Here is a 56,214-nt window from a genome sequence, read left to right as displayed (position 1 = left end):
GTCCTGCCGATCATCGGGCTGGTCGTCGGCGGCCTGACCTTTGCCATGACGGCCATGAGCCCCAGAGCCGGTTCCCGTTTCGTCGGCCTCGCCATGGCGGGTCTTCTGATTCTCGCGCCTGCACTGCCTTTCCTCCTCAAGCCGATTGCAGGCAGCATTCTGGGCTCGGCCTCGTCCATCGTGATGGGCCTCGAGGCCTGGCAGGGGCTCATTCTCAAGGAGCCCGCCCGTCTCCTGACCGGTCATGGGCTGGAGACCTCCTGGCGCGGACGCATCTTCGGCCTCGTGCCCAACGAGACGCCTTTCAGCCTGCTGTTCGAGATCTGGTACGAGCTCGGGCTCGTGGGCGCCGTGTCCGGCGCTATCCTGCTCTCTCAGGCGGCCGTGAGCGCGGGAGGGCATCGCGCGATTCTCGGCCCAGGGATCATGGCTTCCTTCGCCTCGGCCTTCACCCTCGGCTCCTGCGGAATCGGCACCGCGCAGATCTGGTGGTTCACGGCGCTTGTCGTGCTGGTGCTGGTCTTCGTCGCGGTGGAGCGCGGGCAGTTCCGCACCAAGCGCCCGAAGGCCATCCTGCGGCGCCTGCGCTGAAGCAACCCTCGCCCGCCATCGCCATTGACCCAGGTCCCCTGCCTCTGCTTGGCTGGCGGCTTATCGATTCATGGAAAGGACATCCCATGCCCATCATCAACCGCGTTGCCGATCTGGCGGACGAGATCGCCGCCTGGCGCCGGGATTTCCACGAGAATCCCGAACTCGGCTATGATGTTCATCGCACAGCGGGAATCGTGGCCGAGAAGCTCGAGAGCTTCGGTTGCGACGAGGTGGTGACGGGCATCGGCCGCACGGGCGTGGTCGGCGTCATCAAGGGCCGCGCGCATTCATCCGGCAAGGTCATCGGCCTTCGCGCGGACATGGACGCGCTGCCGATCCTGGAAGCCACCGACCTGCCCTACAAGTCCAAGACGCCCGGAAAAATGCATGCCTGCGGCCACGACGGCCACACGGCGATGCTGCTGGGCGCGGCGAAATATCTGGCCGAGACACGCAATTTCGACGGCACGGCGGTGGTGATCTTCCAGCCGGCGGAGGAAGGTGGCGGCGGCGGGGACGCCATGGTGAAGGACGGGCTCATGGAGCGCTTCGGCATCCAGGAGGTCTACGGCATGCACAATTGGCCGGGCGTGCCCGTCGGCCATTTCGCCATGCGCCCCGGAGCGACCATGGCAGCGGCGGACCGCTTCACGATCACCATCGAAGGCAAGGGCGGTCATGCGGCCTATCCGCATCAATGCATCGATCCCATCGTCACGACGGCGCATGTGATCACCGCCCTGCAGAGCGTGGCCTCGCGCAGCGTCGACCCGCTGGAATCGGTGGTGGTTTCCGTCTGCACCGTCAAGGCGGGCGATACGTACAACGTCATTCCGCAGACGGCGACCCTGCTCGGCACCGTGCGCACACTCTCGGCCAGCGTTCGCGATCTTGCGGAGACGCGCATCCGCGCCATCGTCGAGAGCACCTGCGCAGCCTTCGGCGCAAAGGCGACGATCGAGTACAATCGCGGCTATCCGGTGACCGTGAACGACGACGAGAAGGTGGAGTTCGTGGCTTCTGTTGCGAAGGAAGTCGCGGGTGAGAGCGCCGTCGCGACGAACTTCCCGCCGGAAATGGGCGCGGAGGATTTCTCCTACATGCTGGAGAAGCGCCCTGGCGCCTACATCTTCGTCGGCAACGGCGACACGGCGGGCGTGCATCATCCGGCCTACGACTTCAACGATGCGGCCGCGCCCTATGGCGTATCGCTGTGGGCGAAGATCATCGAAACCGGAATGCCGGCGCGTTGAGCGTCGGCACGACAATCAATCCTTGTTGGAGCAGGCGAGCAGGCCCTCGAGATCGATGTAATGCCCCGCGCGATCCCGCTTGGCCGCGAGATAGCTGACATTCTCGGCCGTGGGGCGGCCGAGCACGCGATGATCGGAGATCACCTGCAAGCCTGATTCCGATAAGGCGCGGATCTTCTCCGGATTGTTGGTCATGAGGCGAACGGCGCTCACGCCGAGCTTTTTCAGCATCACCGCCGCAAAGTCGAACCGGCGCTGATCCGCCTCGAAGCCGAGCATCTCGTCGGCCTCGTAGGTGTCGTAGCCCTGCGACTGGAGCTTGTAGGCGCGGATCTTGTTGGCGATGCCGTTCCCGCGTCCTTCCTGATCGAGATAGAGCAGGATGCCGCCCTCGTTCGCGGCCATGAAGCGCACGGTCTCGCGCAGCTGATCGCCGCAATCGCATTTCAGGCTGCCGAAGAGATCGCCCGTCAGGCAGGCGGAATGAAGCCGCACGGTGACGGGTTTCGAGAGGTCGGGCTTGCCGACGATGATCGCCACCTGATCGCGCAGGCCCTCTCCGCCGCGGAACACCACGAACTCGCTGGTGGGCGCGTCCTCCAGAGGGACCGGGGCGCGGCTGACGAGGGAGAGGTCGGCGGCCTTGGCGCGCCGGTAATCCCGGATGGCCGCTCCCGGCACGCGCATCAGCGACGCGTCGATCTCGACGCCGGATGACAGCGGCACCACGATCACGGCAGGCAGAACCAGAGACAGGCGGGCCAGTTCCAGCGCCTCCTGATCGAGACCGTCGACAGGCCGGACCGGCGCGTCGATGCGCCCGTCGAGCCTGAGAGCCAGAGTTTCGATCCGCTCCTGTTCCACCACAGGCAGGGCCACGCGGCCGGGAGCCTCACGCTCGAGGCCGAGGCGTCGCAGCCGGGCTGCCGGAAGAACGAGGTGGGCATGGCCTGCGGCCACGGCCTCGATCTCGGCGCCGCGAGCATCGTCGAAATCCTCGACGCCGACCACGAGCGCGCTGCCGTCACGCCCTTCGATCACGACGGGGCGGGCGCTGCGGAACTCCATGATCGCCCGCTCGACCGCGGTCGTGGCAGGGTTGTCGGACAGGCTCAAGGTCAGGCGCATCATCGGTGAACTCTAGGGAGGCCCTTTTCATGACGAGGATCGAGGGCCGACAGGCCGCTTACAGCCAAGCTGTTTCTAGGGTTGCACCTTATCATAGGCTGCAAGGGAACCCTAATCCCACAGATAGGATGGCTGCCATGCCCTATCAACAAGCCCGCTCGACGGCATGGCCGTACCGGGCTATCTGTGCGGCTCTTCCTCGCGTTCAGCAGCTTCCTCGAGGCGATTTGATGGTCCGCTCCTCCCTCCTCCCCCGGCTTTTCGCCCTCGGCGCCCTCGGCTTCGCCGGCCCGGCGCTGTCTGCCACCCTCGATGGCCTTGCGGTGCAGGTGACGAACACGAGTGAGCCGGTGCTCTGCGCGGAGAAGGACAACGTGGCGGTCAATTTCGCCTCGCCTGAGGTGAGAAGCTTCCGGATCGAGGCTGTGCATCCGGCCTATATGGGCACCTTGCGCCAAGACCGCTGGGAGCCGGACTGGACCGCCTGCGAGGATATCTCGGAGGAAACCTCCACGAAGCCGCATCCCACGATGCACACGCTCTATGAGGATGACCGGATTACGATCATGGGCCTGTCCTTCAGCGAGTTCTGGCGTCCGGCTGAGACCACCGTGACCATCGGCGACAAGATCACGCGCAATATTCACCTGATGCAGCTTCTGAAGAAGCACAACGGAAAACCGGAGGAAGTGATCGCCATGTATCCGGGCGACGGATACTGGCGCATCAAGCCGCTGCCGCCGCAGCATCTCGGATGGACGGCCTATGGTTCGTCCTTCATCGTCGGCCCGGTGGAATTCGACCAGCGCCCGATAGCGAATTTGACGGATGTCGCTTTCGATCCCAAGAGCATGCGCTTCACGCTCACGCTCGCCAAGGGCGGCAAGGCTCATGTCACGGTGGCCGACCTCAACGAGGAGCGCATGGCGCTCGATGTCAGCTTCGATGAGGCCATCTCAGGCACGCCGTTCGCGACGCTGCGCTCCATGTACGTGACCGAGTTCAACGCGGACGTGGCGCGCATCGCCGTGCGCGAGGAAAAGGCCCGTTCCTGGCGCGAAGACATGATCATGAATTTCCGCGACGCCACGGCGACGGATGCATGGATGGGGCGCCTCGTTCCGTCCCGCCACAACACCAGCGCGCCGGACATGATGTTCAATCATTTCCGCGGACAGCAGGGCGCTTCTCGTTAAGTTCCGCTCCTTGTTTGCATAGGCCGGAAAGCCTGCCCTCGCCCTAGCCCTCTTCACAAGGGGGAGGGAAAGCGCGCTCATCGGATTTGCGGGGTGCTTTGAGGTATCGGCCCATCGCTGCCGCAGGCCGCCCATCGATCAGCATCAATCCTGCCGAGATCAGCACCATGCCGGCCATGTGCCGCCATTCCAGCGTCTCGCCGAGAAGCAGCACGCCGAAGAGAATGGCGCTGACCGGAATGAGAAACGTGACGAGCCCCACATTCGTCGCTCCCGCCCGCGCGAGCAGTCGGAAGAAGATGAGGTAGGCGAAAGCCGTCGACACGAGGGCCAGCGCAAGCAGAGACAGAATTGTCGCGGTGCTCGGCATCGCCAACATCCACGGCCTGTCGACGAGGAGGCTGACGGGAAGAAGCATGCAGCTGGATGCCGTGACCTGCCCGGTCGCAGCCACAACCGGCTGAATGCCGAGGGTTTTGAAGCGGCGGCCGAATACGCCGGAGAAGCCGTAGGACAAGGCCGCTCCCAGAACGGCAAGCTGCGCCAGCACGTTGGTGTTGAACGAGGTCAGCGCGGCAGAGCCGATCATGACGGCAACGCCGATGAAACCGACAAGGACGCCGCCGAGTTTCGCCCCCGTCAGCTTCTCGTCGCTCGTGAGATAATGCGCCACGATCAGGGTGAAGAGCGGCGTTGTGGCATTGAGGATGGACGCAAGCCCGCTCGCGATATGGCTCTGGCCCCAGACGATCAGGCTGAAGGGAATGACGTTGTTGAGAATCCCCATGCCGAAGAAGGTCGCCCACGCCTGGCGCTCGCGCGGCAAGCTCAGCCCCATGACGCGCAGCACGATCTGCAGGGCGAGCGCCGCAAGCGACACCCGCAGCGCCACGATGATGAGCGGCGGCAATTCCTTGACGGCCACGCCGACGAACAGGAAGGAACCGCCCCAGATGACGGAAAGGAGCCCGAGCAGCGCCCAATCGGACGCTGCGATGGTTTTTTGAATAGGCGCTTGAATCATGGGCGAGTTCCGGATGTTGGGCTCTCTCATGCCATGAGAACCCCACCTTCTGCGACCCGATTTCTGTTATGGTCGTCATAAGTGGCCCTTATCTTCGCCTGAGAGGCTGGCTTGCCCGCAACGGCTGCTTCCCTCCCCCCTGCGGGGAGGGGTGGGGGTCACAAAATCGGAGCGCTGCGCACCCTTCATTCAGCGCAATAGCCCAACAGTGTCATTCCCGGCCGGAGCGCAGCGGAGGGGAAGGGAATCCACCCACACGCACTGCGCTATGGATCCCCTTCCCTCGCTGACGCTCGCCGGGGATGACAGAACTGGTTCAGACGCTCACCCGATTGGTCGCCCCCGCCTCTCCCCGCTAGCGGGAAGGGAACACGCGCCCTTTCACCGATCAGCCTGTCCAGGCCCCGGAAAGGATTGATTTACGAAGACTGTGGGTTGTTCGAAAACTTTACCGCTCGTTCACGCCTTGAGGCGAGGTTAGGGGCCTCACACGCCCCTGGAAGCCTCCAGCAATGAATCCGCAGAGCTCACATCATCCGTCCTATACCGCTGGCTCGCGCAGCCAATCCCGGTCGAGCTTCTGCATCATGCCGCATGTGCATGGCCCGGACCGCAACACCAGCTTCATCTTCGGGCGCTCCGATTCGCGCATCCGCCCCCTGCTCAATCAGGCGCAGCGGGACCGGCTGCATTGCTGGTCCATGATCGTCGCGCTGGCGTCCTCCGCAGCCGGCACCACCCTTCTGCTGACCGCGATCCTGCGCTGATGTCGCGCCTCGTTAGAGAGGCCAGAAGAGCATGATGAGCGGCGTTCCCACCACGACCACGATGATCGAAAGCGGCAGGCCGAGCCGCCAGTAATCGCCGAAGCGATAGCCGCCCGGTCCCATCACCAGCGTGTTGCATTGATGCCCGATGGGCGTGAGGAAATCGCAGGCCGCGCCGATCGCCACCGCCATCAGGAACGCATCGGGCCTGAACCCGAGCTGTGTCGCGAAGCTCGCCGCGATCGGCGCCATCACGAGCACGGTTGCCGCATTGTTGAGGAACGGCGTCACCGCCATGGCCGCCGTCATGATGAGTACGAGCGCCCCGGTCGGCGGCAGCATCTGCGCGGCGGAGGACAGCCAGCCCGCAATCAGGTCCGTTCCCCCGGTCGTGCGGATGGATTCACTGACCGGGATCAACGCGCCCAGCATGACGATGATGGGCCATTCGATGGTCTCGTAAGCCTCGCGCAGAGTCAGCGACCCGAACAGAACCAGCAGCACGCCTGCCCCGAAGAAGGCAATGGCGACGGGAAGCACGTTGAACGCGACCAGCACCATCGTGACGCCGAGAATGGCAATCGGCAGAAGGCTTCTGCGCGCGCTTCCCAGGCGGATCTCCCGCTCGGCGAGGGGAAGGCAGCCGATATCGCGCAGCGTATCCGGCAGCTTCTTGAGGTTGCCCTGGAGCACGAGCACATCGCCGGGGCGCAGGGTAATGGCGCGGAGGCGCTCCTTGAAACGCTGGCCGCTGCGGCTGACTGCGATCAGGTTCACGCCGAAGCGCTCGTAGAGGCCGATGCGCTCGGCGGAGAGACCGGCAAGAGCCGAATTCGGCCCGACGATGGCCTCGATCACGCCGATCTCGTCCGTCGCCTCCTCCGTCTCGGGCTGATGGTGCTCGCGACTGAGCTTGAGGCCCGCCCGCGCCACGGCGCTCTCGAGCGCTTCCGACTCGCCTTCCAGCATGAGCACATCGTTTTCGCGGAGCGTCACATCCGGCAAGGGGCTGGAGCTGCGTGTCTCGTTGCGGATGATGGCCGCCACCTTGACCTCGCCATTGGCGAGCTTGTGCAGATCGGCGACGGTCTGCCCCACGACATCGGATTCGGAGGTCACGCGCGCTTCGGTGATGTAATCCTTGATGTTGAGCGCCTCGTCCAACGAAGCCGCACCCTTGCGCCCCTTGGGCAGAAGGCGATAGCCGAAGGCGAGGAACGCTACACCTGCGAGCGCGACGCCGACACCGACGGGCGTGAAGTCGAACATGCCGAAGGGCTCGCCCAGCAACTCGCCTCTCATCCGCGACACGATGATGTTCGGCGAAGTGCCGACAAGGGTCACGATGCCGCCTAGGAGCGAGCCGAAGGCCATCGGCATGAGGAAGCTCGAAGGCGGCGTCCCGTTGCGCCGCGCGATCTGGAACGCGACGGGAATCATCATCGCGAGGGCGCCGATATTCTTCACGAAGGCGGAGAGCACGGTGACGATGGTGACCAGCACGATCACCTGACTCTGCTCGGTGCGCAGATAGGGCGCGGCCCGGTTGAGTGCGGCCTCCAGCACGCCGGACTTCGCCACCGCGGCGCTCACCAGAAGCGCGCTTGCGACGATGATGACGATGTCGTCGCTGAAGCCTGTGAACGCTTGGTCGGCAGGCACGATGCCCACGAGAACCGCGACGAGAAGCGCCATGACGGCAACGAGATCGTATCGGAAGCGTCCCCAGACGAAAAGCGCCATCATCCCGGCGACGACGGCGAAGGAGAGCATTTGCTGATGGGTCATGGAGGATGCGCGTAAGAGGAAATCGTATCTCTAACGCGCGACCGCCCTTCTTTGTGCCCGCTGTTTCGATGCGGCCGTGGCCGGCTTATTGGCCGAGCACGAGAGCCCAGTAACGGCCATACCGGTTGTTGGCATCCGCGCGGGCGAAGCCGATCTTGCTGGCCTGGGGCATCAGCAGATTGACGTTATGGCCGGACGACCTCTTCCAGCGTTCGATGGTGCCATCGACGGTGTCCGCCCCGGCTGAAAGATTTTCGGCCGAGTAACCGATGATTCCGAACTTATCCATCCGGCCTGCGAAGTTTCCGTGGCTGAGCTTGCCCGCGGCGGCCACCACGCGGGCCTGATATTCCGCCGCCTCATTGAGCTTGGGATCGACGGTCACGGGGCTCAAGCCCCTGGAAACGCGATAGGCGGAGATGAGCTTGGCGGCTTCCGAGGCATCTCGGGTGGAGCTGGCAAGAACCGTATCCCCACCGGTCAGCGACGCATCGCTGGCGCAGCCCGCAAGCGCCAGGGCGATCAGGGCGCAAAACGAAAGAACACGCATCGATATTCCCCTTGGAGCCGTTCCCACATTCGTGGAACCGGCTCTCCTTCTTGATTTGCCGCATTTATGACGACGAACCGGCATCCGCTTCACCGGAAAATGCTCCGAGGGCGGCTTGATGTGCCGCTCCCCTTGCAAAAAGGTCCCGCGACGGTCATGTGCAAGCCATGACCCAAAACGCTGAATGCCATGTTGAAGCGTGAGGGTCCAGACCACCTTCTTGCCCCCTCCCGCGTCAGCTGAGCGCATGTCCCCGCCCTCCCCCTCCCGTCAGATCGCCATCATCGGCGGCGGACCCGCCGGCCTCATCGCGGCAGAAAGCCTTGCCCGCGCAGGCGTTGCCGTGACCGTCTACGACCGGATGCCCTCGGTCGGGCGCAAGTTCCTGATGGCGGGAAGGGGCGGTTTGAACCTCACCCATTCGGAAGAGTTCGGACGCTTCGTCTCGCGCTATGCCGAGGCCGAGCCTGTCATGGCTCCCCTGATCGAGGCTTTCCGCCCGGACGACCTGAGAGCCTGGTGCGAGGGTCTTGGCCAGGAAACCTTCGTAGGATCGAGCGGACGGGTGTTTCCGAAGGCGTTCAAGGCCTCGCCCCTTCTCCGGTCGTGGCTCACCCGCCTCGAGGGGCTCGGCGTCCGCTTTGCCCTGCGCCATACCTGGCGGGGATGGGATGAGGACGGCGCCCTGGTCTTCACCGACGCCACCGGCGGAATCGTCAAAGCCAAACCGGACGCCACGCTCCTTGCGCTCGGCGGCGCCAGCTGGCCGAGGCTCGGTTCTGACGGCGCGTGGACAGGCATTCTCGAGAGGCAGGGCATCGCCATCGCCCCCCTGCGCCCGGCCAATATGGGCTTCACCCTCCCCTGGTCCGAGGTGATCCGGAGCCGCTTCGAGGGCGAGCCCCTGAAGCGCATCGCGCTCACCTTCGAGGGCGTGACGGTGAAGGGCGAGGCCATCGTCACAGCGAACGGCATCGAGGGCGGCGCGGTCTATGCCCTCTCGGGCCGGCTCCGCAACGCCATCGACCGGCAGGGCAGCGCCCTTCTCCATCTGGATCTGCGTCCCGACCTGTCCCTGGAGGCGCTCACCCAGCGCCTGAGCGCACCCCGCAAGGGCCAATCCGCCTCCACCTTCCTGCGCAAGGCAGCGGGCCTGGGCCCTCTCGGCATCGCCATCCTGCGCGAATCAGCCCCCCAGCTGCCCCTGGAGCCAGGGACCCTCGCCCGGCTCATCAAGGCTGCGCCCCTGACGCTCACCGGAACGAAGTCCCTGGAGCGCGCCATTTCCACGGCGGGCGGCGTGCCCTTCTCCGAACTCGATGAAAACCTGATGCTCAGGCGGCTCCCAGGCGTTTTCGTAGCCGGCGAGATGCTGGACTGGGAGGCCCCGACCGGCGGCTACCTGCTCCAGGCCACCTTCGCCACCGGCATCGCGGCGACCAGGGGCATCTTGTCCTTCCTTCGGATTCCCGATGCCGCATTGACCTCGAATCCGCGATCGTCCACACCGCATCCGTGATCGACCCGCACAAGATTCTCCACGACGTTTTCGGCTTTCCCTCCTTCCGCGAAGGACAGGAGGAGATCGTGCGCGCCGTGCTGTCCGGCGAGGACGTGCTCGCCGTCATGCCGACAGGCGCCGGCAAGTCGCTGTGCTATCAGCTGCCGACGCTCGCCCGCGAGGGCCTGACCGTGGTGATCTCGCCGCTCATTGCCCTCATGCGCGATCAGGTGTCGGCGCTTCGCCATTTCGGCATCGAGGCGGGCAGCCTCAACTCCGCCAACGACCAGGACGAGAACCGCCGCGTGGTGGATGCGGTGCGCGACGGGCGCATGCGCCTTCTCTATGCCTCGCCCGAGCGGCTGGCGAATACCGGAACCACCGAGTGGCTCGCCCGCTCTGGCGTGAACCTGCTTGCCATCGACGAGGCGCATTGCGTCTCGCAATGGGGCCACGATTTCCGCCCCGAATACGCCATGCTGGGCGACGTGCGCCGTCGCCTCGGCAACGTGCAGACTATCGCGCTCACCGCCACCGCCGACGTGGCGACCCGCGGCGACATCATGCATCGCCTGTTCGAGGAGGAGCCGCGCCTCTTCATCCATGGCTTCGACCGCCCGAACCTGCGCCTCGCCATGCAGGCGAAGGAGCATGCGCGCCGACAGCTCTTCTCCTTCCTCGACAAGCACCGGCACGAGAGCGGCATCGTCTATTGCTCGTCACGCGACGCCACCGAGAAGCTCGCGGATTCGCTGAGCCAGGCGGGCTACCGCGCCATGCCGTATCATGCGGGAATGCCGCAAGCGGAGCGCGCCAAGAACCAGGACATCTTCCTGCAGGAGGACGGCGTGGTGATGGTGGCGACCGTCGCCTTCGGCATGGGCATCGACAAGCCGGACGTGCGCTTCGTGGCGCATGCCGCGCTGCCGAAATCCATCGAGGCCTATTACCAGGAGATCGGCCGCGCGGGCCGCGACGGCGCGCCCGCCGACACGCTCACCCTCTATGGCCTCGACGACATGCGCCTGCGCCGCCTGCAGATCGAGCAGAGCGATGCCGCCGACGAGCAGAAGCGCGTGGAGCGCCAGCGCCTCAACGCGCTCGTGGCCTTGTGCGAAGCGCCACGCTGCCGCCGCCAGACTCTGCTCTCCTATTTCGGCGAAACCACGGAGCCTTGCGGCAATTGCGACCTGTGCATCGACGGCGTGATGTCCTTCGACGGCACCATCGAGGCACAGAAACTTCTGTCCGCCATCGTGCGCACCGGCGAGCGCTTCGGCACGGAGCATCTCATCAGCATTCTCGTCGGCGACGAAACCGACGCCGTGCAGCGCTTCGGCCACGACAAGCTTAAAACCTTCGGCGTCGGCAAGGACCGATCGAAGAACGAGTGGCGCTCGCTGCTGCGCCAGATCTATGCCGCCGGACTGGTGAACCTGGAGCTTGCCGAATACGGGCGCTGGATGCTCACCGACAAGGGCGTCGCCGTGCTCAAAGGCCAGGAGGGGATCGAGCTGCGCTCGGACGTGCTGATGAAGCCTGCCGAGCGTCGCCGCCGCCGCTCGCGCATCGAGGCGGAATCCGTCGTGCCCTCCGACGATCCGCTGCTTCTCGCCCTCAAGGCCCTGCGCACGCGTCTGGCAAAAGAAGAGGGCGTTCCGGCCTACGTGATCTTCTCCGACCGCAGCCTCATCGACATGGCGGCCAAGCGCCCCACGACCGTGCGCGCCTTCGGCGAAGTCCACGGCGTCGGCCAAGCCAAGCTCGACCGCTACGCGGATGCGTTTCTCGACGTGCTGAAGGCGCACGCGGCTTAAGTGTAAACACACGCCGTCATCCCGGACGAAGCGCAGCGAAGATCCGGGATCGTAGGACGAGATTGGCGCTCTTTTCTGCTGACGATCCCGGGTTCTGCTCCGCAGCCCCGGGATGACGCTTAATGATCGGTCACACCTCCACCCACCGCCCTTCATACACACTACGCGCCATCGCATCCACCGTGCGCTCGATCTGGATGCCATCCTCGAACGTGATGAGATGCGCCTGCTCTCCCGCGATGCGGCGCATCAGCTCGCGGCATTCGATCACCTTCAGGTCGTTGAAGCCGAGGCCGTGGCCGGGCGCGGGGATGAACCTGTCGTAGGGCGGATGCTGCGGTCCGGTGAGGATGGTGCGGAAGCCTTGCGTCTCACGCGCTCCATCCGCCGTGTAAAGCTGCACCTCGTTCATGCGCTCCTGATCGAAAACGATAGTGCCCTTGGAGCCAAAAATCTGCATGAAGATGCGCCCTTTGCGTCCCCATGCGGAGCGGTTGAGGGCAAGCAAACCGGAAGCGCCGTTCTCCAGCTCCATCAGCACGGTGGCGATGTCATAGGTTTCCACCGCGCGACGGCCGCTGCTCGGCGTGGGGCGGTCCACGTAAGGCCTCGCCATGTGGCCACACACGCGACGCACAGCCCCGAGCAGACCCCACAAGAGGCTCAACGGATGAACGCCGAAATCGTCGAGCGCACCGTGTCCTGAGGAAGCCTCGCTCTTCCAGTAGAAGAGGTCGTCCGGGTTCGCCATGAAGTCCTCGTCCATCTCGAGGCGCACATGGTTGACCGCGCCGATTTGGCCCTCGTCGAGAATACGGCGGATCAGGCGCATCACCGGGTTCTGGATGTAGTTGTAGCCGAGCGCTGCCACCTTGCCCGAAGCCCGCGCCGTCATGAGCATGCGCTCCGCATCGGCGAGCTTTGTCGCCATGGGCTTCTCGCACCACACATGCTTGCCGGCTTGGAGCGCCGCAATCGCCATCTCGGGGTGGAAGGCATTGGGTGTGGTGATGGAGACCACATCGATCTCGGGGTTGCTTATGATTGCGCGCCAATCGCCTGTCGCGCGCTCGAAGCCGAGTTCACGTGCCTTTTTCTCCGCAAGCTCCTGCGAGGTCTCTGCCAGCATCGCGAGTTGCGGGCGCGGCATATCGCCGAAGACGGACGCCACCGCGTTCCAGGCGAGCGCATGGCACTTGCCCATATAGCCGGTGCCGATGAGGCCGATATTGAGCGTTTTCATTCGTCATGCCCCTCTAGAAATCGTCATCCCGGACGGCAAAGCCGATCCGGGATCGGTGTCAGAATGGAGCGCATGTTTCCCTCCCCTTGTGGGGAGAGCCAGGGTGGGGGTGCAAGTGCCACGCTGGTCCAGTTCAGCGCCAGCACCCCCACCTCCAACTCCTCCCCAGCGCAAGTCGGGTGTTGCCGACTTGCGGCAAGCTAAGGACAAGTCTCGGGCAAGCCCGAGACTTGCGGGGGAGGAGAGTTACGTGGTGCTTGATGAGCCGAACCCTGAGAAGCATCGCTGGTCTGCGCCTAAACCATCCCGCCCAATTCCTCCGATACGGCCTGCAGCTCCTTGCCGCCGGCCATGAGGTTCTGCAGCTCCTCGATCTGGATCTCGTCCTTGGCATAGGTCCCCAGCGTCTTGCCGCGATTGAGCACCGTAAAGCGGTCGCCCACCGCATAGGCATGACGCACGTTGTGGGTGATGAAGATGACGCCGAGCCCCTTCTGCCGCACCTGGTGAATGTATTTCAGCACCATGGAGGTCTGCGCCACGCCGAGCGCGGAGGTGGGCTCGTCAAGGATCAACACCTTCGCGCCGAAATACACCGCGCGCGCAATCGCCACGCATTGACGCTCGCCGCCAGACAATGTGCCCACCGCCTGATGCGGATCGCGCACATCGATGCCGATCTTTTGCATTTCCTCGCGGGTCACGGCGTCGCAATGGTCGAAATCGACATTGCGGAAGGGCCAGAAGCCTTTCACCGGCTCGCGGCCCATGAAGAAATTGCGCGTCACCGACATGAGCGGAATCATCGCGAGGTCCTGATAGACCGTCGCGATGCCCGCATCCAGCGCGTCGCGCGGGCTGGTGAAAGTGACGGGCTTTCCTTCCACCAGGAAGTCGCCGGAGGTCGGCCTGTGAACCCCGGCCAGCGTCTTGATGAGCGTGGACTTGCCGGCACCGTTGTCGCCGAGCAGGCACATGACCTCGCCGCGATGAACGGAGAGAGACACGCCCGAGAGGGCGATGACCGAGCCGAAATGCTTGACGAGATTGCGGATCTCGATGAGTGGAGCCTGCGTTTCCATCAGCGTTCTCCCGTCACCTTGCGGCGGATGAAGTTGTTGAAGAGAACGGCCAGCAGCAGCATGGCGCCGAGGAACACCTGGAACCAGTCGGAATCGAAGCGGGTATAGGTGAGCCCGATCGACACCATGCCGAAGATGATCGCCCCGAAGAACGCGCCGATGGCCGAGCCGTAGCCGCCGGTGAGCAGGCAGCCTCCGATGACGGCTGCGATGATCGCCTCGAACTCTTTCTGGAAACCGCGACGCGCATCAGTGGAGCCTGCATCGAGCACGGTGAGAATGGCGACGAGCGCCGCAGCGCAGGCGGTGAGCATGAAGAGGCCTGTCTTCACCCGGTCGACCGGCACGCCTGAATTGCGCGCCGCATTGGCGTCGCCGCCTGCCGCGAAGATCCAGTTGCCCGCGCGGGTGCGCAGCAGCAGCCATGTGGCGACGAGCGCAAAGCCGATGAACCAGAGGATGGAGACCGGAACGCCCGTCACCGTCGGCGTGCCGTTCGGAAATTTCGCGATCAGGTCGTGAGCGGCCAGCCAGCCGAACAAACCTTCGAGCGCCGTTCCCGAGAAGATCTCGCGCACCCAGTCCTCACCCGACTGCGCGCCGATGCCGCGCATCTGCGTGGAGCCGCCGGTCGCCCATTTGAGGCCCACCAGCGACAGGCCACGCAGGATGAACAGGAAGGCGAGCGTGACGATGAAGGATGGAAGCCGCGTGCGAATGACGATCTGCCCGTTCACGCCGCCGAGAATTGCCGCCACCACGAAGGTGGCTGCAATCGCCAGCAGCAGAGGCCATCCTGTGAGAGTGATGAAGCAGCCGAAGACAAGCCCCGTGAAGGCCACCATGGACCCGATGGAGAGATCGAACTCGCCGCCGATCATCAACAAAGCCGCAGCGATGGCGAGAATGCCGAGCTGCGCCGCAGGTGAGAGAATGTTCATCACCCCCGCCAGCGAAAACATGGAGGAATCCGCTGTCGAGAGGAAGAAGATCGTGACCAGCGCGAGGCCGGCCAATGCGCCGAGTTCCGGACGGCGCATGATTTTCGTCAGGAGGGAAACCTCTTTGAGCCGTTCATCCTGAATCTTCTCGATGACAGGAGCCGAGGACAGATCGGCGGTCGGCTGGGTGGTGTTCACCATGAAAGCCTCCCTTGAAGAATACTGCATGAAAAGAGAAAGCCCGCGGTCGAAAACGATCGCGGGCTTCGATGAGGCTTAGCGAATGCCCTTCGCGGACAGCTCGATCACTTGGCCGGCCTTCTCCTTGGTGATCAGGTTCGGGCCGGAGGGTACGTTGCCGCCCGGCATCAGGCCGTACTTCGCGTTGAGGGCGAGGAACGCCACAGGCAGGTAGCCCTGCAGATATTGCTGCTGGTCGATGGCGAACACGGCCTCGCCGTCCGCCACCGATTTCAGGAAGCCTGCGGACATGTCGAAGGTCGCGACGCGAACATTGCCTGTCTTGCCGGCGTCCTTCACGGCTGCGACGCTCGGCTCACCCGCCGTGCCTGCGCCAAGCGCCAGGATCGTGTCGATGGAGCCATCGGCCGCGAGCGCTGCCTTCACCTTGGCGCGGATATCGGTGGGGTCGTTCGAGACAGGCAGCACCGTCACCTTGCCGCCGAAGCCTTCTGAGAAGCCCTTGCAGCGCAGATCGAGCGAAACGTTGCCAACTTCCTGGTTGACGCAGATGCCAGTCTTGCCGCCCATCTCCTTGAGCTTCGCGCCCGCGATGCGTCCGGCCTCGACCTCGTCCTGGCCCACATGGAGCATGGCGCCGAGCTTCTTCGACACGTCGGAGCCGGAATTCATGGAGATCACCGGAATGCCGGCGGCGACCGCTTTCTGGATCGAGGCGGTGAGCGCCGAGGCATCGGGAATGGACACCACGAGGCCTGCGGGCTTCTGGTTCACGGCGGCGTCGATGAGCTGGCTCATGGCCACCATGTCGAAGGTTTCAGGCGCGCGGTAATCGACCTGGACATTCATGTCCTTGCCGGCTTCGGCGACGCCGTTCTTCACCACGGACCAGAACGGGTCATTGGCTTGGCCATGGGTGACGACGATGATGCGGCCGCCTTGCTGCTGAGCCGCGGCAGGGGCGACAGCGGCAATGGTCATGGCCGCTGCGGCAACGAGACCGGTCAGATAAGACTTCATGTGCTTCCTCCCAAATGGGTTCCGAGCACCCGCAGCAGCACCGTTTCCGCTGCATGAGCGCCTCGGCCCTTCGCCCCCACTTGAGCGCAGAAAGAAGCAGTTGGTTTTGTGCGGCCGAATCATCGGCCTAATGGCGCTTCCTCTGCCAATTCCGGTCATTCTATTTATAGAATGCCAGAACCTTTTTGTTTATATAGTGGAATATTCATTCCATTCTTATAGGATCAGTGTCAAGGTCCGTCCTCAACCTCAAGGTAGAGCGCATGGAGACCGAGAGAAGCATTGATGTGACAGAAGCTGCCGGAGAAGTACCAGGCGATTACGAGACCTTGAGGGCATTGCTGCTCAGCCGCCATGAGACGATGCCGAAAAGGCTCAAGCAACTGGCCGCCTTCGCCATGGAGCATCCCGAGGAGGTGGCTTTCGGCACGGTCGCAGGCATCGCCGAACATGCCGGCGTGCAGCCTTCCACCCTTGTGCGCTTCGCCAAGAGCCTCGGCTATGACGGTTTCTCTCACCTGCAGCAGATCTTCCGCGATCGCCTGCGCGAGCGTTTTCCCGATTATCGCGAACGGCTGAAGAGCCTGCGCGACCTGGAGGGCGACCATGTTCATGCGGTCTCCCTGCTGGACGGCTTCACCAATGCGGCGGCGATTTCCCTTGAGAAGATGCGCGAGTCGGTGCGGCCGGAAGAGCTTTCCCGGGCCATCGAAACTCTCGCGAAGGCGGATACGATTTATCTTCTCGGGGCGCGCCGGGTGTTCCCCATTGCCGCCTATTGTGCCTATGCCTTCGGCAAGCTCGGGATCCGCGCGATCCTGATCGATCACGTGGCTCAGCTCGGCCCCGAGCAACTGGCCACCGCCACGCAGCGCGACGCGGTTCTCGCCATAAGCTTCACCCCTTATGCGCCAATCACCGCCGACCTCGCGGCATCGGCGGCGCGCAGCAACATTCCCGTGGTGGCGATCACCGATTCCGCCTTCAGTCCGCTGGTCACGAGCGCGGACGTGTGGCTCGAAGTGGCGGAGGCGGATTTCGGCGCGTTCCGTTCATTGTCGGCGTCCTTCGCGCTGGCGATGGCATTAGCCGTAGGAACAGCGGAGAAGCGGGCGGAAGGCTGACAAACCCGTCATCCCGGACGGCATTCGCCGATCCGGGATCGTTATCAGGATGAGGCGCTCTTTTCGTTGAACGATCCCGGGTTCTGCTCCGCAGCCCCGGGACGACGCATATGCTTAAATCTTCACCGGCTTTCCGGTCTGTGCCGATTCCGTCGCCGCGTCCGCCAGACGCTGCGCCATCAGGCCGTCGCGTCCGGTCGGGTTGCATGGCTTGCCGTCACGGATCGCATTGAGGAACGTGGTGAGTTCATCGCGATAAGCATCCGCGTAGCGCTCCAGGAAGAAGTCCTGCACCGGATCGGCGGTGACGCCGGAAGCATTGGCCACTTCCACCGTGGTGCGGTGGATATTGCCGGCGCGGATCATGCCCTTCGAGCCGTGCACCTCGATGCGCTGGTCATAGCCGTAAGTGGCGCGGCGGGAGCAGGAGATCTGCACGATCTTGCCTTTCGCGGTCTTCAAGAGCACCGCAGCCGTGTCCACGTCGCCCGCTTCACCGATGGCCGGATCGACCAGCGAGGAACCCACCGCATGCACCTCCACCGGCTCGTCGCCGAGCAGCAGGAAGCGCGCCATGTCGAGATCGTGGATCATCATGTCCCGGAACAGGCCGCCCGAGGTCTTGATGTAGCTTACCGGCGGCGGGCCGGGATCGCGGGAGAGGATCGTCACCAGCTCCACATCGCCCACCTCGCCTTCCGCAAGACGCTTGCGCAGGCTGGCGAAATTCGGATCGAAGCGGCGGTTGAAGCCGATCATCAGCGGCGTACCGGCCTTCTCGACAACGCCAAGGCAGCTCACGATGCGCTCGCTCGAGAGATCGACCGGCTTTTCGCAAAACACGGCCTTCCCAGCCTTCGCACCGCGCTCGATGAGATCGGCATGCGTGGTGGTCGGCGTGCAGATGAGGATGGCGTCCACATCGGAACGCTCGACGATTTCCTCCAGCGAGGAAACCTCGGCCCCGGTCGCCACGGCCAATTCCTGTGCGGAGGGAGCATGCAGATCGGCGACCGCCACAAGGCGGGCGTCGGGATGATTGGCGGCGTTGCGCCCATGAATGCGGCCGATGCGGCCGGCGCCCAGAACGGCGATCCTGATCATGTTCCCCCCGGTGTTGTTTGCCGGCTACCGGCAAGTTTGGAATTGATATTCCAGGATAAGATGCTAATAGAATAAACGTTCTATAACTGCAAGGGCCAGAACGGGCCCGAGACGGTCGGTCAAGACCGGCAGCGGGAGGAATAGCATGAAGCCAGCCTTGGATGTGATCACCATTGGCCGCGCCTCAGTTGATCTCTACGGCCAACAGGTGGGTGGGCGGCTGGAGGATATGGCCTCCTTCTCGAAAGCTGTTGGCGGCTGCCCGGCGAACATCGCCATAGGCACTTCACGGCTTGGCCTGAAATCCGGCCTTATCACCCGCGTCGGCGACGAGGCCATGGGCCGCTTCATCTGCGAGCAGATGGCGCGCGAAGGAGTGTCCACGGAAGGCATCGTCACCGACAAGCAACGCCTGACTGCTCTGGTCATCCTGGGCGTGCGGGATGAAGATTCGTTTCCGCTCATCTTCTACCGCGACAACTGCGCCGACATGGCGCTGACCGAGGATGACATCGACGAGAGCTTCGTCGCATCGGCTGCGGCTATCGTCGTCACCGGCACGCATTTCTCACGCGAAAGCACTGCTGCCGCGCAGAGGAAGGCGATCCGTATCGCCAAAGAGCACGGACGCAAGGTGGTGTTCGACGTGGATTATCGCCCCAATCTCTGGGGCCTCCTCGGCCATGGCGCCGGTGAGTCGCGCTACGTGCGCTCCGACGCTGTGACCGAGCATCTGAAACCCATTCTCGCCGATTGCGATCTCATCGTCGGCACGGAAGAAGAGCTACATATCGCGGGCGGTTCCGAAGACACCCTCCAAGCGATCCGAAACATCCGCTCGATCTCGAAAGCCACCATCGTGTGTAAGCGCGGCCCCATGGGCTGTGTAGTATTCCCAGCGGACATTCCGGCTTCCCTCGATGACGGCGTCAAAGGCCCTGGCTTCCCGGTCGAGGTCTACAACGTGCTCGGCGCGGGCGATGCCTTCCTCTCAGGATTCCTGCGCGGATGGCTACGTGACGAAAAGCTGGAAACCTGCTGCGCCTATGCCAATGCGAGCGGCGCTTTTGCCGTCTCTCGTTTGCTGTGCTCACCCGAGATTCCGACATTCCCCGAGCTTCAGCATTTCCTGAAAGAGGGCAGCCGCCACAAGGCCCTGCGCTTCGACGAAGACATCAATCATATCCATTGGTCCACGACACGCCGCCCCGCCTCCGGCACACTCATGGCGCTTGCGATCGACCACCGCATGCAGCTGGAAGCGATGGCGAAGGAAGTCGGCGCTTCCATCGCCCGCATTCCGGATTTCAAGGTGTTGGCTGTGCAGGCTGCAGCGCGCGTAGCCGATGGACGCGAAGGCTTCGGCATGCTGATCGACGGCACCTATGGCCGTGAAGCTCTGTTCCGCGCCGCCGATCATCCGTTCTGGATCGGCCGTCCCGTTGAACTGCCGGGCTCGCGCCCACTCGATTTCGAGGGCGGCGGAAGCATCGGTGCGAAGCTGGTGGAATGGCCGGTGAGTCATACCATCAAGTGCCTGTGCTTCTACCATCCCGACGATCCGCCGGAACTGAAGGCGCGCCAGGAGCGTGAGTTGCTGCGCATTCACGACGCAGCCCGCCGCATTGGCCGTGAGCTTCTTGTCGAGATCATTGCCGGCAAGCACGGTGCGCTGAAGACCGACACGGTCGCCAGCATCGTGCAGCATCTCTACGATCTCGGCATCAAGCCCGACTGGTGGAAACTCGAGCCGCAGCAGGACAAGGCTGCTTGGCATGCCATCGGCGAGGTGATCACGAAGAACGATCCTTATTGCCGTGGCATCGTGCTGCTTGGTCTCGAGGCGCCGGAGGCGGAGCTTGAGGCTGCTTTCGCTGCTGCGGCCAGCGAGCCGCAGGTGAAGGGCTTCGCGGTAGGTCGGACGATCTTCAACGATGCCGCGCGGCGCTGGTTGAAAGGCGAGATCTCGGACGAAGCCGCCATTGCCGACATGGCAGGCCGCTTCCAGCGCCTCGTCGATTGCTGGCAGCGCGTGTCCGGCCAGGCCAAAGCTGCCTAAGACGAAGGGCGAAGCCTCTCATCGGCCTCACCCTCTTTTCATGACCGATAAAACCTGAGAACGCTGCCGACATTTCTTCGGCGCATTTTGAGAGAAACGACCATGAGCACGATCCGCCTCACCATGGCGCAAGCCATCGCCCGGTTCCTCACCGCGCAGAAGACGGAGATCGACGGACAGGTGGTTCCGCTCTTCGGCGGCGTCTGGGCCATCTTCGGCCACGGCAACGTGGCGGGCATGGGCGAAGCGCTTCACGGCGTGCGTGATCAGCTGCCGACTTTCCGCGCCCATAACGAGCAGGGCATGGCTCATGCGGCAATCGCCTTTGCGAAGGCTTCACGCCGACGCCGCATGATGGCCTGCACCACCTCCATCGGTCCCGGCGCAACCAACATGGTGACAGCCGCCGCCGTTGCGCATGTCAACCGCATTCCGGTGCTGCTTCTGCCCGGCGATGTGTTCGCCAACCGCAGGCCCGATCCGGTGCTGCAGCAGATCGAGAATTTTTCCGACGGCACGGTGTCTGCGAACGACTGCTTCAAGCCCGTCTCCCGTTATTTCGACCGCATCTCGCGCCCTGAGCAGATCATTCCCGCTCTCCAGCGCGCCATGGCTGTTCTCACCGATCCTGCCGATTGCGGCCCGGTGACGCTCGCGCTCTGCCAGGACACGCAGGCCGAGGCTTACGATTATCCTGAGAGCTTCTTCGCCGAGAAAATCTGGACGCCGCGCCGTATCCGCCCTGACGAGATGGAGCTCGCCGAGGCTGCCGATCTGATCCGCAATGCCAAGAAGCCTTTCATCGTAGCGGGCGGTGGCGTGCTCTATTCGGGCGCTGAAAAGGTGCTCGCGGATTTTGCGCAGAAGCATGGTCTCTTCGTCGGAGAGACGCAGGCCGGCAAGTCGAGCCTGCCTCATGATCATCAGGCCAATCTCGGCGCTGTCGGCGTGACCGGCACGGGCGCCTCAAACGCTCTTGCCGAAGACGCGGATGTGGTGATCGCAGTCGGCACGCGCCTTCAGGATTTCACCACAGGCTCCTGGGCGCTGTTCAAGAATCCAGGTCGCCGCATTGTCAGCCTCAACGTGCAGGCATTCGACTCCACCAAGCACAATGCGCTGCCGCTCGTGTCCGATGCACGCGTAGGCATTGAAGAGCTGAGCCGCGCGCTCGGCAGCTGGAAGGCCCCCGAGGCTTGGGTCTCCAAGGGTCGCGAGGAGAAGACGCGCTGGTTCGACTCCTCTGCCCGCTTTACCGATCCGACAAACGCAGAATTGCCTTCCGATGCGCAGGTGATCGGCGCGGTACAGCGGACATCTTCGCCCACCGATGTCGTGGTCTGCGCGGCAGGCGGATTGCCGGGCGAACTGCACAAACACTGGAAGGCGAGCGCCGCGCTCGGCTACCATATGGAATACGGCTATTCCTGCATGGGCTACGAGATCGCGGGCGGGCTCGGCGTGAAGATGGCCGATCCGAACCGTGAGGTAATCGTGATGGTAGGCGACGGATCCTACCTCATGATGAACTCGGAGCTCGCCACCTCCATCATGCTCGGCCAGAAGCTCACCGTCGTGCTGCTCGACAACCGGGGTTATGGCTGCATCAACCGCCTGCAGCGCGCCACGGGCGGCGAGAGCTTCAACAACCTGTTGCAGCACACGAACCACGTGACGCTGCCGGATATCGACTTCGCAGCGCATGCCGCCAGCCTCGGCGCTCTCTCGCTGAAGGTGAAAAGCATCGCGGAGTTGGAGGGCGCGCTGAAGAAGGCGCGCGATGCAGAGCGCAGCACCGTCATCGTCATCGATACCGATCCGCTGATCTCCACCGATGAGGGCGGCCATTGGTGGGATGTGGCCGTGCCGGAAGTCTCCGTTCGTGAGCAGGTGAACACAGCTCGCAAGAATTACGAAACAGCCCTCGCCGCGCAGCGCGTTGGCGATTGATTGCAAGAGAAGGAATAAGACGCATGACGATCCGCATCGGGGCGAACCCCATCGGCTGGTCCAACGATGACATGCCGGAACTCGGCGGTGAAACACCGCTTGAGGTGTGCCTCGCGGAAGCCCGGGAAGCCGGCTTCGAAGGCATGGAGCTCGGCAACAAGTTTCCGCGCGAGCCGGAGGCTCTGAAGAAGGCGCTCGCGCCCTTCAACATGGCCTGCGTGTCCGGCTGGTATTCCGCAGAGCTTCTCCAGCGCGACGCCGACGCGGAGATGAAGGCGCTGCGCCCGCATCTCGACCTTCTCAAGGCCATGGGCTCGAACGTGCTCGTCTTCGCAGAGACCTCGAATGCGATCCATGGCGACCGCTCGAAGCCTCTCTCACAGCGTCCGATGATGAAGGACGGCGATTGGGCCGAGTTCGGCCATCGCATCACGCAAGTGGCCGAGCGCACACTGCAGGAAGGCGTGCGTGTGGTGTATCATCACCACATGGGCACCATCGTGGAATCGGAGGCCGATATCGACGCCTTCATGCGCTCCACCGGCGATGCGGTTCATCTGTTGCTCGATACCGGTCATGCGACCTGGGGCGGCGCGGATCCGGCAGCGCTTGCCCGCCGCTACCGCAGCCGTATCAGCCACGTGCACACCAAGGACGTGCGCAAGGCCGTGATGGAGAAGTCGAAGGCTGAGGGCTGGAGCTTCCTCGATTCGGTCATCGAAGGCGTTTACACAGTTCCTGGCGACGGCATGGTGGATTTCGTCTCCGTATTCAAGGAACTGCCCGGCTATAGCGGCTGGGTGGTGATCGAGGCGGAGCAGGACCCGAAGAAGGCTCATCCGCTCACCTATGCCAAGATGGGCTATGCCAATCTCACCCGCTTCCTCAAGGAAGCTGGCCTGCGATAAGGATCACACGCGATGTCAAAGCTTCTCGTCAAACCGTCGCAACCCGACTCAAACGGGCGCATCCACGCGATCACGCCGGAATCCGCCGGCTGGACCTATGTAGGTTTCGAGGTCTACCAGCTTAAAGCCGGTCAGAGCCTATCGCAGGAGACGGGTGACCGGGAGGCTTGCATCGTGATGCTCTCCGGCAAGGCGCATGTGAGTGCATCGGGCAAGGATTTCGGCACGATCGGCGGGCGCTCCTCTCCCTTCGAGGCCGATCCCTGGTCGCTCTATGCGCCTGCCCAATCCGAATGGTCGCTGAAGGCTGAAACGGATTGCGAAATCGCCGTCTGCACCGCACCCGCCGAAGGCAAGCTGCCGGCGCGGGTGATCGGTCCCGATCAGGTCGGGCAGGAAACCCGCGGCAAAGGCACGAACACGCGCCATGTGCGCAACATCTTGCCCGAAACGGAGCCGGCGGAGAGCCTGCTTGTGGTGGAAGTGATCACGCCCTCCGGCCATTGGTCGAGCTATCCGCCCCACAAGCACGACCGGGATATGCTGCCGAACGAGTCGCTTCTGGAAGAGACCTATTACCACCGTCTCAATCCGCCGACAGGTTTCGCGCTGCAGCGGGTTTATACGGACGACCGTTCCCTCGACGAGACGCTGGCCGCCAGCAACGGGGATGTGGTTCTGGTGCCCAAGGGATATCATCCCGTCGGCGCACCGCATGGTTACGAGCTGTATTATCTGAACGTGATGGCAGGCCCAAAGCGGATCTGGAAATTCCACAACGATCCGGACCACGAATGGATGCTGAAGACGGCGTGACGCCGTCTTTACTTGCCGATTCCCAGCTTGAGCTGAATCACGTCGACGGAGACGCCGAGAAGTTGCGCGATGCGCAGGCGTGTCTCGTCCAGGATTTCCGGCACGCTTGCGGCTTCACTGCCGGATGCGGGAAGTTTGGCTCCGCTTTCCGCAACAGAAGCCTCGTCCAGAAACATGACGCCGTGATGCTGCCCGTCGTACCACATGATTTGGGCGTGCCGGATGAGCTTCTTCTTCGGTATCTGCAGCTCGAATTCCCGAGGGACCTTCACCGGCTGGGAAAACACCAGACAGGCCCCGGTTTCCGAGAGGTCCCTCACGATGCATTCCATTCGGGACAGGCGATTGTTGTAGACAATCTGCCCTTCAAGAAGAGTGCGCGAGCGCGGAGTGGCGCGACGCTGCTCAGCCGGATTCATGAATCCCCCATCACCTCGCCCTGCCACGTTGCGGCATTAGACAGGGCAATCCCCTCGGCTTCTTTATGCCTGACCCGTTTATAGAGCCAGGCCTCAGGTGCCTTCGCAATGCAAAGGCACCTGCGAGCCGACGATCATTAGTAATATAGTAGCGATCTCTTTGACAACCTAGCGTGGCATTATTCCAAAGCGATCTTGCAAAATCGCCATTACCAATAGGAAACATAACCCGCAAGGGTTGAGAAGCCCGCCTTCCAATGATGCTTATAACGCTTGAAGCAGCGAGGCAGGACACCTCACCCACCGGCAGAGGCAGCCTCGGACATGCATGTTTAGGGAATGGCGCACCCGACACGATTCGAACGTGTGACCTTTGCCTTCGGAGGGCAACGCTCTATCCAGCTGAGCTACGGGTGCTTGGGGCCTTGGGCCTGCTCTCTTCCCTACCTGATCAGGGGCCTCAAGACAACCTCTGACGAAGAGATGGCTGCCTGAGGCTCCTGCGGCAAAGGTCACACGTTCGCATCGTGTGGGGGCACGCCGCAGGACTGCTACTGCATTGGTGGCTCGGAGAGCTCAGATTTAAGATTGAGCTTAACTGCCCCAGCCACTGTCCTTGTGTGAGTGGCCCCAATAGCATTGAGTCTCGCCCCTCTTGCGCAGGCACCAGTATGTTGTTCCATCATGCTGAACCTGCTCCATGAAGAAGACTTCTGTTCCCTTCTCCCAGGCCACACATTCCCCAGTCACAAGCATCATCCTCATGAACGCCTCAGATGTAGCTTTCTCCTGCTTGCTGATCATGTTCATGGTTCTGTAATTGCGTAGATCCTTGCAGCCAGCCCGAGCTGCCGGAAGTCTTGTCGCCTCCAAGAGAGTAGCGCTCATCGCTGTAGTTGTGGTTGCATACAACCCAGCTGCGATCAGAATCCATTTCAAGTCAGCTCTCCTAGTCAACTTATGAATATTACGAACTAATTGCTTTTGGGGCGCTGCTTCAGCCTATTCGGCAAAACCAACTGCCCCGGATGTTCTATTTATCCCTTGATGTGAATCTGAACCTCGATCGATGGCCTCAAGACAACCTCTGACGATAGGAAGCTGCCAGTTGCCCGGTTCAAACGCCTTTGACCGGAGGCAGGATCAAAGCGAGGTCGGCTTCCGTGAGGAGCCTGTATCGGCCGGGCTCCAGGTCGCCTAAGGCCAACTCGCCGATCCGGTCGCGATGCAGGGCGTTCACGTGGTTGCCTACGGCGGCGAACATGCGGCGAACCTGGTGATAGCGCCCCTCGGTAAGCGTGAGATAGGCGCTTGTCTCGGACAGGGTCTCCATCCTTGCGGGCAGAAGCGGCTTGTCCTCTCCCTCCAACATAAGAGTTCCGGCTGCGAAAATTTCTGCCTCGTCGCCACGCAAGGGGCGGTCGAGGGTCACATGGTAACGCTTGGGAATATGCGCGCGGGGCGAGATGACCCGATGCAACAGGGCACCATCATCGGTCATGAGCAGGAGCCCGGAGGTTTCCTTGTCGAGGCGCCCGATGGTGGAAATCGCGGGATCACGGTGGCGCCAGCGCTCCGGCAAAAGCCCATAAACCAGGGGACCGGCTTCCTTATGCGAGCACGTCACCCCGAGAGGCTTGTGCAGCATCAGAGCGAGGCCCGGCGGCGGATCGAGCGGCTTGCCGCGGATGAGCATGCGCTCCGAGAGATCGCGGGTGACAGCAATGCGATCATCCGCATCTTCGATGGTTTCGCCGTCGAGGGTGACGAGGCCCGCATGAACCAGCTGCTGCACCTCGCGGCGCGAACCATAGCCCATATTGGCGAGCAGCCGGTCGAGGCGGAATGTGGGCGTCTTGCTCATTTCTGGGCCTCATAGATTTTATATCCGGCGGCCTCCACCTTCGGCGTGACACGCTTGAAGAGAGGCTTCAGCACGCCCTCGTAAGGCAAATGCCGGTTGGCGACGAGCCAGAGCACGCCGCCCAGGCGGAGAGCCTCAGCTGCCTTGCGAATGAAGCTCTGCCCCAGACTCTGATCCTCCGCCCCACCGTCGTGGAATGGCGGGTTCATCACCACGAAGTCGAGGCCGCTCAAGCGTAAGCCGGAACGCACATCCGTCCAGTGGATCTCCGCACGCTGATCCTCGATGTTGCGCGCCGCCATCTCGGTGGCGCGTCGGTCGATGTCGAGCAAAGCAAGATGGGTGACGCCAGGACCTTTCAGGATGGCACGTGCCAGGATTCCGATACCGCAGCCGAAATCGGCGCCCTTGCCACTCAGTGCGGGCAGGTTCTGCTCGAGAAGCGCACTGCCTGGATCGAGGCGGTTCCAGCTGAACACGCCGGGCTGCGTCCATAACCCCAAGGACTCATCGTAGCGCGGCGCACCCTCCGTGATAGCTTCCTCGATGCCTGTGAGCTGCGCCGGTCTCTCACAGGTGCAGATGCGATAGTGGCGACGAGAGGTTTCGCTGAGGTCGCAGCCAAAGCCCTTCAGTTCCTTGGCGAGCCGAGAGCCGCCCCTGTCCTTGGGCGCAAGAATGGTGAGCCTGCCGCCGGGCGCAAGCGCCTTCAGCGCCAGCGCGGTGGTATAGCGCCGCTCCACCGTGCCGGGCGGAGCAAGCAGCACCATCTCCGTCAGGGAGCCCCCCGCCTGATCCTCCAACTTTCCGGAGCCGGGGATCAAAGGAGAGAATTGTCTGCTGCCTGTGGGCGCCTCGGCCAGTTCAACTGGAGGCACTCCATAGATTCCGGTCGATGAGATGTCTTGCAAAGCTGCTCGGTCCACGCTGAACGAGCCGTGTTCTTATTATGTTGAGCCCCGGAAGGTAAGCCTGAAGGTTATTGGCAGATGATCCTGGCGTCGGGGCACGTGGCGACATAGGCCGGCGTCGGGCAGTAAGTCTGCCGGAACCTCTCCGTGATGGTGCAGGTCACATGAATTCTGTAGCCGCGCTGCGGCACCACGCCGATCGGCTCGTGTAGGACGGAATAGCCGAGGTCCTGGTCCGCCAGACGGGCAATGGCCCGCTCAGGCACGATGGGCGTCATGCGGGTGACGCGCGTGGTCCGGGTCACGCTGAGGCGCCCCATATCCGCTGCATAAGCCGCCTCCTGAGCCAGAAGGCCTGCCACGAGCGCGACACCCATCATCTGAAGCTTCATCTCGGAATCCTTCGTTCTTACGGCCAACCGCAAAGCCTGCAAAAGAATAAATGCCGGAAGAGGCTTTAGGATCCAGATCGATCTTGTCCGCTCTTTCCACAGGCGGGGCCCGGACCGCCGGGCTTTAAACAACCGGTAGGATGTTCTGGGCGATAACGCCTGACGAAACGTCGTGAAGTGAACGGGACCACATGCATCACATCCATCTTGCCGAGGGGTTGCGGCTTCGTTTTCCAGCACGCAGCGTCGATTTCGACCAGGGCGTCGAGGTTGGCGTTCTGGCCGCGCTCATGAGCCAGGACGTCTCGGAATTCAGCCGCCGCATCTCGAAGGCCAATCTGGGCCAGGTGCGCGCCGTGGCGGAGCAGTTCGGCTACCGTCTGGTCGAGGGCGAAGCCGCCGAGGATTGCGTCGAACTCACTTTCTACAGCCGCGCCGCGCGCCCGCGCCTGCGCGTCGTGCACTCGGGAGCCTGAATCTCAGGCTCCCCCTCTCTGCCGCATCCGCAGGCGCTCCCGATAAGCGGTATAGAGCCCGCTCGCTGCGATGATGCAGGCACCGACAACGGTCCACCCATCGGGAAGCGAACCGAAGACCAGATAACCGAGTATTCCCGCCCAGATCAGCTGCACGTAGGAAAACGGTGCGATCACGGATGCATTGCCGTGACGGTAGGCTAACACCACGAACCATTGCCCGATGGTGAAGACCAGGCCCATGGCCAAGCCGAACCCGATCTCGCTAAGCTGCGGCATCACCCAGTTGAAGGGCAGCAGCACGGTCAGGGCAACACAACCCACAACGGCGGAATAGACGAGCGTCGTCAGGTGGTGATCGACTCCGCTCATCTTGCGGGTCACCACGGCGCCTGCGGCCCAACTCGTGGCGCCGAGAAGCGGCAGGAGCGCCGTGGACTGGAAAGCGCTGGTCCCGGGGCGGATGACGACGAGCACGCCGATGAGGCCGACCCCTGCTGCGATCCAGCGCCTCCACCCAACCGATTCCCCAAGGAAAAGGATGGACAGCGCCATGATAAGGATCGGCGAAATGAAGTAGATCGCCGTCGACTCGGCTACCGGCAGATAGCGCAGACCTTGGGTAAACAGCAGCGTCGAGCCGACCATGCCGAAGCTTCTCAGGACCTGAAGCCCTGGACGCTTCGTGCGGAACAGTGCCCTGCCGCCAGCCATGAAGACGATCGGAGCGACGATGCACGAAAACGTCGCATAGCGGATCCAGGCGATCTCCACCACAGGCAGCGTCGCCGTGAGATGCTTTGTAATGATGTCGGTCAACGAGAAGAAAACCGTCGACGCAATCAGGAACAAAATGCCCAGTACAGGAGATGCGGCGGCCGGAGCGTAGGAACTCTGGTCGGCATTCCTCGACTGCGAGTCGCCTCTGGCTGCTTTTGAAGCAATGGTCATGCACATCCCAAAAATGAGGCCCGCAGGCAGGTGCTGCGGGCCTGGAGGCAATCATTAGGCCACTAAAGGTTCGTTTCGGTGGAATGTGAAGTGCAAAGACCACACCACCACCATGCTTCCGATGAATGGATCGACACCTTTGGTTCCAGGGGCTTCTATCTTGCCGCACCGCCGGCCCGACACAGAGGCTATATTCGGCTGACCGTTACAACGTTAAAAGCTAAAATGAACGCTCGTTCAGTAATATGGGATTAAGTCAGGCAATAATAATAACAACAGAGGTCTCATTGTTGCCTCATTAGCCTCCATTTTGCGCACCCTTCGATAACAAAACGGGAATGCATTGTGGATCAACGTAAAGCAACGCTCAAAGTCGCTACACTTTTTCTGTCGGCCATCGCCATTCTTCCAGCCTCCATGGCGCAGGCTCAGCCGAAAGAAACCTCCGGAAAAGTCATCCAGAATGGCCGCGCTTCATGGTACGGCCCAGGTTTTCACGGACGGAAGACGGCAAGCGGCGAGCGCTTCAATACGAATGAACTCACGGCAGCCCATCGCACCCTGCCCTTCGGCACCAAGGTGCGTGTCGTGAACAAGAAGACTGGTAAATCGGTGGTCGTGCGCATCAACGACCGTGGCCCCTATGCGCATGGCCGCGTGATCGATCTCTCCCGCGCCTCGGCCCAGGCCATCGGCATCACGGGCGTCGGCTCCGTCACCGTTGCGGAGCTTTGATCGAATCTTCTCCTGACAAAGCGTTTGATGGAACTTGGAACGGTCCAGCCCGCTTTTCCCCGGTCACCTTTTTGAAACAGAAGGCTGTTCGGAAAATTCATGCAGGCAGTCCGATTGCTGACATCGACACTTTCCATTGTCGCACTCCTGTGCGCGGGCGGCTCCATGGCCTTGGCTCAAGAAGCAAGGCCATGGGTCGATCCGCCCCCGGACAATGGCGTCGCGGGGCAACCTGCGCCGCCGGCACACCCTTCTCAACCCCTCACGGCTCCCCCTGCTCCGCCTGCCCCTGAGGCGCAGCAATCTGCACGACCGTCCGCGGAGAAAGCGCAGCCTGAGCCGACCACAAAGGCAGCAGAACCGAAGCAGCAGGACAAACGTCGCACGTCGCGCGCAGACGTCGCCAAGAGCTTCGCCATCGACTATTTGGCCTCGTGGTCCTCGCGCAACGACGTGGCGCTCGACGCTACGGCAGAGCTTTATGCCCCGCGCGTTCTGTTCCATGGCCGCACCGTGAGCCTGGAACGGCTTTACAAGGAAAAACAGCGATTCACCCGGCGCTGGCCCGAGCGCGAGTATCGCCCACGCGAAGACAGTATAGGCACCGAGTGCAATCCTGCTGGCACGGTCTGCACGGTACACGCCGTCTTCGATTACACAGCAACCAATCCGAAGCGCCGCCGCCTCTCTCAAGGGTCGGGCGCGCTACAGCTTATCGTGGAATTCATTGGCGAGAAGCCGATCATCGTCGCTGAGCACAGCACCCTGCTTCAGCAGACGCGCAAACGCACTCTTGCTTTGGAGGGAACGTCGAATGAGTGATGTGATCTCTCGTCATGAGGCATCCGGAGACCTCGGCAACACTCCCATCGGCCATGCTGTCCAGCTGAGGGAGCAGATGCGCGCGCTCATTCATGCCGAGATCGAGAAGCTTAATCCGACAGATGACGCGCGACGGGCTTTGGAACTCATCATCGAGTCGTCCCTGCGCCCATCCCGCGTCGATGGCGAGCTGAAACTCACCGTCATCGATGCCAATGGCCAGCCGCGGATGAAGGAGGAGAATGGACAAGCCGTTCCGTTCACCTTGCAGGATCTGCTTGTCGAATTGCGCAGCATTCACCCGTTTCTTTTCAAGCCTCATCCCACACCGCGACCGGCTGTCGCGGAAACGAGTCCGGCTCCCGCCCAGGCAAAGCAGGGGCCGAAACGGGATTGGCTGAGCCTGGATTCCAGCAATCCGGAATCGGACCGCAAGAGCGAGCCCTCACTCGGCACTCATGCGCTCGCTCATTGGCGGAAGGGAAAGGTTCGGTTTCACAGCTGGACCCAAGGCATATCCGGCACGCTGAGGATGCCGCAGGCCCTAAAGCACACGGATGCAATGGCAGGTGTCCGGAACACCATCGCGGATTCCAAGGAGCGCGCACAGGCGTTCTTCGACAATATTCAGGAAAAGCCTGTGTCGCGCCGCCCCGGCTTTGCTTTGGGTATCGTGGCCGCGTTCCTGCTGTTGCTGGGTGCAGGCGCGTTCTTGTTTCTTGGCTCCGACGATACCACGCAAGCCAGCATCGATGGCCCCTCGGAAACCGGAGCTCTTGCCTCCGGAGATGTTGCGAATGCGCAAGCGCCCGCGGTCCGCACGACACGTGGGCAAACCTTGCGCGGCGTGCCAGACGTGATCGACACTGCCACACTATCCCTGAACGGCGAGGTGGTTCGTCTTTTCGGTGTGGAATGGGCGCCAGGTGCGGGCAAACCGGAGGACCTGACGGCTTACCTGCAAGGTCGCGAGGTTAGCTGTGAGCCCACAGGAGGCACAGAGACCTATCGCTGCCGCGTGGGGGAGCAGGATCTGTCGCGCGTCATTCTGTTCAACGGCGGCGGACAGCCCACTGCGGAGGCGACGCCGGAATTGAAGGCTGCGGCGAACCACGCACGCGAGGCAAAGCTCGGCGTGTGGAACAAGCAGCCCTAAACGAGAACGGCCCCTGCAACACAGGGGCCGTCCGAATGCTTTCTTGCGGAGCCGATCAGCGAGCGCCGACGGGAGCCGGGATCTCGACTTCGATCTCGAGGGTGGAGATGTCCGCATCGCGGTTCATCTTCACCTGAACGTTGTCATGCTCGACCATCACATGGCGGCGGACGACGGCGAGGATTTCCTCACGCAGTTTCGCTACCAGATCGGGCTGTCCGCCTACGATGCCGCGTTCATGGGCGAGCAGGATCTGCAGACGCTCGCGCGCTACAGGCGCCGAGCTGCGGCGGTTGAAGAAACTTAGCAGGCTCATGCGGCCCTCCGTCCGAACAACTTGCCGAACAGACCCTTCTTGTCGCTCGGAATCGTCATTTCGAGTGTCTCGCCCTTGAGGCGACGTGCGGCATCGAAATAGGCGCGGCCCGGTGCGCTCGACGGATTGTTGAGGGTCACCGGAGAACCCATGTTCGAAGCCTTCAGCACCTCTTCGCTCTCGGGGATGATGCCGATGAGCGGGATGGATAGGATCTCCAGCACGTCCTCGACCTTCAGCATCTCGCCGCGCTCGGCGCGGACGGGATCGTAGCGGGTGAGCAGCAGGTGCTTCTCGATGCGGTCTCCGTTTTCGGCTTTCTCGGTCTTGGAATCGAGGAGGCCGATGATGCGGTCGGAGTCACGAACCGAGGACACTTCCGGATTGGTGACGACGACGGCCACATCCGCATGGCGCATGGCCATGGTCGCGCCGCGCTCGATACCAGCCGGGCTGTCGCAGACGATCCAGTCGAACTTCTCGCGAAGCTCATTGAGAACGCGGGCTACGCCCTCTTCCGTCAATGCGTCCTTGTCGCGGGTCTGCGAGGCGGGAAGCAGCGAGAGGTTCTCGAGGCGCTTGTCGCGGATAAGAGCCTGGGAGAGCTTGGCGTCGCCTTGAACCACGTTGATGAGATCAAACACCACGCGGCGCTCAGCGCCCATGACGAGATCGAGATTGCGCAGGCCGACATCGAAGTCGATGACGACGACCTTGTCGCCGCCATGCGCCAGCGCTGCGCCCAGAGCTGCCGAAGACGTTGTCTTGCCAACGCCACCTTTGCCGGATGTTACGACCAAGACTTTGGCCATTGGTGTCTCTCTTTCTCTATCAATCCAGGGTTTTCAGGATGATCGAATCGCCATCCAGATTCACCTGGATGGGTTGACCGTGGAACTTTGAACCGAGATCGTCGGCGGTCTTGTAGAGACCGTCGATAGCGATCAACTCCGCCTCGAACTTTCTGCAGAAGATGCGCGCGCGGCCGTTACCCGTGCAGCCGGCGATCGCGCGGCCGCGCAGCGCGCCGTAAACATGGATGGATCCGCCAGCCACGATCTCCGCGCCGGAAGCGACGGAGCCGAGAACCGTCACGTCGCCTTCGGGATGCAGGATCGACTGACCAGAGCGCACGGAGCCCTCGATCATCAGCGTCTTGTCGGCGGAAGGATCCTGACTGAACGCGGAGACGGCGGCGACCGCCGCGTTGGCGGCGTCGGCTGCATCCGGCACGTCGATCTCGCCCGCAGGCTTGCCGCCCGTAATCTGCGGCGGCATGTCGGGCTCGACATTCTCAGGAGCCGCGCCTTCGAGGCCGATGATGCGGATATTGCGCATCTTGAAGGCGGCCAGAAGAAACTTCAGCTCGGATTTGGATGGCTTGAGGTTGGAGACATCGGCAATGATCGGCCGGCCGGTGAAAAATCCGGGCGAACGCTCCGATACGGCGTCGAGATCCTCGAGCCAGTCCCTCAGGGGCACTTCAGGCGCGAGGACCAGGGCCATGAAGGACCTGCCACGGAAGCGAAGAGCGGGACGGGGGCGAACGGCGATGGTCACGGGAGTTCAAATTCCTTTAATACCCCCCGATTTCGAACGCTTATGGTTAATGGACGGTTAAGGAGCACCCAAATTCCCTAACAATTTTTCAGGATTTGCCTGGGAGATGCTGGTTTCCCAAGAGGACATCACCCCAACCGCCATGAGAAATTCGACCCGCAGAAGGAAAATAAAGATAAAATATATTACTTTAGGATTATACCCTAGCACTTCTTGAGTATTAATCCGAATTCAAAACCAGATTGACCCGACTCCTGATGGGCATAGCATGAGTGTTCTTTCGTTTCGCTCATCGAATTCATAATGAATATTTTCATATATCGCATTCGCAAGGCAAACGATTGAAACGACAAGCGGCCAAAAGGTCAGTCCAGGGAGGACGCAGTATGGCGGGTCGAGTTCACGTTTTTTCCTCAGCAGGTTTTTCCCCATTTCGACAGGCTATGCGCGCGGCCGTCGTTGCAGCGGGCCTTCTTTCCGGCATCGTCTGCGCCTCGGCTCAGACCCTGCCTAGCCCAGGCGTCAGCGCATCACGCGCCAACAAAGGCACTCTCGGGGTGGTCTCGGGTGGGGCCGACGGAACCTATATCCGCATCGCCGCCGATCTCGCCAACGTGCTCGACAACGACGACCTGCGCATCCTGCCGATGATCGGACGGGGCTCGCTTCAGAACCTCAAGGACATCATGTTCCTCCGCGGCGTGGACATCGGCATCGTGCAGATGGACGCCCGCGAGCAGTTGCAGGCGGAAAACCTCCAGGATGATGCGGTCCGGCGTCTGCGCTTCATCGCACGCCTCTACAACGAAGAGGTCCACATCATCGCGAACCGCGAGATTACGGATATCCGGCAGCTCGAGGGCAAGAAGGTCAATATCGACAAGGTCGGCAGTGGAACGAACCTGACTGCGCGCCTCATCTTCGACAAGCTCGGGATCAAACCCGAACTGACGACCTTCGATCAGGCTTCGTCCTACGCGAAACTCAAGTCAGGCGAGATCCAAGCCGCTCTTTATGTCGCCGGGCGTCCCGTCAGAGCCATCGCGGAGTTCCAGACCGATGGAAACTTCCATTTGCTCTCGATTCCGTTCGAGGGCGAGATCGCCGAGTCCTATTTCCCGGCACGCTTCGAGAACAAGGATTATCCTCAGCTCGTTGCAGCCGACAAACCCGTAGAGACCCTGGCCGTCGGCAGCCTGCTCGCGGTATATAACTGGCCCGAGAACTCCGACCGGTACAACCGCGTGAAGCGCTTCGTCGACGCATTCTTCTCGCGCTTCGACGAATTCCTGCAGCCTGGCCGTCACCCGAAATGGAAAGAGGTCAACCTCGCAGCCGACATTCCCGGCTGGGAGCGCATCAGAGCTGCGCAGGATTGGCTGGATCGCGCGGCAGCGGCCAGCAAGCCCTCGGCCGAGGTGCAGAGCTTCGAGAACTTCATGCAAAGCAGAGGCATCGTGGTGTCTCCTGAACAGCGCGAGGCTCTCTTCCGGGATTTCCTCGCCTGGCAGAACGATCGCCAGCGAGCCCCGCGCAGAGCCGCCCGGCAGGACTAGAAGAACCACAACAACAGGACCGAAGCCGAAGGCTCGACATCGAGTCTTCGGCCTCCATCCGAGGAGGTCCGACATGAACAAGCGGGATCATCTCAAACTTTCGCATCCCACCACAGAATTCCTAGCGATCGCCCTGATCAGTCTTTCTCTCATGGGCCCTGCCCTCGCCCAGAGCCCCCCTACAGACCTTCCTGATGCATCGGCAATAGATGCCGCGCCGATCACGAAAGGAGGCGGCAGCGATCTGTCGGACATGCTTCCTTTCCTTATCACGTCCCCGGATCGGGAGCGTCTTGCGGCCGACCTTCTCTCTGCTTTGGAACAGGGTGATCTGAAACAGGCGGAAAGCAACCTCAACTCAGCGATTGAGGCAGGAACGCTCGCCATTGCCCTTATCGACCGCATTCGCGATCCGGAGCTGCGTCCTACTCTGAAAAGCCTTGGCCTTCGAGTGTCCGAGCAGCCCCGCGCGTCGGCTTCAGCCTGCGACATGCCTGTTCAACCCATTGCGGCCAACCTGGCCGCAATGCAGGAGGCTCTCGACCGAGAACAATCCCACAACACCACGATCTCGCGCGAGCTGGCCGATCTTACAGGACAGCACAAGGTTCTCACCGAACGTCTGAAAGCGGAATCATCCAATTCCATACTCAAAATATCGGAGCTGCAGCGTGTCCTGCAGCAGGAGAAACAACAGCGTGAGGCGATTGCGCAGAATTTCGCCAGCCTGGAGGCCGATTACCGCGCGCTCAAGGACACAGGAGAGATGAACAGCGCGAAAACAGCGCGGGACATCGCTCAGTTGGAGACATTGCTGCAGAATGAGCGGGAACGCAGCGCCGGCATCGAGCGTGAACTCACCCGTGCGCGGGAGGATGTGCGTAGCCTGAAAGCCCTCAAGGCTCAGGAGACACAATCCGCTGCTTACATCGCCGAGTTGGAAGATGCGCTGGCCCAGGCTCAAACGAGAGGTGACGACTTCGCGCAGAAGCTCGCCGACGCCAAACAGTCGCTGCATTCACTCCAACAAACTCAAGAGCGGAATGCATTGCCTGCAATGCCCGCGCCTACACCGGTCAAGGCCGAGGGATTCCCGGCTCTCTCGTCAACAGACGCAAGCGTCGGTTCCATAAAGGTCGAGCCGGCAGCGGAAACCGTTGCTCCCGTCCCACCTGAGAAAGAGCCGGCTCAGGTTTTGATCGTGCAATTGTCAGAAACGGCTCGTCCTCTCTCGGCAGCCCGCATTGCGCCCGTTGATCCGCCCGCAGCCATGAAACCTGTGCCTATGCCTGAACTCAAAGCCGACACGCCTGCGCAGGAAACCAGAACGGACGATCGACTCACGGTCCGCGCGGACGAACTCTTCCGAAGCGGCGATGTGAGTGGAGCGCGCCTTCTCCTAGAGCGCTCCTTGAAGGACGGTAATGCACGGGCCGCCTTTCTGCTCGCCGAGACGTTCGATCCCCATGTTCTGACGAAACTCGGCGTGCGCGGCATCCGCGGCGACGCCGCCAAGGCGCGGGAATATTACGGACAAGCCCAGTCACTGGGCATGACCCAGGCCTCCGAGCGAATGGAGGCATTGAAATAAGATTTCGAGAAAATTACTGAGGTAGGGTTGGGGAGGCCTCTAGAAGGGCACCCACTCACCATTCTCGGTCAAGGTTTCGACGGCGCGCTCGAGAGAGGTTCCGGCGTCAAGAAGATGCTGGGCCGTCTGCTGGATCTGCATGGAGGGGCCAGGCAGCGCGGCCACATGCTCGGTCATCTCCCTCACCCGCTCGATCAGATCGATGAGATCCGCGGCCAAAGCCGCCCGCTCTTCCACCTCCGACAGGGTGGTCTTGGCCTGTTTCAGGCGCGGGGCGAGAGGGATGATGTTCGACATGTGTTCTAACATCCGTCTTCGCGGCCTCAAGGGCAATGGACGCCCAAGGCACGATCCACAGAAAACCACGGGTTTTTAGAGGCAAATTTTCCCTTCTTCCCTCCCAGAGCCCTCTATACGTTCGCCCTATGGGCTTCCCGGGCCTCCGATGCTATCCCCTCCCCAACCCTTCTTGCCTTTCTTCCTCGTCGAACAGATCGGATCATGGAACTTACCACTGTAGCGCTTCTTGCGGCTTCGGGTCTTGCGGCAGGTCTCGTCAACGCCATCGCGGGTGGCGGCACCTTCTTCACTTTCTCGGCTCTTGTCGCGGCCGGTCTGCCCCCGGTCGTGGCCAATGCCACGAGCGCGGTTGCTGTGACGCCCGCCAACCTGTCGAGTGCGTGGGCTTACAGGCGCGAACTCGTTGCCAACGCCCGTCGGTTCGCGGCTCTCGGCGTGGTGAGCCTGATCGGCGGCCTGGGCGGCGCCTATATTCTCACTGTGACGAACAACGAGGCCTTCCGCCTCCTCGTGCCGTGGCTGCTGCTCTTCGCGACCGTGCTCTTTGCCGCAAGCCCCCGCATTGTGGCGCTGGCCCGCCGCATCGGAAAGAGCGAGGGCAAACATCCGTCCACCCGCGCCTGGGCGGCGGGTCTCGCCTTTCAGACAGGCGTTGCGGTGTATGGCGGATTCTTCGGGGCCGGCATGGGCATCGTGATGCTTGCAGCACTCGCGATCACCGAAGGCGACGACTTTCACCTCATCAACTCGGCAAAGCACCTCTGCTCCACGTTGATTCAGCTCGTCGCCGTCGTGCTGTTTATTGCAGCAGGGCTTGTAAGCTGGCCTGAGACGATCATCGTCGGCGCTGCGTCGGTGATCGGCGGTTATCTCGGTGTCGTCTTCGGCCGTCGGTTGCCTGCAAGCGTGATCCGTTGGCTGGTGATTGCTGTCGGTGCTACTCTGACACTGTATTTCTTCATTCGTTAACGGGCCTTAACGGCACGCGATCTTTTCATGCGCAGTCGCGCTTTTCTTGTGCGGCTGCCCGATTCACGCCACAACAATCGCGCTTTCTGTCACGGTTCAATTCGAAGCTCTTTCAAAGGAAGACTCTGTGGCAGAAACTCAGAAACTTGCTGAACTCACCAGCACGCAATCGGTGAGCGCTCTCGGCCTGCGCTGGGCCGCTTTGCGCGGGATGCTGAACTCGCCCCTGATCACCGCCGAGGATCAGCGGGCTCTCCGTGATGAGCTTCTGGTTGAGCTCGCCACTCTGGAACAGGACTTCAGCACGCTTCAATCTCGCAACCCGATGGAGATTTCGGCGAAGGTCGACATCGCGAAGTCTGCCCTGCGCGACAAGATCGATGCGAGCGAGATGTGGATGATCGATCTTCTCGACAGCATTCAGGCCGATCTTCAGAACTTCAACGCAGCCGTCAAGACGGGTGCGCAGCAGCCCACGCGCCCTCCCGTCAATCTCTCGCGCGCGCATCAGCAACGGCCCGATGAGAGCGAGACGACGGAGAGCAGCACATCTTCCGCTGCCTGAAGAACGTCGAGAAATGTCGAGTGCCGCGCCTGAATCCCGTTCAGACGCGGCATTTGTTTTGATGTCTCTTACACAAGGCCCGGGTCAATCGTGCTTTTGCGATCCATCCATTCGGGCACCGGCAGATTCTTCTCACGCAGGAAAGCCGGATTGAAGAGCTTGGACTGATAGCGCGTTCCGTAATCGCAGAGCACGGTGACGATGGTGTGTCCGGGGCCGAGGTGACGGGCAAGCCGGATCGCGCCCGCGACATTGATGCCGGACGAACCGCCGAGGCACAGGCCTTCATGCTCCAGAAGGTCGAAGATGACAGGCAGCGCCTCCTCGTCAGGGATCTGAAACGCTACGTCGATGGGAGCGCCCTCCAGATTCTTTGTGATGCGTCCCTGTCCGATGCCCTCCGTGATCGATGATCCCGTCGATTTCAGTTCGCCCGTGGTGTAGTAGCTGTGAAGAGCCGCTCCCATTGGATCGGCAAGACCGATCCCAACCTTTGGGTTGCGCCGCTTCAGCGCCATGCCGACACCGGCCAGCGTGCCGCCTGTGCCCACCGCACAGATGAAGCCGTCGACCTCGCCATTTGTCTGTTCCCAGATCTCAGGCCCGGTGGTTTCGATATGCGCCTGACGGTTCGCGACATTGTCAAACTGGTTGGCCCAGATCGCGCCATTTGGTTCTGATGCAGCGAGACGCTCGGCAAGACGTCCTGAAACCTTCACGTAATTGTTGGGATTGGCGTAGGGCACCGCGGGCACCTCGATGAGTTCTGCACCCGCGAGCCGAAGCATGTCCTTTTTCTCCTGGCTCTGCGTCTCTGGAATCACGATCACGGTGCGAAAGCCCAATGCATTGGCCACCAGCGCGAGTCCGATGCCGGTGTTACCGGCCGTTCCTTCCACGATCACGCCGCCCGGTTTCAGCGCCCCGCTTTTCACTGCATCCTGGATGATGAAGAGCGCAGCCCGGTCCTTCACCGACTGTCCGGGATTCATGAACTCGGCTTTGCCGAGGATCGTGCAACCCGTGAGTTCGGATGCACGGCGGAGCTTGATGAGCGGCGTATGGCCGATAGCGGCGGGGACGTCTGGCTTGATGGACATGCTGGCAGTCATTCCTGTGGGTTGGCGCGAAGCATCGGATGGAAGGCCCGAAGGCACAATCGGTTCTATTTCACACTTTATATATGATTATTATTTGTATTATGCACCTATTGACGTTCTTTAAAAAGAACCACACATTCATTTCGAAGGTCGCAGGACCGCTTTTCCCTTTTCCATTGACGCAGCAAGGAAGTTTCCATGTCCAGCTCTGCTGTGGCTTCGCCCCTTTCCGCTGGAAACCGTGCGAGCTTGACCATCAACACCCCGCCTTCACTGGCCGCGGCCGCGGGTATCCTTGGCGGTGCGGCCCTATTGGGAGCAATCATCAGCCCGAAGCAGGCTGCGCTTTACGTACTCGGGGCAGCTCTGGGTCTTGTGCTCTATCATGCAGCCTTCGGCTTCACCTCCGCTTGGCGCGTGTTCATCGCTGACCGGCGCGGTGAGGGCCTGCGGGCACAGATGGTGATGCTGGCGATTGCCTCCATCCTGTTCTTTCCTGTTCTGGCATCCGGCTCCCTCTTCGGTCAGCCGGTCGCCGGCAATGTGTCGCCGGCGGGCATCGGTGTCGTTTTCGGCGCTTTCATCTTCGGCATCGGCATGCAACTTGGCGGCGGCTGCGCCTCCGGCACGCTTTACACGGTAGGCGGCGGCTCTACGCGCATGCTGATCACGTTGGCGGGTTTCATCGCAGGCTCCGTCATCGGCGCTGCCCATCTGCATTGGTGGACGGCACTCCCGAGCTTGCCCAAGATCTCGATTATCGAACTGTGGGGACCCTGGACCGCCCTTGCCGTGCAGCTTGCAGTCTTTGCACTGATCGCTGCCGCGACGGTGGTGTTCGAGAAGCGTCGGCATGGCAGGCTGATCGAGGCCGCGCCCTCGCCCCGCCAAGGTCTTGCGCGCTTCCTGCGCGGGCCTTGGCCGATTGTGGCAGGTGCGGTGGCACTGGCTCTCCTGAACTTCGTGACCCTTTATCTTGCGGGCCGCCCCTGGGGCGTCACATCGGCTTTCGCTCTGTGGGGCTCGAAGATTGCGGCTGCCATCGGCTTCGATGTAGCGAGCTGGCCCTATTGGTCGAGCCCGGCTAACCAAGCCGCCTTGAACGGCAGCATCTTCAACGACATCACGACGGTGATGAATTTCGGCATCATCCTCGGCGCCCTGCTCGCGTCGTCCCTCGCCGGACGCTTCGCGCCGGTGTGGAAGATTCCGCTGCGCTCTGCCTTTGCCGCCATCGTTGGCGGACTGCTTCTCGGCTATGGCGCTCGCTTGGCTTACGGCTGCAACATCGGAGCCTATTTCTCCGGCATCGCCTCGGGCAGCTTCCATGGCTGGGTCTGGCTCGTGGCAGCCTTCACCGGCAACGTAATCGGCACCCGCGTGCGCCCGCTCTTCGGGCTTGAGGTGGAGCGCGTGAAGCTGACGGGCTGCTGACTTAACCTGCAAACGACACATAAAGGGCTTTCCGGCAAAAATCGGGAAGCCCTTTTTCTTTGCTAGGCAGCCTGAACCTGCCGCACGCTTTTGATCAGTTCGGCGAGCGCGGAAAAATCCTTTTTGCGCCCCGACGTTTTCCGCCAGACGAGCCCGAGCGTGCGCTTGGGCGGGTTGTCCGGAAAGGGAATGAGCGCCACCCGCTGACGATCCACCTCGGCTTCCGCGCACAGTTCCGGCAGAAGCGTGATGCCATGGCCTGCCGCCACCATCTGCATGATGGTTGTCAGCGATGCGGCGCCGAGCGATTTTCGCGCCTGCATATTTGCGATCTGACAATAGTGCAGCGCTTGGTCGCGCAGGCAATGACCTTCCTCCAGCAGGAGCAGGCGCTCCTGCCCGATCCATTCGAACAGGTCCTTCGAGGCCCACTGATCGGCGGCTGGAGCCTGCACGGCCACGAGAAAACGGTCATCGAAGAGCGGCTCCGATTCCAGCTGCGCATTCTGGACCGGCAAGGCGACCAGCACCGCATCGAGATCTCCGCGCAGCAATTCGTCCAACAGCATGTCGGTCTGCGTTTCGCGGATCTGCAGGTCGAGTTGCGGATAATGCCGCTGCACTTCCGTAAGCATTGCGGGCAAGAGATAAGGCGCAACGGAAGGGATGATGCCGAGTCGTATGGGACCGGCGAGCACCCCATGGTGCTGACGTGCCAGATCCGTCAATTCGCGCACCTGACCCAAGATCGCCTCGGCCCGCTTGGCGATCTCCTGTCCCGCCAAGGTGAGGACAACCGAGTTGCCGCGCCGTTCCACCAGCTCGACGCCAAGCTCCCGTTCCAGCTCCTTGATCTGCATGGACAAGGCTGGCTGGGTGACCGCGCACTGATCGGCTGCCATGCCAAAATGATGGGTACGGGCGAGTGAGCTAAAATAACGTAATTGCCTGATCGTGACCATGATGCCGATAAGAATATCTGATCACACTTTGTAATCAATCCAATTGGACCTTATCGCCGCTCCTTGGCATGTTCGCCTCACTCAAGGGGGACGACTATGACGAAGACAACGACATTGACGACCACAGCCGGTGCGCCGATCGCCGACAACCAGAACAGCCTTTCGGCGGGCGAACGCGGACCGCTGCTGCTCCAGGATTACCAGCTGATCGAGAAGCTCGCGCACCAGAACCGCGAGCGCATTCCGGAGCGTGTCGTCCATGCCAAGGGCTCGGCAGCCTATGGCACGCTGACCATCACCAACGACATCACGAAATATTCCAAGGCGAAAGTCTTCTCGGAAGTCGGCAAGCAGACGGAAGTGTTTCTGCGCTTCTCCACCGTCGCTGGCGAGCGCGGCGCAGCCGATGCCGAGCGCGACGTGCGCGGCTTCGCGCTGAAAGTCTACACGGAAGAGGGCAACTGGGACATCGTCGGCAACAACACGCCCGTGTTCTTCGTGCGCGACCCCGTAAAGTTCCCGGACTTCATCCGCACGCAGAAGCGCCATCCCGCCACGAATCTGCGGTCGCCGACCGCCATGTGGGATTTCTGGTCGCTGAGCCCCGAGAGCCTGCACCAGGTGACGATCCTGTTCTCGGATCGCGGCCTCCCGCAGGGCTACCGCTTCATGCACGGCTTCGGCTCCCACACCTATTCGTTCATCAACGAGGCCGGTGAGCGTTACTGGGTGAAGTTCCACTTCAAGTCCATGCAAGGCATCAAGACCTGGACGAACCGCGAGGCCGAGGAAGTCGTTGCCAAGGACCGTGAGAGCGCCCAGCGCGATCTCTACGAGGCCATCGAAGGCGGCGATTTCCCGCGCTGGAAGTTCTGCGTGCAGATCATGCCCGAGACGGATGCGGAGAAAACCTCCTACAACCCGTTCGACGTCACCAAGGTGTGGCCGCATGCGGAATATCCGCTGATCGAGGTCGGCATTCTCGAACTCAACCGCAACGCCGCTCACTACTTCGCGGAAGTGGAGCAGTCCTCGTTCTCGCCGTCGAACATCGTGCCGGGCATCGGTTTCTCACCCGACAGGATGCTGCAGGGCCGCATCTTCGCCTATGCTGATGCGCACCGCTATCGCGTCGGCACGCATTACGAGGCGCTACCGGTGAACCGCCCGCGCTGCCCGGTTCATCATTATCATGCGGATGGTTCGATGCTGTTCGACGTTCCGAACCGGGGTAACGCCTATTACGAGCCTAACTCCTTCAACGGTCCGGTTCAGACGCAGCGCGCCGCAGAGCCACCGCTGAAGATTTCAGGCGATGCGGATCGTTACGATCACCGCGCAGGCAACGATGATTACACGCAGCCAGGAAATCTCTTCCGCCTCATGACGCCGGAAGAGCAGAACCGGCTCATGGACAACATCGCTGAGGCGATGCAGGGCGTGCCGGAGGAAATCGTGCGCCGCCAGATCGTGCATTTCTATCTCGCCGACAAGGCCTATGGCCTGGGCGTGGCGGAACGCATGGGTCTCAAGGGCGGCGTGATGATCCAGGCAGCGGAATAAAAAAGGCCGTAGGGGCAAAAGAAGCGGCCCGGGAGCAATCCCGGGCCGTCATCGTTTCAGAGCAGGTCTTCACCCTGGAGGAACGGGTTCGTCTGCCGCTCCTGTCCAAGCGTGCTCATGGGACCGTGACCGCAGATGAAGGCGATGTCGTCGCCAAGCGGCAGCAGCTTGTCCTTGATCGAAGCGATGAGCGCCTTGCCATCGCCGCCGGGAAGGTCGACGCGTCCGACGGAACCCTGGAAGATCACATCTCCCACAATGGCGAAGCGCTCCGCCTTCGAGACTAGCACGACGCTGCCGGGCGAATGGCCGGGACAGTGCAGAACGTCGAGCGTCAATTCGCCGACCGTTACCGCATCGCCCTCGTTCAGCCACCGGTCCGGCGTGACTGCGCGTGAGGGAATTCCGTAAGCCTGCCCCTGCTCGGCCAAGCGCTGCAGCAGAAAATCGTCCGCCTGATGCGGACCTTCGATCAGGACGCCAAGTTCCTCACGTAGTTCCGCCGCACCTGCTGCATGGTCGATATGGCCGTGCGTGAGAATGATCTTCTCCACGCTTACGCCGCTTTGCGCGATCGCATCGCGAATGCGCTCGAGATCGCCGCCAGGATCGACAACGGCACCCTTCTTCGTCTTTTCGCACCAGAGTAACGTGCAGTTCTGCTGGAACGGCGTGACGGGAATAATGGCGGCGCGAACATTGGGCACAGGCTGATCCTTCGGTTGTCGAAAGACACATATGTCCTGAAGGCCTGTCTGGAAAGCCTCGGGGCAAGAGGCCGGTTTCCATTGACCTTGGGTCATGGCACTTCCCATAGTCCACCTCATCGAATCACATGAGGAGAGACGAGCATGGAAACCAGAGCCGCCGTCGCATGGGAGGCTGGCAAGCCGCTCACCATCGAGACCATCCGCATCGAAGGCCCAAAGGCAGGCGAGGTTCTGGTTGAGGTCATGGCAACAGGCGTCTGCCACACGGACGCCTACACGCTCTCCGGCCTCGATTCCGAGGGCAAGTTCCCGGCGATCCTCGGGCATGAAGGCGCGGGCATCGTGCGAGAGGTCGGCCCCGGCGTGACCACGTTGAAGGTCGGCGATCACGTCATCCCGCTCTACACGCCCGAATGCCGCAACTGCAAATCCTGCCTCTCGCGCCGTACCAATCTTTGCACCGCGATCCGCTCCACTCAAGGGCAAGGCGTGATGCCGGACGGCACCAGCCGCTTCCGCTGCGATGGCGAAACCGTGTTCCACTACATGGGCTGCTCGACATTTGCGAACTTCACGGTTTTGCCGGAGATCGCGCTGGCGAAGGTTCGTGAAGACGCGCCCTTCGACAAGATCTGCTACATCGGCTGCGGCGTCACCACCGGCATCGGCGCGGTGCTCTACACCGCCAAGGTGTGGCCGGGCGCAAACGTGGTGGTGTTCGGCCTCGGCGGCATCGGGCTCAATGTGATCCAGGGCGCGCGCATGGTGGGCGCCGACAAGATCATCGGCGTCGACATCAATCCGGCCAAGGCCGAGATGGCGCGCAAGTTCGGCATGACCGACTTCATCAACCCCAAGGAAATCGGCAACGACAAGGTGGTGCAGGCCATCGTCGATCTCACGAGCGGCGGCGCGGACTTCTCGTTCGACGCCACAGGCAACACGGATGTGATGCGCCAAGCGCTCGAATGCTGCCATCGCGGCTGGGGCGAGAGCATCATCATCGGCGTGGCTGAAGCCGGAAAGGAAATCTCCACCCGTCCCTTCCAGCTCGTCACGGGGCGCGTGTGGAAGGGAACGGCCTTCGGCGGCGCGCGCGGACGTACGGACGTGCCGAAGATCGTGGATTGGTACATGGAGGGCAAGATCAACATCGACGATCTGATCACCCACAAGATGCCGCTCGATGAGATCAATACTGCCTTCGACCTCATGCACGAGGGCAAGTCGATCCGCTCCGTCATCGTTTACTGATAGGTGACCGGCATGAGTTTCGAGACTGTCTCGCAATCGCGCTGCTTCGGCGGCACGCAGTTCGTCTATCGTCACACCTCGCAGGAAACCGGCACGGCCATGCGCCTTGCAGCCTACGTTCCGCCGCAAGCGGCCGGAGGCAAGGTTCCGGTGGTGTGGTTCCTGTCAGGGCTGACCTGCACGGAAGAGAACTTCACCGTCAAAGCAGGCGCTCAGCGCATGGCCTCGGAACTCGGCCTCATCCTCATTGCACCGGATACGAGCCCCCGCGGCGAGGGCGTGCCCGACGATCCGGAGAGCGCCTACGATTTCGGCCTCGGCGCGGGCTTCTACGTCGATGCGACGCAAGAGCCATGGGCGAAGAATTATCGCATGCGCTCCTATATCGAGCGCGAGCTGCCTGCGCTGATTGCAGAGAACCTGCCCGCCGACATGGAGCGCCAAGGCATCACCGGCCATTCCATGGGCGGACACGGTGCGCTCACCATCGCGCTGCGCAATCCCGGACGCTTCAAGGCCGTGTCAGCCTTTGCACCGATCGCTTCGCCCATGAACTGCCCGTGGGGCGAAAAGGCGCTGTCGCATTACATCGGTGCAGATCGCTCCCAGTGGCACGAATACGATGCCTGCGCGCTCATCGAGAGCGGCGCGCGGGTACCCGATATTCTCGTCGATCAGGGTCTTGCGGACAGCTTCCTGGAAAACCAGCTGAAACCGCAGCTCTTGGAAGAGGCTTGCGCCAAGGCTGGCCAGCCCCTCACCCTGCGTCGGCAGGAAGGATACGATCATTCGTACTTTTTCATCGCCACCTTCATCGAGGATCATCTGCGCTGGCACGCCGAGCGCCTCGCTTAATCCTTGAAGGCCTGCGGGTGCTTCAGCTGCAGGGCCTGTATGAGAACCGCCGTCTTCATGTCGGCGACAGTGTTGGAGGTGAGTAGTTTCGCCAGTTCGTCGAAGCTCACCTCCAGCACCTCGATATCCTCGTGCTCATCGTCGAGGCCTCCGCCGTCGGCGACGCGGTCAGCCTCCATATAAGGCGCGAGAAACAGATGCAGACGTTCGGTCGTGATCCCGGGCGCGGACCAGAAATGGCCCAGAGGCTCCAGACGTTCGACGCGCAGGCCCGCCTCCTCCATGCTCTCACGCCGGGCGCAGTCCTCGGCCTCATCCTCGTCGAGCAGGCCCGCGATCGCTTCCAGAAAATCCGGATGGCCCTCGACATGCATGACCGGCGCCCGGAACTGCCGCACGAGAACGACTTTTCGCCTTTCGAGATCGTAAGGCAGCACGGCGGCGGCATCGCCGCTGTTGAGGACCTCGCGGAGCATCGTCCTTCCATCCGGCATCTGAATGGTGAGCCTCAGAAGCTTGCGCCATCCTTCATAGGCGGTATCGATCTGCTTGATCCGGTAGGCTGTCACATCGGGTCCTTTCCTGCCTGAACCGCTCATTCTCACTACAACACATGAAATGCTCAAGTTATCCATGACTTTGAGCCCGACACCCCTGTTCGAGCGTTATGAACGGGAGTTCGTTGTCGGGAGCGCCGTGAAGTGCTGGAAGATCTGGTCGAGGCCATCAGGAAGCGGCGAGCGATCCTGTTTGCCGGAGCCGGGGTATCAATGACCTTAGGGCTTCCCTCTTGGAGCACGCTGATCGAGCATGTCGCCCAGGAACTCAACCTCGACCTGTCCGAGTTCAGGGAAGGAGACTTGAACTACCTGACGCTCGCGGAGTTCTACCGGATCAAGCAGGGCAGTATCGGCCCCTTGCGCAGCTGGATGGACCGGAACTGGACCATTCAGGAAGACAAGCTCAAAGCCTCGAAGGTTCACGAGCTCATCTGCAAGCTCGACTTTCCCATCATCTACACCACGAATTTCGACCGCAACCTGGAAACCGCCTTCGATCTTCATGGCAAGGACTATGTGAAGATCGTGAACGCCAAGGATATTGCCCGCGTCCGCGAGGGCGTGCCGCAAATCGTGAAATATCATGGCGACTTCGACAATGACGATTCCATCGTGATTGCAGAAACCGACTATCTCGAACGCCTCTCCTTCGAATCGCCTCTCGACATCAAGTTCCGAGCGGACGCACTCGGCAAGACGATCCTGTTCGTCGGCTACAGCATGACGGATCTCAACATCCGCTTTCTCATGCATCGGCTTTGGAGAACATGGGCCGGTTCAGGATATGAACGCGACAGGCCATCGTCTTATGTATTCATGTTGCGTCCCAATCCAGTGGAGCAGACCGTTCTCGAGCAATGGGGCCTACACGTGCTCACGGAGAAAGATTGCCCGCCCGAACGGGCGCTGGAAGTCTTTTTGGCAAAGCTCCTCAAAGAGACGCGAAAAGCCGAAAACTCTTCTGACCGCTAGGCTTACGCGAACATGAATTTTTTGTAATTCGATTGGCCGTCACCGCGGTGATACCCTCGGCCATGCGCAGATGCATTCGACTGCTGCAGGTGCTAAGGCAACCGCTTCGCCATCATGGCGTTTCATACATCGTGAGGATTAAAGAGCAGGTCGATGGCAACCTTGGAACGAAACACGACGATTGATTTTTGGCGGGGGCTCGTCCTCGTGATCATCTTCGTCAATCACATTCCAGGCAACCTCATCGAACACGTCACGCCGCGCAATTTCGGTTTCTCCGATTCGACAGAAGCATTCATTTTCATCTCGGGTTTGTCGGTCGCGCTCGTTTATGGTCCGAAGCTGCCCCAGGGCGATCTGTTCGGAGTTGTGAAGCGTTGCCTTAAGCGTGCTTTTGAACTCTATCGGGTTCATCTCGTCTTGACGGCCGGCGCCATCGTTCTCTTCTCCATCGGCTATGAACTGAGTGAAGAGATCGGGCTCATCGAAGAACATGGGCGCAACGCCGTATTCGGGAATACCGCCAAAGGCATTACGGGCATCATCCTGCTTGGCCACCAGCTTGGCTACTTCAATATTCTGCCGCTATACATCGCTCTCATGCTCTGGGCGCCCATGGCGCTTATTCTCGCTCGGTTCCATGCCGGCGTGGCGCTCCTGGTGTCCGGCGGCATTTATGCTCTCGCGCGCACGGGAGCACTGACCCTGCACAGCTGGCCAGAGCCCGGAACGTGGTTCTTCAATCCTTTCGCATGGCAATTCCTGTTCACGCTCGGAATCCTGACCGGTCTTCTGATGCTTGAGAGGCCTGTTCCCTACAAGCGTGGCCTTGCCATCGGCGCCCTCGCTTTCGTTGTATTTTCGACCCTCGCAACCACGGCGGGCTTCGGCCTGCTGCCCTGGCTTCCGGAATTTGCTGGAACGAAGCTCGATCTCAGCAAGCATGATCTGGGTCTGGCCCGCATGCTGCACTTCCTGGCCCTTGCCTATCTGCTGACCCAGTTCAGGATCGGCGACGTTCTCAAGAATACGCCCGTCGGCCCCGACCTGATCCGCCTCGGGCAGCACGCTCTTACGATCTTTGCCGTGGGCTCGCTCCTGAGCGCTGCGGGACAGGTCATCATGACGCTGGCCGCCGTCAAATCCTCCGCTAGTCCGCAGATCATCGGCATGGTATTCACCATTCTTGGTATCATTAGTCTTCTTGCACTGGCGCGATATCTCGAATGGAACAAACAAAAGCTGCCTGCCCGCAAAAAAGAGCAGGCCAAGGGGCTCGAATTGTCGCCATCTCAGGGGCGGCTCTCTTCCTAAGCTTGGCTTTACTTGGCACGCCGGCCTCCGCCGCTTCGGATAACAAGTCCTGCGATACGAAGCGCAAGATTTTCACGGTTAATGAGTCTCTGCCTTCCCTCACCCGGAAGGTTGAACGGCATGAGCCCATCCGCATCCTCGCCATCGGATCGTCCTCCACGGAGGGCATCGGCGCCTCGTCGCCCGATCACGCTTATCCGGCCCAGCTTGAGGACGAGCTGGGCGAAAGCTGGAAAGATGGCGTCACCGTCGTCAATGCGGGCAGGGGAGGCGAGACGGCCATCGAGACCATCGATCGGCTCGAGGCTGCCCTCAAGGCCCAAAGCTACGACCTCGTCATCTGGCAGGTCGGCACGAACGATGCCATCCGGGGTGTGAACGAAGAAGCCTTCCGCGCCCTCCTGGACCGCGGCATCTCGGCCGTGAAGGCCGCCGGCACAGGCCTGATCCTTCTGGACCAGCAATATTTCCCGACCATCAAGGACATGGGCCGATACGAACGCTTCGTTCAAACGGTCAGTGCGCTAGGACTTGAGCGCAAGGTTTCGGTCTTCTCGCGTTATGCCTTGATGCAGGATTGGAACAGCCGCTCGGCTGAGGAGCTGCGCTCCATGCTTTCGGCCGACGGCTTCCACATGAGCGACAAGGGCTATGATTGCCTGGCCAATCATGTGGCCGATGCCATAGAGACCCTGGCGGAGCAGCCGGTGGCCCAGACCACGGGCGCTGGCGCAACACAGCTCGCAACGGCGCGTTAACACCTCTGCAAGGGCTCAAGTGCCAGCTTCAAGCGCGGTCCTGAAGGGCTGACCCTGAATCACGAATCGAGCCTGCCATGGTCCAAGCCAAACGCCGCCTTACCCTTCGCGATGTTCTGACCGATGGGCGCATCGCGCTCATGCTGCCGCTCGGGTTCTCTTCGGGCCTGCCCTTCCTGCTCGTGTTCAGCACCCTGTCCACATGGCTCAGGGAAGCAGGCATCTCGCTCACGCTCATCGGCCTGATGAGCTGGGTCGGTCTCGCCTATTCTTTCAAGTTCCTCTGGGCTCCCATCGTCGACCGCTATGACGTGCCCGTCCTCGCCAGCCTCCTCGGACGCCGCCGCGGCTGGATGCTGGTAGCGCAGCTCGGCGTGATGGCAGGTCTCGTCGGCATGGCTCTCACGGGTCCTCTGGTGAGCCTTCCACTCACTATCGTCTCCGCCGTCATGATCGCCTTCTTCTCAGCCACGCAGGATGTGGTGATCGACGGCTGGCGCATCGATGCGGCCCCGACCGAGCGCCAGGGCATGATGGCGGCGAGCCTCCAGCTCGGCTATCGCCTGGCTCTCCTCTGCGCCGGCGCCGGCGCGCTGTACATCGCCGAGCTCGCAAGCTGGCCTTCCGCTTATCTGTCCATGGGGGCGCTCATGGGCGTGGGCCTCGTGGGCACCCTGCTCGCTCCGCGCATCGATGAAGTTCGCGTTCGCGAAAACCCTCCCTTTGTCCAAGCCATCATCGATCCTCTCGCCGATCTCTTCCAGCGCAAGCGGATGATGCTGATCCCGATACTGGCGCTCATCGCCTGCTATCGCCTGCCGGACTTCATGGCGGGCATCATGGCAAACCCGCTCTATATCGACCTCGGTTTCTCCAAGGCCGATATTGCCAATATCTCGAAACTCTATGGCGTGTGGATCGGCATCGTCGGAGCCTTCAGTGGCGGCCTTGCACTCACCCGCATCGGCCTCTGGTGGACCCTCCTGATCGGGGCATGTCTCGCTGCCGGATCGAACGTGATGTTCTCCTGGCTCGCCGCAGGCAACGCCACGCTGACGGGACTGACGCTCACCATCAGCATCGACAATTTCGCGCAAGGTTTCGCAGGCGCGGCGCTGATCGCCTATATGTCGGGCCTGACCTCGCCAGGATTTGCAGCCACCCAATACGCGCTTCTCAGCTCGCTCTATGCGCTGCCCGGCAAGCTCATCGGCGGCGCATCGGGCGCGGTCGTCGATGCCTATGGCTACTCGCTGCTGTTCACCGGCACAGCGGCGCTTGGCATTCCGCTCGCGATCCTCTGCATGATCGTGCGGCGTGACACGCTGGAAACGGTGCGGAAAAAAGAGGAAGCGGAAGCACGAGAGGCTTCCGCTCCGATGGCTGTCGGGTCCAGGGCTTAATCCGATCGTCAGCTTCATCCGGACGAAGCGTCGCGAAGATCCCGGATCGTCGTCAGGATAGGGCGCTGGATTTGTCGCGCGATCCCAGGTTCTGCTCCGCAGCCCCGGGATGACTGCTTTTTCTCAGCTCGCGCCCGGCCCAGGCGTTGCGCCGGGCGGGCACTTGCCGAGGATGATCATGCCGAGCACTTCGTCCTGCGTGACATCCTGCACGTTGGCGGAACCCACGAGCTTGCCGTTCTTCATCACGCTCACGCGGTCGGCGAGGCCGAACACATCGTGGATGTCGTGGCTGATGAGGAAGATGCCGATGCCCTCCTTCTTCAGCTGCAGCACGAGGTCCGCTACCTGCTGCGTCTCGGCAGGGCCGAGCGCCGCCGTCGGCTCGTCCATGATCAGCACGCGGGCATTGAAGTAGATCGCGCGCGCAATCGCCACCGATTGACGCTGGCCGCCGGAGAGCGCCTTCACCGGCTCCTTGAAACGGCGGAAGTGAGGGTTGAGCCGCGCCATGACCTTGCGCGTTTCCGCCTCCATCGTCGCATCGTCGAGGGTGCCGTAAGGCGTCAGCACCTCGCGGCCGAGGAAGATGTTGCCCGCCGCATCGATGTTATCGGCAAGCGCCAGGGTCTGATAGATCGTCTCAATGCCGAACCGCTTGGCATCGCGCGGGGTGGAGATGTCCGCGTGCTGACCGTTCACATAGATCTCACCAGTATCCGGCCTGTAGGCGCCGGAGAGGATCTTGATCAGCGTCGACTTGCCTGCGCCGTTGTGACCGAGCAGACCCACCACCTCACCGGGGCGCAGATCGATGGAGACGTCGTCCACTGCCTTGATGCCGCCGAAGGCGATGGAGATGTTGCGCATCTCGACGAGAGGCGTCGTTCCGTTGGTTTGCATGACACGCGTCCCCTCTTACTTGATGCGCCGGCGATAGACACCGTCGACCCACACCGCGAGCACCAGAACAGCGCCGACGACGATGTTCTGCAGGGGCGTATCGACGCCGAGCAGCACCATGCCCGATTGCAGCGACTGCATGACGAGCGCTCCGAGCATCGCGCCTGCGATGGTGCCGATACCACCGGCGAGCGACGTGCCGCCGATGACAGCGGATGCGATCACGTAGAGCTCGTCGAGCGTGCCGGCCGCGTTGGTGGCGGCGTTCAGGCGCGCTGTCGAGATGCACGCCGAGATGCCGCAGAGGAGGCCCATGAAGCCGAATACCTTCATCAGCGTCCAGCGGGTGTTGATTCCCGACAGCTCTGCCGCCTCGGGATTTCCGCCGATGGCGAAGACGTATCGGCCAAAACGACGGCGCGTGGCGATGAAGGTCATCACGAGACCGACGATCACGGCGATCAGCACCGGCAGCGCCACGCCCTGCGGGATAAACAAACCGCCTTCTGGCCAAGCGATGCCGCGAGCCTCGGCCCAGGCGCGCGCCGTGCCCATGGGCATCGGATAGGAATTCGCGATGGTGGCGGCTGCAAGCACCGTACCGCAGGCTACAAGGGCGATCACCGCGTCGGCCCAGCCCGGACGCACGGGGAAACCGAAGCTCAGGCGACGGCGGCGCGAGAGGCCAAGGCCGACGATGATGAGACCGCAGGCGACCGCAGCGATGATCCATGTGGCCGTCGCGCCGAGCGCGCCTTCGACGCCGCCGCCGAAAGCCTTGAAGCGCGTATCCATCGGCGCAACGGTCTGCCCGGTCGTGACCCACCAGGCCGCGCCGCGCCAGACAAGCAATCCCCCGAGGGTGACGATGAAGGACGGAATGCCGAGATAGGCGATGAGCCAACCCTGGAAGAGACCGATGGACCCGCCGACGACGAGGGCGAGCAGTACTGCGAGAGGCGCGGTGAGCCAATGCTCGAGCCCGAGATAGGCGGGGAGCCACTGCACCTGCGCAACACCGATGACCATGCCTGTGACACCGAGAATCGCACCGACAGAAAGGTCGATGTTGCGCGTCACGATCACGAGCACCATGCCGGTCGCCATAATCGCGACGGAAGCGGTCTGCACCGAGAGGTTCCAGAGATTGCGCGGCGTAAGAAAGACGCCTCCCGACAGAAGATCGAAACCGACCCAGATCACGGCGAGCGCAGCCAGCATGCCGAGCATGCGGACATCGATCTCGAGCTTCGACAGCAATGATCCGGATGTGGAGCTGGGAGGCGGCGCGGTTGTGGCAACAGGTGCGTTCATGGCGTCACGCAAGGATAAAGGTCAATGAGAAATACCCTTCCCGGCAGTGAAGCCGAGAAGGGTTTGCTGAAGAGGGGTCGGGTCTTAGTTGCAGGCCTTCACCGAGCCTGCCTTCACGCCCTGGCACACGACTTCCTTGGAAGCCCAGCCTGCATTGATGACCACGTCGAGATTGTCCTTCGTGATCGCAACGGGGGTGAGGAAGAGAGCCGTCATGTTCTGCTTCTTCGGTCCAAGGTTCCAGGGCTTCGCACCCTGGATCTCGCTGAGCTTCTTGCCCCCGGCCAGCTGAATGGCGATTTCGGCGGCGTTGCGGCCGAGTTCGCGGGCGTCCTTGAAGACGGTCACGGTCTGCGTGCCCAGCGCCACGCGGTTCAGGGCCGCCTTGTCGGCATCCTGGCCGGAAACCGGCACGGTGCCTGCAAGGCCCTGAGCGCTGAGGGCTGCGATGGCGCCGCCGGCAGTGCCGTCATTGGCGGCGATCACGGCATCGATCTTGTTGTTGTTCTTGGTGAGGAACTGCTCCATGTTCCGCTGCGCGTTGGCAGGGAGCCAGCCATCCGTGTAAGCCTCGCCTACATTCTTGATCTTGCCTGCATCAATAGCGGGTTTCAGCACTTCCATCGAGCCCTGGAACAGGAAGTTGGCATTCGGATCGGAGCCCGAGCCCTTGATGAAGGCATAGTTGCCCTCGGGCTTCAGCTTGAACACTTCGCGAGCCTGCAACCGGCCGACCTCGACATTGTCGAAGGTGAGATAGAAGGCCTGCGGAATCTCGATGAGGCGGTCATAGCCCACCACCGCAATACCCTCGGCCACGGCCTTCTCGACGGCGGGGCGCACCGCGTCCGCATCCTGCGCCAGCACGATCAGCGCCTTGGCGCCGCGGGAGATCAGGCTTTCGATGTCGGTGAGCTGCTTGGCGGGCGAGGACTGGGCATCCGCCGACACATAGGTGCCGCCAGCCTTCTCGACCGCAGCCTTGATGGCGGCTTCGTCTGTCTTCCAGCGCTCTTCCTGGAAATTCGACCAGCTGACGCCGACGACCGGGCCCTTGCCCTGGGCGAGAGCTGCAGAGGTCGAAAGCGCCAGAGCGGCAAGGCTGATGAGAGCGTGCTTCTTGAACGACATTGGTTTCCTCCTGGGCCCGGATTCCCTGCAAGGCCCTGTGCTCATGGCAGGCTGTCTCTCCTTGACGGATCGACGAACGTTGGCTCACGCTGCCATGCGTTATTGTTCGAGCAAGGAAATAATTATCCTAGGCTTTGCCACCTTCAAGCGGGAAACTTCTCATTAATTGGTCGGGCACCCTTTTTATCTCGCCTTCATTAGTTCATTATCTGAATAAATAAGCATCATGAGCACGATCACCCTCTCCCCTCGCGAAACGGCCCGGCGGCGTCTTCTGGACGCTTTGCGCCGGGAGGGACCCATGGCTCGCGTGGAGCTCGGCCAGCATATCGGCATGAGTCCGGCGAGCGTCTCCGAACTCACGGCAAGTCTGGTAGATGACGGCATCCTGATCGCGGAAGAAGCAAGCGATCAGGGCGCGGGCCTGATCCGGGGTCGTCCCAAGGTCCGCCTGTTCTTCGCCGATTCCCTGGGCTCCGTGATCGGCGTCTGGACCGGCTTCAACCGCATCGAACTTCGCCTCGTGGACAGCGCCGGCCGCAACCGGGCGAGCCGTCATGTGGAGCGTCCCCTCCGCAGCCTCGAGGCGGATGAGCTGATGGATGTTCTGGCGGAAACGATTACGGCTTTCGCCAGGGAAACCGGTGCGACCGACGTAAAGGCCATCGGCCTTGCCTGCCAGGGCTATGTGGACACGCGCGATGGGGTCGTGGCCTGGAGTCCTGTGCTCGGCGCCCGCGACCTTCCGCTTGCTGCGGGCCTGAGCGAGCGGCTCGGCATGCCGGTGCTGATCGAGAACGACGCCAGCGCCATGGCCTTCGCCATTTCCCAGCGCAATCCCGACTTCCGCTCGGGCCGCACGGCCTGCCTGATGGTGGGCGACGGCGTCGGCATGGGCTTTCTCATCCAGGGAGAGCTCTATCGCGGAGCCCGCTTCGGCGGCAGCGAGTTCGGCCATGTGCGCCTGCGCCGGAGCGGACCGCAATGCCGCTGCGGCGGGCGCGGCTGCATCGAGGCCTATCTCGCCGATTATGCCCTGCACCGGGACGCACAGCTCATCGATCACCGCCCTGCCCCCACCCTGCTGCTGCCAGGGGAGGAGGCCATGAACGGCATCGTAGAGCAGGCCCGCGCGGGCGATTCCGCTCTCCTCAACCTGTTCCACGAGGCAGGGGAAGTGCTGGGTGATGCGGTCGGCATCCTGATCCAGACGCTGGAACCCGACCACATCGTGATCTGCGGTCCCGGTACTCGGGCCATGGACCTGTTGCGCCCCTCTTTCGAAGCCGCCCTCGAATCGCAGACCATTCCGGAGCTGCGGGCGCTCGCCGC

54 protein-coding genes and 1 tRNA gene (2 of these 55 running past the window's edge) are annotated in these 56,214 nt (G+C 62.0%); 28 read left to right on the top strand and 27 right to left on the bottom strand.

Annotation, left to right across the window (positions count from 1 at the left end):
- Positions 1-591: the final stretch of a peptide ABC transporter permease gene (locus tag BLP10_RS08060; RefSeq protein ID WP_091133152.1), read on the top strand. The gene continues 621 nt to the left of window position 1, outside the view; the window shows 591 of its 1,212 coding nt (coding positions 622-1,212); its start codon lies beyond the left edge, outside the window; the stop codon is at positions 589-591.
- An 86-nt stretch (positions 592-677) separates the two neighbouring features.
- A complete protein-coding gene (locus BLP10_RS08055) occupies positions 678-1,847 on the top strand; it encodes a M20 aminoacylase family protein (protein ID WP_091133150.1) in 1,170 nt (389 codons plus the stop codon).
- 15 nt (positions 1,848-1,862) lie between these two features.
- On the opposite strand, the gene ribA is transcribed toward BLP10_RS08055, so the two are convergent.
- Positions 1,863-2,975: a GTP cyclohydrolase II RibA gene (ribA, locus tag BLP10_RS08050; protein WP_091133528.1), complete on the bottom strand. Its 1,113-nt coding sequence runs from the start codon at positions 2,973-2,975 to the stop codon at positions 1,863-1,865.
- 137 nt (positions 2,976-3,112) lie between these two features.
- Here ribA and BLP10_RS08045 point away from each other — a divergent pair, with 137 nt between their 5' ends.
- Entirely contained in the window at positions 3,113-4,171 is a 1,059-nt protein-coding gene (locus BLP10_RS08045; protein WP_244510446.1) for a hypothetical protein, read from the top strand.
- A gap of 43 nt (positions 4,172-4,214) precedes the next feature.
- Here the strand turns inward: BLP10_RS08045 and BLP10_RS08040 are convergent, their stop codons facing one another.
- On the bottom strand, positions 4,215-5,195 hold the full coding sequence (locus tag BLP10_RS08040) for a DMT family transporter (RefSeq protein ID WP_091133146.1): 981 nt from the start codon (positions 5,193-5,195) through the stop codon (positions 4,215-4,217).
- A 512-nt stretch (positions 5,196-5,707) separates the two neighbouring features.
- Here BLP10_RS08040 and BLP10_RS08035 point away from each other — a divergent pair.
- Positions 5,708-5,962: a hypothetical protein gene (locus BLP10_RS08035; protein WP_091133144.1), complete on the top strand. Its 255-nt coding sequence runs from the start codon at positions 5,708-5,710 to the stop codon at positions 5,960-5,962.
- Between the two features lie 12 nt (positions 5,963-5,974).
- Here the strand turns inward: BLP10_RS08035 and BLP10_RS08030 are convergent, their stop codons facing one another.
- Both BLP10_RS08030 and BLP10_RS08025 read right to left on the bottom strand, forming a co-directional pair.
- Complete coding sequence (locus BLP10_RS08030; RefSeq protein ID WP_091133142.1) at positions 5,975-7,750, bottom strand: SLC13 family permease; 1,776 nt, start codon at positions 7,748-7,750, stop codon at positions 5,975-5,977.
- 85 nt (positions 7,751-7,835) lie between these two features.
- Positions 7,836-8,300: a CAP domain-containing protein gene (locus BLP10_RS08025; protein WP_244510445.1), complete on the bottom strand. Its 465-nt coding sequence runs from the start codon at positions 8,298-8,300 to the stop codon at positions 7,836-7,838.
- 247 nt (positions 8,301-8,547) lie between these two features.
- On the opposite strand from BLP10_RS08025, the gene BLP10_RS08020 reads away from it, so the two are divergent.
- Together BLP10_RS08020 and recQ are read left to right on the top strand one after the other, a co-directional pair.
- Positions 8,548-9,819 (top strand): BaiN/RdsA family NAD(P)/FAD-dependent oxidoreductase, encoded by a 1,272-nt coding sequence (locus BLP10_RS08020; protein ID WP_091133140.1) that lies wholly within the window; start codon positions 8,548-8,550, stop codon positions 9,817-9,819.
- Positions 9,816-11,618, top strand: coding sequence for a DNA helicase RecQ (gene recQ / locus BLP10_RS08015; RefSeq protein ID WP_091133138.1), 1,803 nt, complete (start codon positions 9,816-9,818; stop codon positions 11,616-11,618). The genes BLP10_RS08020 and recQ overlap by 4 nt, the downstream gene beginning before the upstream one ends.
- 130 nt (positions 11,619-11,748) lie before the next feature.
- Here the strand turns inward: recQ and BLP10_RS08010 are convergent, their stop codons facing one another.
- From BLP10_RS08010 to BLP10_RS07995, 4 genes are all read right to left on the bottom strand, one after another.
- A complete protein-coding gene (locus tag BLP10_RS08010; RefSeq protein WP_091133136.1) occupies positions 11,749-12,861 on the bottom strand; it encodes a Gfo/Idh/MocA family protein in 1,113 nt (370 codons plus the stop codon).
- A gap of 296 nt (positions 12,862-13,157) precedes the next feature.
- Entirely contained in the window at positions 13,158-13,943 is a 786-nt protein-coding gene (locus BLP10_RS08005) for an ATP-binding cassette domain-containing protein (protein WP_091133134.1), read from the bottom strand.
- Entirely contained in the window at positions 13,943-15,085 is a 1,143-nt protein-coding gene (locus tag BLP10_RS08000) for an ABC transporter permease (protein ID WP_244510444.1), read from the bottom strand. Before BLP10_RS08000 ends, BLP10_RS08005 begins: the two co-directional genes overlap by 1 nt.
- A gap of 75 nt (positions 15,086-15,160) precedes the next feature.
- A complete protein-coding gene (locus tag BLP10_RS07995) occupies positions 15,161-16,105 on the bottom strand; it encodes a sugar ABC transporter substrate-binding protein (RefSeq protein WP_091133132.1) in 945 nt (314 codons plus the stop codon).
- Positions 16,106-16,368: 263 nt separating this feature from the next.
- Between BLP10_RS07995 and BLP10_RS07990 the strand changes: the two genes are divergently transcribed.
- On the top strand, positions 16,369-17,229 hold the full coding sequence (locus BLP10_RS07990; RefSeq protein ID WP_091133130.1) for a MurR/RpiR family transcriptional regulator: 861 nt from the start codon (positions 16,369-16,371) through the stop codon (positions 17,227-17,229).
- Positions 17,230-17,343: 114 nt separating this feature from the next.
- Here the strand turns inward: BLP10_RS07990 and iolG are convergent, their stop codons facing one another.
- A complete protein-coding gene (iolG, locus tag BLP10_RS07985) occupies positions 17,344-18,333 on the bottom strand; it encodes an inositol 2-dehydrogenase (protein ID WP_091133128.1) in 990 nt (329 codons plus the stop codon).
- Positions 18,334-18,478: 145 nt separating this feature from the next.
- Between iolG and BLP10_RS07980 the strand changes: the two genes are divergently transcribed.
- The 4 genes from BLP10_RS07980 to iolB all read left to right on the top strand — a co-directional run bounded on the left by BLP10_RS07980 (position 18,479) and on the right by iolB (position 24,066).
- On the top strand, positions 18,479-20,392 hold the full coding sequence (locus BLP10_RS07980; RefSeq protein WP_091133125.1) for a bifunctional 5-dehydro-2-deoxygluconokinase/5-dehydro-2-deoxyphosphogluconate aldolase: 1,914 nt from the start codon (positions 18,479-18,481) through the stop codon (positions 20,390-20,392).
- A 102-nt stretch (positions 20,393-20,494) separates the two neighbouring features.
- The gene (iolD, locus tag BLP10_RS07975; RefSeq protein ID WP_091133123.1) at positions 20,495-22,342 is read left to right on the top strand and encodes a 3D-(3,5/4)-trihydroxycyclohexane-1,2-dione acylhydrolase (decyclizing); all 1,848 of its coding nucleotides are present in this window, start codon (positions 20,495-20,497) and stop codon (positions 22,340-22,342) included.
- Positions 22,343-22,365: 23 nt separating this feature from the next.
- Complete coding sequence (iolE, locus tag BLP10_RS07970; RefSeq protein WP_091133121.1) at positions 22,366-23,250, top strand: myo-inosose-2 dehydratase; 885 nt, start codon at positions 22,366-22,368, stop codon at positions 23,248-23,250.
- A gap of 12 nt (positions 23,251-23,262) precedes the next feature.
- A complete protein-coding gene (iolB, locus tag BLP10_RS07965) occupies positions 23,263-24,066 on the top strand; it encodes a 5-deoxy-glucuronate isomerase (protein ID WP_091133120.1) in 804 nt (267 codons plus the stop codon).
- An 8-nt stretch (positions 24,067-24,074) separates the two neighbouring features.
- On the opposite strand, the gene BLP10_RS07960 is transcribed toward iolB, so the two are convergent.
- The 6 genes from BLP10_RS07960 to BLP10_RS07935 form a co-directional block, all read right to left on the bottom strand.
- Positions 24,075-24,485, bottom strand: coding sequence for a PilZ domain-containing protein (locus tag BLP10_RS07960; RefSeq protein ID WP_091133117.1), 411 nt, complete (start codon positions 24,483-24,485; stop codon positions 24,075-24,077).
- A 340-nt stretch (positions 24,486-24,825) separates the two neighbouring features.
- Positions 24,826-24,902 (bottom strand) — tRNA-Arg (locus BLP10_RS07955).
- A gap of 177 nt (positions 24,903-25,079) precedes the next feature.
- On the bottom strand, positions 25,080-25,424 hold the full coding sequence (locus BLP10_RS23370) for a hypothetical protein (protein WP_091133115.1): 345 nt from the start codon (positions 25,422-25,424) through the stop codon (positions 25,080-25,082).
- Between the two features lie 178 nt (positions 25,425-25,602).
- Positions 25,603-26,349: a pseudouridine synthase gene (locus BLP10_RS07945; RefSeq protein ID WP_091133113.1), complete on the bottom strand. Its 747-nt coding sequence runs from the start codon at positions 26,347-26,349 to the stop codon at positions 25,603-25,605.
- A complete protein-coding gene (locus BLP10_RS07940) occupies positions 26,346-27,236 on the bottom strand; it encodes a class I SAM-dependent methyltransferase (RefSeq protein ID WP_244510458.1) in 891 nt (296 codons plus the stop codon). Before BLP10_RS07940 ends, BLP10_RS07945 begins: the two co-directional genes overlap by 4 nt.
- 92 nt (positions 27,237-27,328) lie before the next feature.
- Complete coding sequence (locus BLP10_RS07935) at positions 27,329-27,652, bottom strand: hypothetical protein (RefSeq protein ID WP_091133109.1); 324 nt, start codon at positions 27,650-27,652, stop codon at positions 27,329-27,331.
- 191 nt (positions 27,653-27,843) lie between these two features.
- Between BLP10_RS07935 and BLP10_RS07930 the strand changes: the two genes are divergently transcribed.
- The gene (locus BLP10_RS07930; protein ID WP_091133107.1) at positions 27,844-28,128 is read left to right on the top strand and encodes a hypothetical protein; all 285 of its coding nucleotides are present in this window, start codon (positions 27,844-27,846) and stop codon (positions 28,126-28,128) included.
- 3 nt (positions 28,129-28,131) lie between these two features.
- Here the strand turns inward: BLP10_RS07930 and BLP10_RS07925 are convergent, their stop codons facing one another.
- Positions 28,132-29,079, bottom strand: coding sequence for a DMT family transporter (locus BLP10_RS07925; RefSeq protein WP_244510443.1), 948 nt, complete (start codon positions 29,077-29,079; stop codon positions 28,132-28,134).
- Between the two features lie 417 nt (positions 29,080-29,496).
- Here BLP10_RS07925 and BLP10_RS07920 point away from each other — a divergent pair, with 417 nt between their 5' ends.
- The 3 genes from BLP10_RS07920 (at position 29,497) to BLP10_RS07910 (ending at position 31,792) form a co-directional block, all read left to right on the top strand.
- Positions 29,497-29,814: a septal ring lytic transglycosylase RlpA family protein gene (locus tag BLP10_RS07920; RefSeq protein WP_091133522.1), complete on the top strand. Its 318-nt coding sequence runs from the start codon at positions 29,497-29,499 to the stop codon at positions 29,812-29,814.
- 99 nt (positions 29,815-29,913) lie between these two features.
- Positions 29,914-30,636 carry a hypothetical protein gene (locus BLP10_RS07915; RefSeq protein WP_091133105.1) on the top strand — a complete coding sequence of 241 codons (723 nt, stop codon included), beginning with the start codon at positions 29,914-29,916 and terminating at the stop codon, positions 30,634-30,636.
- Entirely contained in the window at positions 30,629-31,792 is a 1,164-nt protein-coding gene (locus BLP10_RS07910) for a thermonuclease family protein (RefSeq protein WP_091133103.1), read from the top strand. The genes BLP10_RS07915 and BLP10_RS07910 overlap by 8 nt, the downstream gene beginning before the upstream one ends.
- A gap of 55 nt (positions 31,793-31,847) precedes the next feature.
- Here BLP10_RS07910 and minE read toward each other — a convergent pair whose 3' ends face one another.
- Genes minE through minC form a run of 3 tightly spaced genes read right to left on the bottom strand, consistent with a single transcriptional unit; the run spans position 31,848 to position 33,668 of the window.
- Complete coding sequence (gene minE, locus BLP10_RS07905) at positions 31,848-32,108, bottom strand: cell division topological specificity factor MinE (RefSeq protein ID WP_091133100.1); 261 nt, start codon at positions 32,106-32,108, stop codon at positions 31,848-31,850.
- Complete coding sequence (gene minD / locus BLP10_RS07900) at positions 32,105-32,920, bottom strand: septum site-determining protein MinD (RefSeq protein WP_091133097.1); 816 nt, start codon at positions 32,918-32,920, stop codon at positions 32,105-32,107. The genes minE and minD overlap by 4 nt, the downstream gene beginning before the upstream one ends.
- Before the next feature lie 19 nt (positions 32,921-32,939).
- Positions 32,940-33,668: a septum site-determining protein MinC gene (minC, locus tag BLP10_RS07895; protein WP_425286941.1), complete on the bottom strand. Its 729-nt coding sequence runs from the start codon at positions 33,666-33,668 to the stop codon at positions 32,940-32,942.
- Between the two features lie 443 nt (positions 33,669-34,111).
- Here minC and BLP10_RS07890 point away from each other — a divergent pair, with 443 nt between their 5' ends.
- Positions 34,112-35,224, top strand: a complete 1,113-nt coding sequence (locus BLP10_RS07890) for a TAXI family TRAP transporter solute-binding subunit (protein ID WP_175493823.1) — start codon at positions 34,112-34,114, stop codon at positions 35,222-35,224.
- 73 nt (positions 35,225-35,297) lie between these two features.
- The gene (locus tag BLP10_RS07885; RefSeq protein WP_091133089.1) at positions 35,298-36,815 is read left to right on the top strand and encodes a hypothetical protein; all 1,518 of its coding nucleotides are present in this window, start codon (positions 35,298-35,300) and stop codon (positions 36,813-36,815) included.
- A 39-nt stretch (positions 36,816-36,854) separates the two neighbouring features.
- Here the strand turns inward: BLP10_RS07885 and BLP10_RS07880 are convergent, their stop codons facing one another.
- Entirely contained in the window at positions 36,855-37,112 is a 258-nt protein-coding gene (locus tag BLP10_RS07880; protein WP_091133085.1) for a hypothetical protein, read from the bottom strand.
- Between the two features lie 204 nt (positions 37,113-37,316).
- Between BLP10_RS07880 and BLP10_RS07875 the strand changes: the two genes are divergently transcribed.
- Both BLP10_RS07875 and BLP10_RS07870 read left to right on the top strand, forming a co-directional pair.
- Positions 37,317-38,084: a sulfite exporter TauE/SafE family protein gene (locus BLP10_RS07875; RefSeq protein WP_091133081.1), complete on the top strand. Its 768-nt coding sequence runs from the start codon at positions 37,317-37,319 to the stop codon at positions 38,082-38,084.
- Positions 38,085-38,211: 127 nt separating this feature from the next.
- A complete protein-coding gene (locus BLP10_RS07870; protein ID WP_091133078.1) occupies positions 38,212-38,649 on the top strand; it encodes a hypothetical protein in 438 nt (145 codons plus the stop codon).
- A gap of 68 nt (positions 38,650-38,717) precedes the next feature.
- On the opposite strand, the gene BLP10_RS07865 is transcribed toward BLP10_RS07870, so the two are convergent.
- Complete coding sequence (locus BLP10_RS07865; protein WP_091133076.1) at positions 38,718-39,749, bottom strand: cysteine synthase A; 1,032 nt, start codon at positions 39,747-39,749, stop codon at positions 38,718-38,720.
- A gap of 198 nt (positions 39,750-39,947) precedes the next feature.
- On the opposite strand from BLP10_RS07865, the gene BLP10_RS07860 reads away from it, so the two are divergent.
- Complete coding sequence (locus BLP10_RS07860) at positions 39,948-41,183, top strand: YeeE/YedE family protein (protein WP_091133073.1); 1,236 nt, start codon at positions 39,948-39,950, stop codon at positions 41,181-41,183.
- Between the two features lie 62 nt (positions 41,184-41,245).
- Here BLP10_RS07860 and BLP10_RS07855 read toward each other — a convergent pair whose 3' ends face one another.
- Complete coding sequence (locus BLP10_RS07855) at positions 41,246-42,145, bottom strand: hydrogen peroxide-inducible genes activator (RefSeq protein WP_091133070.1); 900 nt, start codon at positions 42,143-42,145, stop codon at positions 41,246-41,248.
- A gap of 96 nt (positions 42,146-42,241) precedes the next feature.
- Between BLP10_RS07855 and BLP10_RS07850 the strand changes: the two genes are divergently transcribed.
- Positions 42,242-43,708 (top strand): catalase, encoded by a 1,467-nt coding sequence (locus tag BLP10_RS07850; RefSeq protein ID WP_091133064.1) that lies wholly within the window; start codon positions 42,242-42,244, stop codon positions 43,706-43,708.
- Between the two features lie 56 nt (positions 43,709-43,764).
- Here BLP10_RS07850 and BLP10_RS07845 read toward each other — a convergent pair whose 3' ends face one another.
- Entirely contained in the window at positions 43,765-44,415 is a 651-nt protein-coding gene (locus tag BLP10_RS07845) for an MBL fold metallo-hydrolase (RefSeq protein ID WP_244510442.1), read from the bottom strand.
- 144 nt (positions 44,416-44,559) lie between these two features.
- Here BLP10_RS07845 and BLP10_RS07840 point away from each other — a divergent pair, with 144 nt between their 5' ends.
- On the top strand, positions 44,560-45,672 hold the full coding sequence (locus BLP10_RS07840) for an S-(hydroxymethyl)glutathione dehydrogenase/class III alcohol dehydrogenase (protein ID WP_091133060.1): 1,113 nt from the start codon (positions 44,560-44,562) through the stop codon (positions 45,670-45,672).
- A 12-nt stretch (positions 45,673-45,684) separates the two neighbouring features.
- Positions 45,685-46,527, top strand: a complete 843-nt coding sequence (gene fghA, locus BLP10_RS07835) for an S-formylglutathione hydrolase (protein ID WP_091133056.1) — start codon at positions 45,685-45,687, stop codon at positions 46,525-46,527.
- Here fghA and BLP10_RS07830 read toward each other — a convergent pair.
- The gene (locus tag BLP10_RS07830; protein WP_175493822.1) at positions 46,524-47,096 is read right to left on the bottom strand and encodes an NUDIX domain-containing protein; all 573 of its coding nucleotides are present in this window, start codon (positions 47,094-47,096) and stop codon (positions 46,524-46,526) included. The genes fghA and BLP10_RS07830 overlap by 4 nt on opposite strands.
- Before the next feature lie 132 nt (positions 47,097-47,228).
- Here BLP10_RS07830 and BLP10_RS07825 point away from each other — a divergent pair, with 132 nt between their 5' ends.
- The 4 genes from BLP10_RS07825 to BLP10_RS07810 all read left to right on the top strand — a co-directional run bounded on the left by BLP10_RS07825 (position 47,229) and on the right by BLP10_RS07810 (position 51,534).
- Positions 47,229-48,059: an SIR2 family NAD-dependent protein deacylase gene (locus BLP10_RS07825; protein WP_091133050.1), complete on the top strand. Its 831-nt coding sequence runs from the start codon at positions 47,229-47,231 to the stop codon at positions 48,057-48,059.
- A 153-nt stretch (positions 48,060-48,212) separates the two neighbouring features.
- Complete coding sequence (locus BLP10_RS07820) at positions 48,213-49,373, top strand: OpgC family protein (protein ID WP_091133046.1); 1,161 nt, start codon at positions 48,213-48,215, stop codon at positions 49,371-49,373.
- Between the two features lie 2 nt (positions 49,374-49,375).
- Positions 49,376-50,131 (top strand): SGNH/GDSL hydrolase family protein, encoded by a 756-nt coding sequence (locus tag BLP10_RS07815; protein WP_175493821.1) that lies wholly within the window; start codon positions 49,376-49,378, stop codon positions 50,129-50,131.
- 77 nt (positions 50,132-50,208) lie between these two features.
- Positions 50,209-51,534: an AmpG family muropeptide MFS transporter gene (locus tag BLP10_RS07810; protein ID WP_244510441.1), complete on the top strand. Its 1,326-nt coding sequence runs from the start codon at positions 50,209-50,211 to the stop codon at positions 51,532-51,534.
- Positions 51,535-51,657: 123 nt separating this feature from the next.
- Here BLP10_RS07810 and BLP10_RS07805 read toward each other — a convergent pair whose 3' ends face one another.
- From BLP10_RS07805 to xylF, 3 genes are all read right to left on the bottom strand, one after another.
- Complete coding sequence (locus BLP10_RS07805) at positions 51,658-52,437, bottom strand: ATP-binding cassette domain-containing protein (protein WP_091133040.1); 780 nt, start codon at positions 52,435-52,437, stop codon at positions 51,658-51,660.
- A 15-nt stretch (positions 52,438-52,452) separates the two neighbouring features.
- A complete protein-coding gene (locus BLP10_RS07800) occupies positions 52,453-53,751 on the bottom strand; it encodes a sugar ABC transporter permease (RefSeq protein ID WP_091133036.1) in 1,299 nt (432 codons plus the stop codon).
- 84 nt (positions 53,752-53,835) lie between these two features.
- The gene (gene xylF, locus BLP10_RS07795) at positions 53,836-54,882 is read right to left on the bottom strand and encodes a D-xylose ABC transporter substrate-binding protein (protein WP_091133033.1); all 1,047 of its coding nucleotides are present in this window, start codon (positions 54,880-54,882) and stop codon (positions 53,836-53,838) included.
- 226 nt (positions 54,883-55,108) lie between these two features.
- On the opposite strand from xylF, the gene BLP10_RS07790 reads away from it, so the two are divergent.
- Positions 55,109-56,214 carry the 5' portion of an ROK family protein gene (locus BLP10_RS07790; protein WP_091133028.1) on the top strand. 103 nt of this gene lie beyond the right edge of the window, so 1,106 of the gene's 1,209 nt are visible here — the first part of the coding sequence; the start codon lies at positions 55,109-55,111; the stop codon falls past the right edge of the window.

The sequence above is a fragment of the Microvirga guangxiensis genome (assembly GCF_900102135.1).
In the GTDB taxonomy this organism is placed as follows: domain Bacteria; phylum Pseudomonadota; class Alphaproteobacteria; order Rhizobiales; family Beijerinckiaceae; genus Microvirga; species Microvirga guangxiensis.
The sequence above is the reverse complement of the archived record's forward strand: the minus strand, read 5'-3'. Positions and strand labels throughout refer to the sequence as shown.

Excerpts from the sequence above, each read along its gene's own strand:
- BLP10_RS07925 (WP_244510443.1), bottom strand. The coding sequence starts at position 29,079 with ATGACCATTGCTTCAAAAGCAGCCAGAGGCGACTCGCAGTCGAGGAAT.
- BLP10_RS07875 (WP_091133081.1), top strand. The coding sequence starts at position 37,317 with ATGGAACTTACCACTGTAGCGCTTCTTGCGGCTTCGGGTCTTGCGGCA.
- BLP10_RS07960 (WP_091133117.1), bottom strand. The coding sequence starts at position 24,485 with ATGAATCCGGCTGAGCAGCGTCGCGCCACTCCGCGCTCGCGCACTCTT.
- BLP10_RS07850 (WP_091133064.1), top strand. The coding sequence starts at position 42,242 with ATGACGAAGACAACGACATTGACGACCACAGCCGGTGCGCCGATCGCC.
- BLP10_RS07860 (WP_091133073.1), top strand. The coding sequence starts at position 39,948 with ATGTCCAGCTCTGCTGTGGCTTCGCCCCTTTCCGCTGGAAACCGTGCG.
- BLP10_RS08055 (WP_091133150.1), top strand. The coding sequence starts at position 678 with ATGCCCATCATCAACCGCGTTGCCGATCTGGCGGACGAGATCGCCGCC.
- BLP10_RS07865 (WP_091133076.1), bottom strand. The coding sequence starts at position 39,749 with ATGTCCATCAAGCCAGACGTCCCCGCCGCTATCGGCCATACGCCGCTC.
- iolD (WP_091133123.1), top strand. The coding sequence starts at position 20,495 with ATGAGCACGATCCGCCTCACCATGGCGCAAGCCATCGCCCGGTTCCTC.
- fghA (WP_091133056.1), top strand. The coding sequence starts at position 45,685 with ATGAGTTTCGAGACTGTCTCGCAATCGCGCTGCTTCGGCGGCACGCAG.
- BLP10_RS07805 (WP_091133040.1), bottom strand. The coding sequence starts at position 52,437 with ATGCAAACCAACGGAACGACGCCTCTCGTCGAGATGCGCAACATCTCC.
- ribA (WP_091133528.1), bottom strand. The coding sequence starts at position 2,975 with ATGCGCCTGACCTTGAGCCTGTCCGACAACCCTGCCACGACCGCGGTC.
- BLP10_RS08045 (WP_244510446.1), top strand. The coding sequence starts at position 3,113 with ATGCCCTATCAACAAGCCCGCTCGACGGCATGGCCGTACCGGGCTATC.
- BLP10_RS07980 (WP_091133125.1), top strand. The coding sequence starts at position 18,479 with ATGAAGCCAGCCTTGGATGTGATCACCATTGGCCGCGCCTCAGTTGAT.
- iolG (WP_091133128.1), bottom strand. The coding sequence starts at position 18,333 with ATGATCAGGATCGCCGTTCTGGGCGCCGGCCGCATCGGCCGCATTCAT.
- BLP10_RS07910 (WP_091133103.1), top strand. The coding sequence starts at position 30,629 with ATGAGTGATGTGATCTCTCGTCATGAGGCATCCGGAGACCTCGGCAAC.
- BLP10_RS07885 (WP_091133089.1), top strand. The coding sequence starts at position 35,298 with ATGAACAAGCGGGATCATCTCAAACTTTCGCATCCCACCACAGAATTC.
- BLP10_RS07945 (WP_091133113.1), bottom strand. The coding sequence starts at position 26,349 with ATGAGCAAGACGCCCACATTCCGCCTCGACCGGCTGCTCGCCAATATG.
- BLP10_RS07880 (WP_091133085.1), bottom strand. The coding sequence starts at position 37,112 with ATGTCGAACATCATCCCTCTCGCCCCGCGCCTGAAACAGGCCAAGACC.
- BLP10_RS08040 (WP_091133146.1), bottom strand. The coding sequence starts at position 5,195 with ATGATTCAAGCGCCTATTCAAAAAACCATCGCAGCGTCCGATTGGGCG.
- BLP10_RS07915 (WP_091133105.1), top strand. The coding sequence starts at position 29,914 with ATGCAGGCAGTCCGATTGCTGACATCGACACTTTCCATTGTCGCACTC.
- BLP10_RS07995 (WP_091133132.1), bottom strand. The coding sequence starts at position 16,105 with ATGAAGTCTTATCTGACCGGTCTCGTTGCCGCAGCGGCCATGACCATT.
- BLP10_RS07810 (WP_244510441.1), top strand. The coding sequence starts at position 50,209 with ATGGTCCAAGCCAAACGCCGCCTTACCCTTCGCGATGTTCTGACCGAT.
- BLP10_RS08035 (WP_091133144.1), top strand. The coding sequence starts at position 5,708 with ATGAATCCGCAGAGCTCACATCATCCGTCCTATACCGCTGGCTCGCGC.
- BLP10_RS07840 (WP_091133060.1), top strand. The coding sequence starts at position 44,560 with ATGGAAACCAGAGCCGCCGTCGCATGGGAGGCTGGCAAGCCGCTCACC.
- iolE (WP_091133121.1), top strand. The coding sequence starts at position 22,366 with ATGACGATCCGCATCGGGGCGAACCCCATCGGCTGGTCCAACGATGAC.
- BLP10_RS07800 (WP_091133036.1), bottom strand. The coding sequence starts at position 53,751 with ATGAACGCACCTGTTGCCACAACCGCGCCGCCTCCCAGCTCCACATCC.
- BLP10_RS07920 (WP_091133522.1), top strand. The coding sequence starts at position 29,497 with ATGGCGCAGGCTCAGCCGAAAGAAACCTCCGGAAAAGTCATCCAGAAT.
- BLP10_RS07890 (WP_175493823.1), top strand. The coding sequence starts at position 34,112 with ATGCGCGCGGCCGTCGTTGCAGCGGGCCTTCTTTCCGGCATCGTCTGC.
- BLP10_RS07935 (WP_091133109.1), bottom strand. The coding sequence starts at position 27,652 with ATGAAGCTTCAGATGATGGGTGTCGCGCTCGTGGCAGGCCTTCTGGCT.
- iolB (WP_091133120.1), top strand. The coding sequence starts at position 23,263 with ATGTCAAAGCTTCTCGTCAAACCGTCGCAACCCGACTCAAACGGGCGC.
- BLP10_RS08000 (WP_244510444.1), bottom strand. The coding sequence starts at position 15,085 with ATGGTGAACACCACCCAGCCGACCGCCGATCTGTCCTCGGCTCCTGTC.
- BLP10_RS07930 (WP_091133107.1), top strand. The coding sequence starts at position 27,844 with ATGCATCACATCCATCTTGCCGAGGGGTTGCGGCTTCGTTTTCCAGCA.
- BLP10_RS08005 (WP_091133134.1), bottom strand. The coding sequence starts at position 13,943 with ATGGAAACGCAGGCTCCACTCATCGAGATCCGCAATCTCGTCAAGCAT.
- minE (WP_091133100.1), bottom strand. The coding sequence starts at position 32,108 with ATGAGCCTGCTAAGTTTCTTCAACCGCCGCAGCTCGGCGCCTGTAGCG.
- BLP10_RS07820 (WP_091133046.1), top strand. The coding sequence starts at position 48,213 with ATGGCAACCTTGGAACGAAACACGACGATTGATTTTTGGCGGGGGCTC.
- BLP10_RS08020 (WP_091133140.1), top strand. The coding sequence starts at position 8,548 with ATGTCCCCGCCCTCCCCCTCCCGTCAGATCGCCATCATCGGCGGCGGA.
- BLP10_RS08010 (WP_091133136.1), bottom strand. The coding sequence starts at position 12,861 with ATGAAAACGCTCAATATCGGCCTCATCGGCACCGGCTATATGGGCAAG.
- xylF (WP_091133033.1), bottom strand. The coding sequence starts at position 54,882 with ATGTCGTTCAAGAAGCACGCTCTCATCAGCCTTGCCGCTCTGGCGCTT.
- minD (WP_091133097.1), bottom strand. The coding sequence starts at position 32,920 with ATGGCCAAAGTCTTGGTCGTAACATCCGGCAAAGGTGGCGTTGGCAAG.
- BLP10_RS07855 (WP_091133070.1), bottom strand. The coding sequence starts at position 42,145 with ATGGTCACGATCAGGCAATTACGTTATTTTAGCTCACTCGCCCGTACC.
- BLP10_RS08030 (WP_091133142.1), bottom strand. The coding sequence starts at position 7,750 with ATGACCCATCAGCAAATGCTCTCCTTCGCCGTCGTCGCCGGGATGATG.
- BLP10_RS07990 (WP_091133130.1), top strand. The coding sequence starts at position 16,369 with ATGGAGACCGAGAGAAGCATTGATGTGACAGAAGCTGCCGGAGAAGTA.
- BLP10_RS08025 (WP_244510445.1), bottom strand. The coding sequence starts at position 8,300 with ATGCGTGTTCTTTCGTTTTGCGCCCTGATCGCCCTGGCGCTTGCGGGC.